The organism is Rothia sp. HMSC065D02 (assembly GCF_001815285.1).
Taxonomy (GTDB): domain Bacteria; phylum Actinomycetota; class Actinomycetes; order Actinomycetales; family Micrococcaceae; genus Rothia; species Rothia dentocariosa.
This window is the reverse complement of the sequence record NZ_KV820080.1, coordinates 1-57,671: the sequence shown is the minus strand read 5'-3', so window position 1 is coordinate 57,671 and position 57,671 is coordinate 1. Positions and strand designations below refer to the sequence as shown.

Below are 57,671 nucleotides of genomic sequence, written 5' to 3'. Positions count from 1 at the left end.
AGCGCACGCCGACCGTGGCCGCCGGTGCCCTTCGTTGCACCCTTTTTCTTCGTGGTAGCGCCGGGGCGCGAACCTGCCTTAGCCATATCTGTATCCTTTAGTTCAACGTCTGTCATGCCCGCTTTCGGGGCGAGTTTCGGGGGAATCTGTTATGCGTTAAGGCTCCACGTAGAGCCCTGCGCGCCATCCTTGACCGTAATGCCTGCGGCGGCGAGCACATCGCGCATCCTATCGGCGGTTGCCCAGTCCTTCTCGGCACGGGCACTCGCGCGCTGTTCCAGAATAGTATGAATAAGCGCATCTAATGCCTGATGTTCCGCACCGGAAGCTCCCGAACCGTCAAGATTCATAAGCGAAATCAGCCCCAGCACATTCGCCATAGCCCACACGGCGTTTGCGCATTCGGAGGCATCCGCGCCGGCGGCAAGCGCGGCGTTACCGGCGCGGGTCTGTTCATGAAGCACCGCGAGCGCGCGCGGAATATTCATATCGTCGTCGAGCGCATCCGCAAACTCCTGTGGTACGCGACGATCCTGCGGATTCGGGGCCATAAGCTCCAAGGTGGCGGCAAGGAATGCCTCCACACGCTCGATAGCAACCCGTGCTTCTTCTAATGAAGTGGGACGGTAATCCAGCACCGAACGATAATGTGCCGAACCCAAATAATAGCGCACGACCAGCGGACGAGCCTGCTGCAGCATTTGCACGGGAGAAATGGTGTTGCCGATTGACTTCGACATTTTCTCGCCCTCGTAGGTGACCATACCGTTGTGCATCCAGAAGTTAGCGAAATCATCGCCCGCAGCCGTGGACTGCGCCAGTTCATTCTCGTGATGCGGAAAACGCAGATCCAGCCCGCCGCCGTGAATATCGAACCGCTTCCCCAGATATTTACCCGCCATCGCAGAGCATTCCAGATGCCAGCCGGGACGACCGCGACCCCACGGCGAATCCCACGCAGCGGTCAGTGGTTCGCCTTCCTTATACCCCTTCCACAAGGCAAAATCGCGGGGATCACGCTTGCCGCGCGGGTCTGCGTCGGCGGAATCCTGCATGTCGTCCACGCTCTGGCGGGTGAGCGCGCCATACTGTTCCCAAGAACGCACATCGAAGTAGACATCCCCAGAATCGTCAAGCGCCGGGTATGCGTGCCCGCGGTCGATAAGACGCTGAATAAGTTCAAACATCTCAGGAATGTGACCGGTCGCGCGCGGCTCATAGGTTGGCGGGTCGATACCCAACGTCGCATATGCGCGCGCAAAAACTTTCTCGTATCGATACGCGAGTGCCCACCACTGCTCGTTGGGGTGTTCCCCAGTATAGGTGGGCTGTGCAGATTCAACGGACTTCGCCAAAATTTTATCGTCAATATCCGTAACATTGCGCACGGTGGTGACTTTGAACCCGCGGTAGCGCATCCACCGCGCAAGCTGGTCGAAGACCAGGGCGGAACGGATATGCCCCACATGCGGTTCGCCCTGCACGGTGGCGCCGCAGTAGTAGATGCGTGCCTCGCCGGGGACTACCGGTTCAAAATCGCGGATGCTTGATGTTGCTGAATCATAAAAACGCATAGTCACAGTACTAGTTTACGGGGTATAGCACCCGAGCGGTGGGTACCGCCGGGTTCTCTTTAATAATCTTCCGTCAGGGGAACTACTCCACCGAGTAAAGGAGTGCGGTGGCAACGGCTGCAACGCCTTCGCCGCGTCCGGTCAGACCCAAACCGTCGGTCGTGGTCGCGGTAACGGTCACCGAAGCCCCAGCTGCTTCACTCAGAACACGATTGGCTTCTGCGCGGCGTGGCGAAAATTTGGGGCGGTTACCGATCAGCTGCACGCTGATGTTGCCGATCTCAAAACCTGCCGCTCGCACGATTGCCGCCGCCTCCGAGAGAATACGCACCCCGGATGCGCCAGCCATATCTGGACGATCCACCCCGAAGTTACTGCCCAAATCTCCGGTACCGGAGGCGGCAAAGAGCGCATCGGCGGCCGCGTGCGCAACGACATCGCCGTCGGAATGCCCGCTGAGCCCGCGTTCGTCCGGCCAGTACAGCCCCGCGATCCACAGCTCGGTGTTTTCCTCGCCAAAGGCATGTACGTCTACGCCGGTTCCTACGCGGGGTATGACCGGCTCTTGGGAACCGGGGCGGTTCTGCGTGCTGGGAATATCTGTCATGAAGGTGCCTTTCATCGCGGTTTTGTGTTTAGCCTTTAGGAGCCGGCGGATTCCGGGGCGGTTGGGTAAAGTGCGCGCGCTATGCGAAGGTCGAGCGGGGTCGTGATTTTGAAAGCGTCGGTATGCCCAGTCACGGTATGTACCTGTTCTCCGTATGCCTCGACCGCCATCGCATCATCGGTAATCTGCTCGGCGACTGAAGCCTCAAGCGTGCGGCTGTGCTCATGCGCGGCACGCAGAGTGTCGATCCTGAAGCCTTGCGGGGTTTGTACGGCACGCATAAGCGCACGGGAGGGCGTGCCGGTGACGGTGCCGTGCGCATCCACGGTTTTAATGGTGTCGATCACGGGAACGACGGGGATAACGGCCCGATGCCCGGCAGTCAGCGCTTGGGCGACCGTGCGGAAAACCTGGGGAGGCGTAAACGCGCGGGCGCAATCGTGAATAAGCACCCGATCGATGGACGGGTTTTCGGCGGCGAGCGCATCGAGGGCGGCGATGACCGATGCGGTGCGGGTGTTGCCGCCTTCCGTAACGAGAGCATCAAATTCGGCGGCATCGGCCAGTAATTGCGGGCACCGGTGCGCGCAGTCAGTCGGAACCGTTACAACGATACGTTCCGCAATACCCGAGGATCGCGCGCGCTCAAGTGCCCAGTACAGCAGGGTTTTTCCGTGTACATCGACGGCAGCTTTAGGCATCTTTTCTTTGAGGCGGGTGCCGGAACCCGCGCCGAGCACGACGATGGCGGTGCGAGCTGCTGGGAAAGCATTCGTGGCTAGAGCCTCTGGATAGTTTTCAGTCACATCTAAGAGGGTACCCGATAGTGTGCTTCTGAGGTTTTGAGATGTTTGCGCAGGTTTATGACGCTGAGCGAGACTCGCAAAATTCCACGGTGTTTTCCCGAGGACGGCATAAAACCGGCGTCATGTACAGGTCTCATACTGACGATTTGTCATCACATTGCTAAACTAGAGTGCGAGAGTCAAATCTTGTGTCGCTTCTGTGCGCTCGAAGGACTGTGCGTGCAAGGCGGCTTTATATGCACGCACACAGAGTCGCAGGGCTCATCAGAATCTAGGAGGACGCGCCGTGAAGTTCGCCGTTTCCCACTCTCTTAAGCGCGCCGGTGCGGGTGTGGCTATTGCAGCCGCGCTCATATCAGTAACTGGCTGCGGTTATATCTATACCCAGCCGACAACCCTGCAGTATGCTGCATCCGATGGGGTTAAGGCCGATCTTAACGGCGTTGAGCTTCGCAATATCATGATGGTTTCATCCGGCAAAGGCGCGGATGGTCGTCTGCTCGGCACTATCCTGAATAAGAGCGACCACGATATTACCGTTACCTTCGCGTTCCCCAGCGGCGAGAAATCCGTCAAGGTTGCCAAGGGCCAGCAGGTACGTTTAGAAAGTAATGATTCTCAGGTGATCGTGCCGAAGATTTCGCAGACTCCCGGTGGGACCCTGGCGAATACTCAGGTTTCTTCGAACGATCAATCCACGACCCTAAATATTCCGGTCTTAGACGGAACTCTCAAGGAGTACGCTTCCTATATGCCGAATGCGGCGAGCTCGCGTGCATCCTCGCAGTCCTCTCATGCGGCAACTCCCAGTGCCAGCACGCCTGCGAAAACCCCAACGCCGAGCGCATCGGCAACTGCCGTTCCCACGAATACGGCGACCGCTGTGCCTACGGCTCCTGAACCGGCAGAGACTCCTTCATACGACGAATCTGAGGAAGTCCCCGCCCCGGCCCCTACGGCGAGCGTGCCCGTCTACGAGAACGTGCAGTAGCGCTGGCGAGGGGTTCCCTCGAGACACTGTAAAAGGCTCTTTATGTTGGATAAAGAGCCTTTTTCAGTGTGGATATGGTGAGTCTCTACGCCTCAAATTTATAGCCCAGCCCACGCACCGTAATCACATAGCGCGGTGAGGATGCCTTCGGCTCGATCTTAGAGCGCAGGCGTTTAATGTGCACATCTAATGTCTTCGTATCGCCCACATAATCCGCGCCCCAGACCCGCTCAATCAGCTGGGCTCGCGTCATCACGCGACCGGTGTTGCGAAGCAATATCTCTAAAAGTTCAAACTCTTTCAGGGGCATGGAAACTTCCTCACCGTCCACAGTGACGACGTGACGCTCCACATCCATACGCACCGGACCAGCCGCCAAGGCTTTCTGATCCTGCTCATCGCCGTGGTCTGGGCTCTGCCTCCGCAGCACCGCCCGGATGCGCGCCATCAGCTCCCGCGAAGAGTACGGCTTGGTCACATAGTCATCAGCCCCAAGTTCGAGCCCGAGCACTTTGTCAATCTCAGAATCCTTAGCGGTCAGCATGATGATCGGAACCGAAGAAGATGCGCGAATTTTCTTGCACACCTCCATGCCGGACATTCCGGGAAGCATCACGTCAAGGAGCACTAGGTCTGGGTCTTCTCTCTCAAAGGCAGGCACCGCATCCAGACCATTGTCGACTACAACGGGCGTAAAACCTTCGCGCCCGAGCAGGAAAGACAGCGGGTCATAGAGCGCCTCTTCATCCTCAACAAGCAGAATTTTCGTCATCGTTACCTCTGTTTTATGTCCTGTAGCTAGTGTAGCTCAGCTCACGAGTTATCGGCGGATTCCAGGATTTCAGGGGTCGAATGGTCTGCCTCGGCAAGCGGCAGACTCAGCGTAAATGTGGAGCCCTCCCCCAGAGTCGAGTCCACGGTGACCATGCCACCGTGCTGCGCCATCACGTGCTTGACGATGCTCAGACCCAGACCGGTACCGCCGGTTTGCCGTGAACGGGCCGGGTCTACACGATAAAAACGCTCAAAAATACGTTTCTGGTCTTCCTCAGAGATTCCGGAGCCCTGATCTGTCACCGAAATCAGCAGGTTCTCGTGCGAGGTTTCGACCGTGACATCAACGCGGGTATCTTCGGGAGAATACCGCACCGCGTTCTCAATGAGGTTGTGCACCGCGATCCCAAGCAGTTCGGGGTCTGCATAAACCTCACGGTCGGCGTGGGCATCCGTGTGGATGGTGATGTTCTTGGCTTCGGCGGCAAGTTTGGAACGATCAACCGCCTCCCCCACCAGGCTGTTGATTGATACTAATTTTCCGCTGCCGATCACATCGGCGGACTGCAGGCGGGAAAGTTCGATAATATCGCGGACCAGCGCGGTCAGACGCTTTGTTTCTTTGTGCAGACGACTCGTGAAATAGTCGATAGATTCCGGGTCATCACGGGCTTCCTCAATGGCTTCTGCGAGCAGGCTAATTGCCCCCACCGGAGTTTTCAGCTCATGCGAAACGTTCGCCACGAAGTCGTTGCGTACCCGCTGCACACGCGATATTTCGGTGCGGTCATCGGCGAGCACCAGAATATATTCGTTTCCCACAGGAGCCACGCGCAAGTCGATAACCAGGAATTCGTCCTCGCCCCGGGCTATCTCAAGTTCTTTTTCCACGAAAATACCGCGGTGCCGCACGGTGCGGATCATCTCGGCAAGCTCAATCGAAAGCACGGTGTGCCCGCGCACCAGCCCCATGGCGTAGGCGCCCGGCGAAGCCTGCACGACGCCTCCGACCTCGTCTACCACCACATAGGCACGCCCAATAACCGCGAGCACCTGCGCCGCGCCATCGCTCAAGGCGGGTTCGGCAACGGTCGTGCGATGTCGTTCACGCTCGAACCGCCTCAGAATACCCATGCTCAAAAGACCTAGAGCCAGTCCGAGAACGCCGGAGGAAAAAGCGATAAGACCTGCGTTCAACGGGCGATTCCTTCCTGAAAGTGCCTATCTGATGTGCGGTGTGCATTGTGTCTGAAGCGAAAACCTGACCGCCGCGGCGCCGAGGTGCTCTGAAAACGGTGAGAACCCACCGCCCCGGTCAGTTCAACACTACCGGAACGATGGGTTCTCCTACCATGCGCGTTAAATAATTACTTACCCTGGTTTGCAACAGCCGCGATAGCATCCTTCGCAGCTTCAGGGTCAAGGTACTCGCCCGGCTTGAGAGGTTTAAAGTTCTCGTCCAGCTCATAGTACAGCGGAATGCCGGTCGGAATGTTCAAACCAGCGATATCCTCATCGGAGATGTTCTCCAGATGCTTCACGAGCGAGCGCAGGGAGTTACCGTGCGCCGCGACCAGCACAGTCTTACCGTCGGCAAGGTCGGGCTTAATATCGGATTCCCAGTACGGAAGCATACGACCGAGAACATCCTTGAGGCACTCGGTGCGGGGTGCGTTCTCAACGTCCGCATAGCGGGGATCGTTTGCCTGCGAGTAGGGGTCGCTATCGTCCAGCGGCGGAGGCGGCACATCGTAGGAACGACGCCAAGTCATGAACTTCTCGTCACCGTATTCTTCACGGATCTCAGACTTGTTCTTACCCTGCAGAGCGCCGTAGTGACGTTCGTTCAGACGCCAGGTACGCTTGACCGGAATCCAGAGGCGGTCGGCCGCATCCAGGGCAATATTTGCGGTGTTGATAGCGCGGCGCTGCAGTGAGGTGTGCACAATATCGGGAAGGATGCCGCGTTCTTTCAGTAGTTCGCCGCCGCGCTGAGCCTCAGCGCGGCCTTTATCAGTCAGATTCACATCGACCCAGCCGGTGAACAGGTTCTTTTCGTTCCACTCCGACTGGCCGTGACGCAGGAGTACTAATTTGTATGTCATGGCTTCTATTTTTTCATGTGGGCGGCGGTTTGTCATGCTTGTGCCAGCAACACCACACCGCCATCTTGCCCTACATCTCGCGGCAGAAGACGAATCGGCACGCGGCAGCCCCCTGCACGGATGCGCCACGCGCCGAAAAGGTCAAAGTCACCCTATACTCGGGCGAAAGATACGGGCTGCACGCCTTGACGAGTCTTAGTAGCGGCGGTTACCGCCCACGGCAGGCCAGACTCCCGCTAGGAAAACACTCGAAATAGTAGCGGCTACCAGCTGGAAAAGCACCACGCTGCTTGTAGCGCTGGGATTGTACGTGAAGCTCAAGGCGCTCCAAACCCCCAGCAGACCAACCGCAGCGGAACCGCCGGTCATAGCCATCCAGAAATTCTTGGAGCGTTTGCCGTTGAACGTGTACATATTCGCGGGTGCCATGACGGACCGCACAAAGGCGAGAATACAAATCCACGCCACCACGAGGGCAAGTAACCCGTCAATAATCAGGGTGGCATAAAACAAAAGCTGAGGAGCAGTCATATTTTCCTTACTGGATGACCTGCTCGATGGCGGTCACCAAATCCTGGTAGAGATCATCGACATTCTCAATGCCGACCGATAGACGCAGCAGCGACGGCGGAATGGAGTCGGGTTCGCTCCCATGCCGACGACGGCGTTCAATCAGGGATTCTACACCACCCAGGCTTGTTGCAGGAGTCCACACGCGCAAAGCCTCTACCACACGCTGCGTTTGTTCATCGCTGGCACGCAAGACCACGCACAGCACCGCGCCGAACCCGCCGTGCATCTGCTTCTTAGCCAGCTCATGCCCATTACTGCCGGGCAAACCGGGGTACCGTACCTCTTCCACTGCCGGATGCTCGCTCAAGCGCTCCGCCAGCCTCTGCGCGTTATGCACCGAGCGCTCCACGCGAAGCGCTAGGGTTCGCAGACCGCGTAAGCCGAGCCACGCCTCCACGGGTCCGGGAATAGCCCCGTTGGTGATGCGATGGTGCAGCATTGCCTGATAGAGGTCCTCGTTCGAGGTGACCGTAATGCCCAGGAGCACATCCGAATGCCCTGCCAGGAACTTGGTCGCAGAGTGAACCACCACGTCAGCACCGAAGGAGAGAGGCTTCTGCAAAATCGGGGTGGCGAAGGTGTTATCGACAGCGGTCACCACACCCAGACGTTTCGCCGCAGCGCAAATAGTAGGCAGGTCGGCTACCTCAAGCATGGGGTTCGTGGGGCTCTCCAGCCAGGCGAGTACCTTCGGAGCTGCATAATCCACGGTTTCGGGGGTTACACCGGTGCGGGCGGCAGCATCTTCGAAGGCTGCGATCACAGAATCGGTATCTTCCAGATCAATGCGCACGACCTCAGCAATACCGCGTTTCTGCAAATCCTTGCTCATAGTGATAGAGGCCATGTAGGCATGTTTAGGAATGAGAATAACCGACCCGACCGGTACCAAATCCAGAATCGAAGCAATCGCTGCCATACCTGATGGGAATAAGAGACCGTGTGTGCCGCCTTCCAACCCGGCGACGACCTCTTCCATAGCCTCCCAGGTGGGGTTGGCAAACCGCGCATACACTTTATCGGAGACGGTATCAACGGTACCGGCTCCACGGTAGGTTGAGGACAAAATAATCGGTGGGTTTACCGGCGCATCATGCTCATGCGCGGGACGACCACCGCTCACCACATAGGTCTCTGCTGACATCTTCTCTTCACTCATGCTTTTAAGAGTGGCACAGCGAAGGCTCACATGCACGCCGAACACCGCAGAAAGTCATGTTCTGGCTCGGCAACGCCGTGAAAACGTTCACCTTCCTTTATCGCATTCGGCAGGCACGGTACCCTTAGTAGGGTGAACGATTCCCTGCACTACACGCCACAGAGTACGCCCGCGCAGCCGGGTTCAGCGCCCGATCGCCGCGGGCTTTTTATCGTCTTCGAGGGCGGTGACGGTGCGGGCAAAACTACCCAGCTTGCCCGGCTTCAAACCGTTCTAGAGGCTCAAGGCTACACCGTGATTGCTACCCGAGAACCGGGCGGAACACCCCTTGGCGAGGCTCTGCGGGAACTCGTTCTTAAACACGGTTCCAACAAAGTCGATGCCCGTGCCGAAGCGCTGATTTTTGCTGCATCCCGCGCGGCGCATGCGGCGCAGAAGATTCGTCCCGCGCTCGCTGCCGGGACGGTAGTGCTCAGTGACCGTTATCTCGATTCTTCCGCAGCCTACCAGGGCATTGGGCGTAATCTGGGCAAAGATACCGTCACGGAGTTAAGCCGCTGGGCAACCGAAGATCTGATACCGCACGCCACAATTCTGCTGGATGTTCCCCTCACCGATGAGTCCCAGCGCATGAGCGACCGCGGCACCGTAGACCGGATTGAGGCGGAAGGCGCTGATTTCAAAGCCCGCGTGCACACCGCTTTCGCTGATATTGCACGGCAGAATGCCGACGGTGCGCATTATGTAGTGGATGGTTGTGGAAGTGTGGATGCGGTGCACGAACGGGTGCTTGAAGTTGTTCGCCCGCTCTTGGAATCCCGAGAGCTAGCCCGCGATAACGGCGATACGGCTGAGAATCTTACCCCCGGTGGTTTCGGGGAGGACGCCCTATGAGCCTGTGGGATGAGCTGATTCTGCCCGCGGGCACGCTTGACCAGCTGCGCCGCGACGCATCCGCCGAACGTCCCACGCATGCCTGGCTCTTTACCGGGGCGGCGGGGGCACCGCATCGGCGAGCTGCCCTTATTTTTGCGGCGGCGCTGCTGTGTGAACAGCCCAATCCCGCTGATCGCGGGTGCGGCACCTGTAAGGGCTGTGTGACCGTGCTGAACGGTTCGCACTCGGACTTTACGCATTTTCGCACCGAGGCGGTCAGCATCAGCATTGACGATGCCCGCGACCTTGTGATGAAAGCGCAGGATAGGCCGTCGGTTGGGCGGTGGCGCGTGATCCTTATGGAAGACACCGAACGCATGCCCGAGCGCACCTCTAACGTGCTCTTGAAAGCTATCGAGGAACCGCCGCCGCACACGATTTGGCTGCTGACGGCTCCCTCCCCCACCGATGTACTCGTGACGATTCGGTCACGCTGCCGCCCCGTACAGCTGCCGGTTCCTGCTATCGCCGATGTTGCCGCCAAGCTCGCTGCCGACGGGGTTGAGGATGCGCTGGCACGCCACGCGGCAACACTCGCGCAGGGTGATGCCGAGGTTGCCGCCCGCCTAGCCTACGACCCCGCAGCCCTGCAGCGGCGCGAAACTCTGCCGCTTCTCATCATGAACATTCGTTCTATTTCTTCGGCGTATGCGGCAGCGGATAGGCTTATCACGCTCGCGGAACAGGACGCCGCAGAAGCCGCCGCGGCGCGCGACGAGAAGGAACGCACCGAACTATTGGCGATCCTGGGCATCACCGAAGGGGCGCGCATCTCCCCCAGCCTGCGCTCGCAGGTGCGGCGGCTGGAGGACGAGCAGAAACGGCGTGCGAAGCGCATCCAATCGGATACGCTGCTGCGGTCGATGACGGAGATTCAGACGGTGCTGCGCGATGTGCTCACCCTGCAGCTAAACTCCGGGTCTGCCCTGATGAATGAGCACGCCCGGGATGCGCTCGCCGAGTTCGCCGCACGCACGAGTGCCGCGCAGACCCTGGAACATGTGCAGGCGCTTGAGGTTGTGCTCGGCAGGCTGCGTACTAATGCGAACGCACGCCTGCTCATTGAGGGGTTTATGGGCAGGTTTGTGTTAAGGTAGAGAATGTATTAGGAGATGAAGAAATGAACATTAACCTGTACCGTTTTGAGATAGAATTCAATGGCAAGAAGTTTAACCCAAAAAATCTTATCAATATAGAAAATATTGAAGTTTGTAGCCCAAAAACCAATTCAACACATGATAATATTAAATCTGACGACGGAGATATTTTGTGTCACAAACGTACAGAAGAAATTAATCTTGATGGTAAAGAATATATTTCTACTATAATCAGCGGAAACTATAAACATAATTCTCCAGAATGGGAATATTTAGCTGACAAATCAATTTTTAGCAAAAAACATCTATCGCCGTTTTGTATAATATTTTTATACCCAAAAGATACCCCAAATTTAATTTGGGCATGTTGCTACGGAGCGGGACACTGGATACTAAAGAAAGATATGTCTACTGAAGATTATGGACAAAGAATAGCATTCGACTCTATTGACAATAAACATATAACTCACATAGGAAGAAGGAAAATTATTGGAAAAAATAGTATTACGACTTCAAAAATACCACAGGGAGGCACCATAAGAGACCACAAATACGATATGCACAGCGAGTCAATACATTCCGTTGGTGGCAAAGCAAAATACAATAAGGAGATAATTAACCGATCATTTCGTGGATCTAGAAACTTCGTAACAACTATAGAGGTTACTGATAAAAAATTTGAAGATAATATAAAAGAGTTAATAAAACATTGCACTGAATATGAATTAATATATAAAAGGGAATCTATACGTAATGACCTTAATTATTTTTATCCTGCAAACAAAGAAGAAAAAGGGAAATTGAACGATATCTTGGCAAAGAATATACAGAGCGATTTATCTAATGGATTAACTTTTGACATTACATATCCACAAGATCTTTACAACTTATTAAGTGATGGTGATTCAATATCTAAAGCAATTATAAAAGCCCCATGCAAAAATACGAACCATAAAATACATGAATTAGATATTCAAAACATAGAAGATTTACCTTTAGAATCTATATGTAAATTTTTAAATGATAGTCGTAAAGACCGCGGGGAGAATCCTTATACCACTGACAATATACCTAAACCTTGTTTAGATAGTAATGATGTAAATATAGAAGAAATTGAAATTGAAATTCATACGGAGAATGAGGGTAAAAAAGGTGACGGTATCCCTCTGTTTAACTGGTTTATGGGATCATATGATAGCAGAAAAGGGAACGAAAATCTTAAAGAGGGTATGTATTATCTGGATAATGGAACCTGGAAAAAACCCAGTAAGGAGTATGAGAAAGTTGTAATGGAATACTTCGATAAATATAATAACATTAATAAGTATATGCATACTATACTCAAACAAACCGCTGTGGATTCAGTACGTTCATATACAAAAAATGGTGAAAAAATTAACAAGATAGATGAAGATGTTTTCAATGCTTCGCTCGTTAAAATATTAAAGAACGATCCTAAATTTTGTTCAAAAGAAATATCTATTTTAGATATAGGAGCCATTGGATCAGCAGGCCTCGATATCGGAGAGAATAGTAAAATGGAAATTTCTGATGTCTATATCAATAAAGGCACATACATATATGTGAAGAATCACGCAGATAGTAATACAGTAAGCCATCTTATAAATCAATCATACATGTCGGCTAAATATATGCAACATAGTCCTAACTATAAGAATATTCTTGATAAACTTAAGGAAATGAGTGAGAAAGAGGATTCTAATAAAATAACTGTTAATTCGGATTTTAAACATGTGAAAGAAAGTGACCTGCACATCAAGGAGTTTATACTAGTACTTATAGTTGATAAGGATACTCGCTCTAAAAAGAACGAAAAAAAATTTCCATTAACTCTGCGTGCTCAAATACCTCTTTATCAGCATATAGTGGATTTAGAAAATATGGGTATTAAAGTTTCCCTACTGACCATTATCGCTTATGATGCAATAAAAAAATATGAGAAAAATCCCCTGCCTCAATAAATATAAACAGACGTGAAAATTAAAGAAAATTTTATATCTTAAATATAAATATAGAAATATTATTATGGGAATGTAAAAAGAGTCTTGATAGTGAATAAAGCGGAAAAATACTCTTTATTCACTATCAAGACTCTTTTTAGCATCAGGAAGAGTGGAAGCCGCAGATGCTCCTAGTTCCTAAACCCGTGCACCGGCGAGGGTATCCTGCCGCAGCGGGCGATGAACGCCTCCGAAGATGGGGTATGCACCGGCATAATCGGGGCACGCCCCAGCAACCCGCCGAACTCGACGGTATCGCCCACGCCCAGACCGACGGCTGGAATCACGCGCACTGCGGTAGTCTTATGGTTCATCACACCGATCGCAGCCTCATCGGCAATCATAGCGGCAAGCGTCGCGGCGGAGGTATCGCCCGGCACCGCAACCATGTCCAGCCCGACCGAGCAGATCGCGGTCATCGCCTCCAGCTTATCGAGCGTAATATGCCCGGCGGCAGCAGAATCGATCATGCCAACATCCTCGGAGATCGGAATGAACGACCCAGAGAGCCCGCCCACATGCGAGCAAGCCATGAGCCCGCCCTTCTTGACCGCATCGTTAAGCAGAGCAAGCGCCGCCACGGTACCGTGAGTTCCCACAGTTTCCAGACCCATTTCTTCAAGGATATGCGCAACTGAATCGCCGATCTCAGCGGTAGGCGCCAGTGAAAGATCCACAATATTGAAGTACACGCCCAAGCGTTCGGCGGCTAAATGACCGACCAGCTGACCCACACGGGTAATCTTGAAAGCGGCGCGTTTGATAGCCTCGGCGCACGCATCAAAACGCTCACCACGCACTTGCTGTAGGGCACGCTGCACCACACCGGGGCCGGAAACGCCCACCGAAATAGTGGTGTCTGCCTCCTGTACTCCGTGGAAAGCGCCCGCCATGAAGGGGTTGTCGCTCACGGCGTTGGCGAAGACCACAAGTTTGGCGCATCCGAAGCCGTTGGTATCTGCGGTGAGGTCAGCGGTTTCACGAATAATTTCGCCCATGCGTTTAACGCCGCTCATGTTAATACCGGCGCGGGACGAACCAATATTCACCGACGAACACACGACATCGGTCTCAGCGAGCGCAGCGGGAATAGAATCCATGAGCACGTTATCGGAGGGGGTAGCACCTTTGTCGATCAGCGCGCTGAATCCGCCGATAAAGTTCACGCCCACGGCTTTTGCTGCGGCGTCGAGTGTGCGAGCATACTCAAGATATTCGCTTTCTCCGCTGGCTGCCGCTACCACGGAAATTGGGGTTACGGCAATGCGCTTATTTACGATCGGTATGCCCAGTTCAACTTCGATACCTTCACATACGCTCACCAGGTTTTTAGCGCGGGAGGTTATCTTGTCGTAGATTTTGCTGCGTGCCACATCGCCATCAGAGTCGGCACAGTCTAGGAGCGAGATACCCATGGTGACGGTGCGGATATCGAGTTTTTCTTCCTCGATCATGCGGATGGTTTCGAGTATTTGGTCGTTCATCATAAAGGTTATCCCACGCCTTAGATGCTGTGCATCGCTTTGAAGATGGTTTCCGCTTGAATACGGATTTGCACCTTTTGGGCGTGTTCGACGGCTGTCATAGACTCCTGTAGGTCGATGAGGTTCTGTTCAGTGTCGTCAAAGGAGCAGTGCATAATCATGGTGAAGTACTCGCCCATGATGGTTTGAGAAACGTCAAGCACATTCACGTGGCGTTCCGTGAGCTTGGTGGTGACGGCGGCGATAATGCCTTCGTGGTCGATTCCGGTTACGGTCAGAATAATTTTCACGGTGATTCCTTTACTCGTGTAAGCCCGGTATTCGCACGTTTGCTGGCACGAATGCTTGTTTAGGAATTGTAACGCACGTATAGCTATGCAGACCCGTGCAACATGCTTGAGGCGGCGCTCACGTTCTCGCGGGCGCCGCCTCAGCTTGTGGGCTAGTCCAGCCGTCCGTGCGTGTTAACGCCGTGCAGCAGGTCTTTCAGATGCGGTGCCAACCGCGGTAAATCCCATGCGCGATGCCTGCTAATGGTGGAGACAATATAGTCGCTGAGGTTCAGCCCCAGGCGTTCGGCGTTGCGTTCCAGCTTCTCACGGTCGGCCTGGGTGCCCCTGCGCTGTTCGGATGGCTCGCGCAGGTAGTCCACTAGTGCGGGAATCGCGCGGGCGCGTTTCGTGGCGGAGTACCCGGGCGCCTTGATTTTAACCATATAGCCCGTAGAATCGCGGATAACCCAGCCCTCAGCGTCGCTTGTACGCGCATCCTGGAGCAGGCGGGTGAAATCGGCGTCGTCCTTGAGGGGAATTTCTTCGACGGTAGAGATGCGCACGGGGCCGTAGTCTTCGGTGGGGCGCGGCTGCGCGAAGGCTTTCGGGGAGAGCCACAGGTCTTCAAAGCGGGCCGGTTTCACCCTGAACTGCGCGGTGTTCGCAATTAGATCGAGCAGATAGAGCGTGACGTGTTCGTAGGGCACGATGTGCGGGTCGCGGAACGGATCGACCACCTCAACTGTTAGTGATGAATCCATGCGGGTGAGCGCTTCAGTAAGCCGGGCGCGTTCTTCCTGGGTGAGGGCGGCGCGCAGGATGCTTTCGGCGTGGCGGCTGTAGGCGGTTACCCCACTCTTGCTGTAGACGGTGAGCATACCTTCGAAGACCGTGATAATCGCTAGGTATCCGTTTTCTTTGGCGCGTGCAATGGCCGGGTAGGCGAGGCGTTTGCAAACGTGTGCCTCGCTTTCATGCCCGGGCTCGTCCATATTGAAGAATTTTTCGTACCCGCGCCCCACAATTTTGCCGGTTTCGGCGTGGATAAAGAGCCCGCGCGCTTTGGCGGTGGTCTTATCCCAGGCGCCTTTGTAGAAGGCTTTACGCGTGAAATTGCATGCGAGCACGCCGGCAGGTTCGGTTGCGCGCACGTTCACGTTGGGGTTGGCGCGCATCTCCTCTAGCAGGCGATGCCCGTCGTTGAGAGGTTCTGTGGCACCGTCTGCGGTATTTTTCGAGGCGCCCACCGCTCTACTCCCAGAGGCGTAAGGGTCGGGGACGAGGGAGCTCGATGGAATTTTCACGATTTCGCGCTTCCACACGGCTTTTTCGGGTGCACCGGATGCGCTATCCTCGCGGCTGAACACCACGGCACTCAGCTCGCCGCCGGTAAATTCGACGCTGCTTTCTAACGGAATGAGATTACTGTATCCTTCCGAACCGAGTGCCGCCGGGCGGTGACCGTAAATTTGGGTGATACCGGCGGCCCGACTGAGGTCGTCGAGCGTCTCTTCGTAGCCTGCGTACTGGGTTTTACCCGCCCGCGCCTGCGGGTACGGGTTGGAACCCAAATAGAACGTTTCATCTGCATACAGCCCCGTGAGGTACCCCTCCCCTACGCTTTCCAGCGTGCGATGGGAATCCGCGAAGAGCTGCGGTGCAACCCCGGCATGGGTCACGAAATAACGCTCCTGCCCAAGAGTAAAGGGCATCATATTCACGGCGGTGTTGAGCATGGCGATCACTCGGCTGTTGTACACGCCGTGGGCGGCGAGCGCATCCAGGGTTTCGCGGGCGTCACGGTAGCGGCGCACGCCCCTAATAGTGTGCATGATGGAGCGTTCGTGGTTGCCCATCACCAGGTGCACGTTGGGCAAGGTACCAAGGGCGGGTTCAAGGATGTCAAAGACTTTTTCGGGGTTTTGCCCGCGATCGAAGAGGTCACCGGCGAATATCCAGCAGATGTTTTCATCGCTCAGCCCGGTTTCGGGTGAGAGGGCGCTGATAAGCTTTTCGAGTTCGTTACCCATGCCCTGAATATCGCCGACCACGACTACTTTATGGTAGTTATCGAGCACGCGAACCGGGGTGAAGAGCTCGGTAAAAACCTGGTCGGGGGCGATGTACCCGGCGACCACATCCCGGTAGTTTTTGAGGATGCTGCGCCAGTTCTCGCGCAGCTCGCGGTGGTTATTGTAGGCGGTCTCGATAACCTCTTCAGGTACGCGCTTAGTGTATTCGCGGGTTCTGTTGCGCGTATACAGCTCGTCGAGGGTGAGTTCGCCCTGAAAATCGACAAGGTATGCGGTATAGCAGTATTTGCGCGCAAATTCGAGGAAGGTTTTCATGTTGCGCAGCAGCACGTTCATATTGTCGATAAATACGGTGTTGCCGTGCCGCATGTTCTCTTCCACGCAGTTGTTTACCCGGCGGATAGCCTTCGATTCGGCGCTGGTGTTTTGTGATAGGGCTAGTGCAGGCTGATTATCAAGTGTGTAGGTGATATATCCGCATTTGCGGCGCTCGGCATCCCAAGAATGCGTGAGGTCTGCAAGTTCGGGATGCGCGGCGATCCAAGTGCTCTTACCGGCACCCGCCGCACCGGCTAAGAGGAAGATTTTACGTGCCATCGGTGCTGTCTTTCGTCGTCGGAGGTTGTGGTTGGGTAATTTATGTTAGGGTTTTGCCGGATATTCCTTTCCGGCATCTCTGAAATATTTATATATTACATCTAAAGGTGCACCGAGGCATAAAAGAACGTATCTAAAAAATTATATTCTTAATATTTTATTTCCACGAAGCTAAAACTCTTGTTCCAGCAGAGAAGGTAACCAATTTTTTACAGTATCCCACACGATATCGAGGTTTATATCAAAGTACCCATGAGCCAACCGATTCCTCATATTTCGCATGCTGCGCCACGGGACCTCAGGAGTCGTACGAGTATAGTCTTTGTAGTTATCCATGATTTTTGTTGCGGCTTCGCCAATAATAATAAGATTTAGGATAACTGCCTGTTGAGTCTTTTTATCTTTTAAAAACTCTTGATGAGTCATATTTTCGGTAAAAGAATATGCATCACCAGCTGCCTGTTGTATGTGCTCTATGTAATCAGAAAGACGATTTTTACTCATCATTACACCGGCTGAGCCTCAGCAAGTACGCGTTCACGGAATTTATGGGGCAAATCTTGGGGAGTGAGAACTTCTACTCGGGTTCCAAGTGCCTGCACCAAATCTGCTTCCAGATCTCCGAGATCTAGAAGAGTTGCCCCAGGCAGAGCATCCACGAGGACATCAAGATCGCTCTCCTCATGGTCGGTACCATGTAGAACAGAGCCAAAAACACGGGGATTTACCGTAGGATATTTTTTCACAATCTCGCGTATAGCACGCCGATGTGTTTCAAAAGCTAACGAGGGCCGCATAGTGCTACTCCTTTTTAAGATATAAGTCTTATAGTAAATACTCACAAATTTGCTCTCAAGATTCCCCACACAATAAACACGCTACACATACCGGGCGATGTACAGTTCGCCCTCACCCGTGATGGTGGCGGAGGTGGCATCCCCAGCGTGCAGTACCGACTCGGTGCCGCGCAGCGTTATGTTCTGCTCACCACCCGCAGAAATCGTGACTGAACCATCCACCACCAGCGCGGCAGAGGTGCCTTCAAAGGTGTATTCAACCGGTTTTTCAGCGAGCACCCGTATATGCTGCACGCTCATGCGTTCATCCCACATGGCGTAGTGTTCCACGCCCGAGTCGTTCTCTACCGGACGCTGCAGTAACGGCGCATCCTGATGCTCGCCAAGCACCTTAATAAGTTCTTCCGCATCAATATGCTTTGGGGTAAGACCTGCGCGCAGCACATTATCCGAGGGATTCATGAGCTCAATCGCCGTACCAGAAACATATGCATGCACCTGACCATCCGGAGTAAAAGCAGAGTCCCCCGGCGCAAGATTCATCAGGTTCATCACAAACGCGACGAGTAGCCCCTTATCACCCGGATACTTCTGCGCCACCAGGTTCACCAGGTCGGCTGCATCCGATACCGTTGCAGAGACACCATCCTGTGTCATTAGCTTTTGCGCCGCAGTTACCAAACCCGCTATGGCGCGGTCAGCGGCATCCTGCGGAAGACGAATAATCTCGGTCAGCAATTGTTTTGGGCTCAGCTGTACACGAGAACTCAGCCAATCGGCGCCAAAAGCTTCAGCCAGCTCCCGCAGCTCGCCCTGCGGGCGCACACCCGTCAGTACCTTCATGGGGGTTAAGGCAATTACGTTCTCAGGTTTAGAGTACCGGTCTTTATAGTTACGATGCGGCGCATCAGCCGGAATCCCGCGCGCCTGCTCATCCTCGAACCCGGCGACGGCCTGCTGCGGCGTAGGGTGAACCTGAATCGACAGAGGAGCATCAATAGCCAAAATCTTAAACAGGAACGGAAACCAGTCGCTCGCGCGGTCAGGGCGCAAAAAACGGTCCGGATGCGCCGCCACCAGCTTGTTCAACGGCGACACAGACCCATCGACCGTGGCTTCAGACGGAGCCGCAGGATGCGCCCCCACCCAAACCTCAGCCTCCGGCTTTTCCGTGGGTACGGGCACACCGCGCATGCGACCCAGAACTTCGTGCGAACCCCACGCATAATTCTGAATCTTATTCTTCAACGGAAAAATTTCGCCCATGTCGCCTTGGCCTTTCTAGGAACTTTTACACGCAACATCACCAAAACTACGGCATACGTGATATAAAACCCATAAAATTCAGGGAATTCTCTGGATACTCCCACCAATTATAGAGGTACATTTCGAAGATATACCCGCTAAAATAAACGAGTGACTACTATTAACCTCAAAGACTCATTTAAGGCGTACGACGTTCGCGGTATCGTCGGCGAAACTATTACCCACGAAACTGTGCGTGCAACCGGCGCCGCTTTTGTTGATGTGCTCGGTCTGGCTGGTCAGACCGTTTTGGTGGGCGGTGACATGCGCCCCTCCTCCCCCGAATTCATGGATGCATTCGCTGAAGGTGCCACCGCACGCGGCGCAAACGTCCAAAAAATCGGTCTCATTTCAACCGACGTGCTCTACTTTGCATGCGGTATTGAGAATGCGGCAGGCGTTACTTTCACCGCAAGCCACAACCCCGCCGAATACAATGGCATGAAAATGGCTAAGGCCGGGGCGGTTCCTGTATCTTCCGAAACCGGTCTTTTCGATATTCGTGATCTTGCTCAGAAGTACCTTGACGAAGGCTCTATTCCTACCGTTGAGAATCCCGGCGTCGTCACCGAAAAGGACGTTCTCAAAGCCTACGCCGAGTACTTGCGTAAGCTCGTAGACCTCTCCAATATTCGCCCCCTCAAGGTTGTTGTGGATGCGGGTAACGGCATGGGCGGTAAGACCACACCCGCCGTCTTGGGAGACGCTCTTCTGCCCGCGCTTCCACTTGAGATCGTGCCCCTCTACTTTGAGCTCGACGGAACTTTCCCGAACCACCCGGCTAACCCGCTTGAACCCGCTAACCTTGTTGATCTGCAGAAAGCGGTTGTTGAGCACGGCGCAGACATTGGTCTTGCCTTTGACGGCGATGCCGACCGCTGTTTCGTGATTGATGAGAAGGGTAACGCGGTCACCCCCTCCGCCATTACCGCGCTCGTGGCAGAACGTGAAATCGCGCGTGCTAAGGCGGAAGGCAATGAGCAGCCGGTTATTATTTATAACCTCATCACGTCCAAGGCCGTACCCGAGCTCGTCGAAAAGCTCGGTGGGCGCGCTGTGAAAACCCGTGTGGGTCACTCCTTCATCAAGGCAGTCATGGCTGAAGAATCCGGTATTTTCGGCGGTGAGCACTCCGCGCACTACTATTTCAAGGACTTCTTCAACGCAGACACCGGCATGCTCGCCGCGATGCACGTGCTCGCGGCTCTCGGCGGCGGTAACCAGGCGCTCTCCGAGATCAGCGCCAGCTACTCCCCCTATGTCGCGTCCGGTGAGATCAACTCCGAGATTGAGGACAAGGCAGCCGCTGTGGACCGTGTGCGCGCGCACTACGCTGGCGCGCCTGTAGAAGTCGAAGACTCAGACGGTACCACCTTCACCAACACCGAAGAAGGCTGGTGGGCGAACCTGCGGCCTTCCAATACTGAGCCGTTCCTGCGTCTGAACCTTGAAGCACCGGATACTCCCACAATGGAGCGCGTGCGCGACGAGATTCTGGCTCTGGTGCGCCAGTAGTTCTTTGAGCTCACATTATTTTGGGCGGATGCCGATTATTATCGGTATCCGCCCTTATTCTAAGCATTATTGGTGCTGGGTTTACGATCGCCTTATAGCCCTGGCACGAGCGCATTTGAGCCGCTTCGCCCCGGTAGGCGCGCCGGGCGTGAACGCCAGCGCGAGGGCTTTGTAGTTTTAACAGGGATATACCCACTGATATTTAGGTATAATGTTAGATAGCGGGCACCCCTAAACCGCGAAGCTAGGGGAACCCGCTGAAACGTCACATCGGCTTAACCGATGACGTCGATTAGGTCAGCAATCGCTTTGACGAGTTGCGCGAGGGCTTTGATAATTCGCGCAGCCGCCAAAGCGATTTTGCTTTTACCTTTTTTCGGCATTCCGTCTCACCCCCTTTCGGAACTACGACCCTCCACGGCTGATTAGGTCAGAAGTGTTCCGTGGGGTGTAGCCGCGACGGGGGCTTCTTTAGTTTACCTTTGGACATTTAGAAATACTTAAATAAAAATATTGGGGGCTCAACGCCCCCAATATTATTTATCTCTCCTCCTGAATATGGGATATTCGGTGCAGCGTCAGACGGGTCTCCCAAACGGCTTCAGGGTGTTCTCCAAGAGCCTTCTTCAGGATGCAGATGCGCGATAAAAGAGGAACGAGGCGCCCCTGGCACCGAGAGACGGAGTTGCGCAGAGGCATCCTGAAGAAGGCGACTATCAGCTCACCCAGCCGCCTCTAAATACCCCAGCACGGGCTACGCCAAAGTAGCCTTTATGAGCGCAGCATCCACTGATCCGGTCCAAAGATCTCGTAATTGATATTCTGCGCCGGTACACCTGCATCCACGAGAGCGGAACGCACGCCCTTCATGAACGGCAGCGGACCGCACAGGTATACGTTTGCCTCCGCAGGTATGCCCAGCTTTGCGATGTCCACACGGCCACGGTAATCGCCAGTTTCTTCGTCTTCTATGAACGAGATGAGCTTGCCGTGAGGAAGTTTTTCGATCAGCTCGGTCATTTCCTCGCGCAGCGGCCATGTATCAAGGCGACGGTCAGCGTGAACCACGGTTACCTGACGTTGAGAACCGGACTCAATCAGCTCATTGAGGAAGCTAATCATAGGGGTTACGCCGATACCCGCTGAGAAAAGGTAGAGGGGCGCATCCGCAGAGCCGAAGCCTTCCAGGGTGAGGTCACCATAAGGGTTGGAAATCTCGACGACATCGCCAATCTTGAGCCCGTGAATGATCGAAGTCATTTCGCCGTTCGGATCGAGCTTCACTCCGATACGACGCTGGTTTTTATCGGACGGAAGCAGGGTGTATTGGCGGGGCTGGCGCAGACCATCACGTGCCTTCGTAATAATGGAAATGTACTGGCCTGCTTTCGCCTCAGTCATAGGGGTGTTATCGGCAGGTTCAAAGGTCAGCACGACCACGTTATCGCCGGTTTCTTGGCGATCAACAACTTTGAAGGGCGCGTGGGTAACATTATTTGCCTGGGATGCATAGAGTCCCTTTTCGATCTTGATCAGGGCGTTCGCCATGAGCCAGTACACTTCGCTCCAGGCGTCCACAACCTCTTCAGTTGCGGCTTCGCCCAGATCTGCGGCAATCGCCTCAAAAAGATACTTGTAGACAGTTGGGTATTCATTCTCTTGAAGCCCTAAGGATGCGTGCTTATGCGCCACACGGGAAAGCACCTCGTCAGGGTAGGAATCGGGATGCTCCACAATGTAGGAGGCGAAAACAGCAATGGAGCCGGCAAGCGCTTTCGGCTGGGTGCCTTCGAGCTGAGACGACCGAGAAAAGAGACCATCCATCAGGTCGGGACGGGCGGCGAACATACGCTCGTAGAAGTCTGGTGTAATGTGCCCGATACGCTCTGCGACAATCGGCAGGGTCGCCTCGATAACCGGGCGTGATTTTTCGGAAAGCATGAGGGATATGCGCCTTTCTTCCTTGGACTTTAGCAATACTTTGCCTGTAAACCTTTTTACACTATCACCATTTACTGTTCGCTAAGACGATGTTTTCTTGCGGCGTGAAATATTGAGAATAGCCTTGTGACAGGCGGTAACTTTTGTATAGTAGCGTTTACGTGAATATTTTCGACGTGATATACCGTGATGTGAATAAAAATAATTTTGCACCCTGGCACTAGGTTTCACGCAGGGTGAACAGAAGTATCGTTCTATAACGCATAAACCGGTGCACCAGTCACCTATCCCTCTTACGGAGGCGGACTCAGATCACATACCTGCCTTCTTAAGCGGACACCGGGCACATACGGTCAATGTATATTCTTACAGTGCTGACCTTGACAGAGGCAAGCTATCAAAAGAGAAAACTCCACGCTTTCACGGCTTATCCGCGTACTTTCTCTCGCACAGTGCATCTACTCTCTGAGCAACAAACAATTTGCCGCCCAGAGACTTTGTCTTTACCGCGACGCTACGACAGTTCGGGGAGGTACGGGCGGCAGCTCTCGTTCCGTAGGCTCGTGCACGAGCGGCCCCAACCCCAGTTCCACAAAAACGGGCCCAGCAGGCCGCGCTCCGGCGGGAAGTTCAGAGATAACAACGTCATCAACAGAAGCATAGAAAGCTTCACGAGCGCGGGCTAAAACCGTTCGCAGACGACAAAAACTATCTAGGGGACAGTTGCCGTTTTCATCTTCGCATTCAATCATAGGAATATCACCCTCGGTACTACGAAGTACCTGCCCCACGGTCGCTTTGCGCCCCGTCTCCGACAGCAGGACACCACCGGATCGCCCACGGGTAGATTCAAGCAACCCTTGATTGACGAGGAACGCCACAGATTTTGCGACGTGATTATAAGGGGTTCCGACTCCCTCCGAGATCCTCTGAGTCGAGAGTTTTTCCCCTTCCTGCAAGGAAGAAAGAAGCATCATAATACGTAGTGATACGTCTGAAAAAGCCGTCAGGCGCATGCTTCGTATCTCCTTTCAACAGTTTATTGAGGGCTAATAATATAGGGTTTGTCCGTTCTACCGGAAAATTCTAGTCTTCGTACCACCCGCACGAAAATTAGGTATGGCTTTACTGCACACAAAATGCGGAGTCTGTATAGCAATATTTTAAGGCATTGGTGGATATTTACACCTTTTCTGCATAAACTGTGCACCATCCCACACACCCGAGTATGCCATATCACGCTGTACGCGCTGCACACCCGATCGGTGGGATGTGCTTTACAACAATGTAAGAGCAGGCTTTCACAAACGGTGGGGTGGGATACGCATTGTCAGCGCATCCCACCCCACCATGGTGTCATATTGCCGAATGTTCCTTAGTCTTCAAGAGACTTTGCCAAGGCGTCACGCTCAGCTTTGACCTCTGCGGGGAGCTTATCGCCGAACTTCGCTAACCATTCGTCAATGCCGGGCAACTCGGCCACCCACTCGTCCTTTGAAACGGCGAGTGCTGCGTTAAGTTCTTCATCGCTGATGCTCAGACCGGTTAGGTCGAGATCTTCCTTCGTGGGTACGGTGCCCAGGAAAGTCTGCGTGCCGCCGCCCTTGCCGTCGAGGCGGTCGAAGATCCACTTGACCACGCGGGAGTTTTCACCAAAGCCGGGCCATGCGAAGCCACCGTCGGGGGTGCGGCGGAACCAGTTCACGTAGTAGACCTTCGGCATGTTCTCGGCACCGTGCTTCTTACCCAGGTCGATCCAGTGCTGGAAGTAGTCGCCCGCGTTGTACCCGATGAAGGGAAGCATTGCCATGGGATCGCGGCGAACCACGCCGACGGCGCCCTTTGCAGCTGCTGTGGTCTCAGAGGAGAGGGTGACCGCGCGGAAGACACCTTGTTCCCAGCTATCGGATTCGGAGACCAACGGCACGGTAGTCTTGCGGCGACCGCCCAGCACGATGGCGCTCAGCGGCACACCCTCGGGGTCGTAGTACTCGGGGGCGAGCATATCCACCTGGGATGCGGGGGTGCAGAAACGCGAGTTGGGGTGCGCTGCGGGACGCCCCGATTCAGGAGTCCAGTCCTTGCCGGTCCAGTCGGTCAGGTGCGCGGGTGCCTCGTCGGTCTTACCTTCCCACCATACGGAGCCGTCATCAGTGAGCGCCACGTTGGTAAAGATAGTATTGCCCTTAGAGATTGCCTTCATGGCGTTGGGATTAGTGGAGTAACCGGTGCCGGGCGCCACGCCGAAAAGACCCGCCTCGGGGTTAACGACGCGAGCCTGGTGATTCTCGTCAAATTCGATCCACGCGATATCGTCGCCGACCATTTCGGCTTTCCAGCCGTCGATGGTGGGGTCCATCATCGCGAAGTTGGTTTTACCGCAGGCAGAGGGGAACGCAGCGGAGATGTAGCGGGTAACGCCCTCAGGGTTGGTGACCTTGAGGATGAGCATGTGCTCAGCCATCCAGCCCTCATCATGACCGATAACCGAGGCGATACGCAGTGCATAACATTTCTTGCCCAGCAGTGCATTGCCGCCATAACCCGACCCGAAGGACCAGATTTCGCGGGTCTCGGGGAACTGCACAATGTACTTCTCGGGGTTGCAGGGCCAGGACACGTCTGCCTGCCCGGGCTCAAGCGGAGCGCCTACGGAGTGAAGCGCCTTCACGAAGAAGCCCTGAGTTTCGTCCAGTTTCGCGAGCACATCCTTGCCGATAGTTGCCATAATGCGCATTGAGCACACCACATAGGCGGAGTCGGTAATTTCGACCGCCATCTTGGGGTTCTTTGCTTTCAAAGAGCCCATGACGAAAGGAATGATGTACATGGTGCGCCCGCGCATCGAACCTTTGAAAAGACCGGTGAGCGTCTGCTTCATCTCCACGGGGTCACGCCAGTTGTTGGTAGGACCAGCGCCTTCTTCGGTCTGTGAGCAGATAAAGGTGCGCTCTTCCACACGTGCCACGTCGTCGGGGTCAGAGAACGCTGCATACGAGTTGGGGAACTCATGATCGCTTAGCCGTACGAAGGTACCTGCATCGACCAGTTCTTGGGCGAGTCGGTTGTACTCCTCTTCGGAACCATCAACCCAGTAGATACGGTCGGGCTCGGTGAGTGCTGCAACATCGCGCACCCAGGCTAAGAGCTCGGGGTGGGTTGTGGGAGCGTTCTGCAGGCTCTTTTCAAGTTCTGCAGAAAGAGTACCGGTTGAGATGTCAGTCATTGACCTATTTCCCCTTTGAGTCTTGAGAATTGCCGGGCACCTCACTGGCACGGCAGGCAGTGTGTTGTGAGGATGTTTTAAACTAACGAGGGCGTGTAGCTTCCTTAAAATACACGCCCGTGGAATTTTCCACATCCTCGTGTTCATCTAGAATAGCGCATTTAGCTGATGAGTCGAGTATTTTATATTTGACCCACTGCAGCGCTCTTGTCCTTAAGTTGGTTTGCCTGTGGATGCGGCGCAGCTTCACCGAATAATCCCGAGCGTTCCCACGAATTCCAAAATTTTTTGAAAAATTTTCCCACCCCGCAAAAACATTGAAATTACGCGGTTTTTATGCCATTTTTAGGAACTTTGCGAGTAATAGTTGAGGGTTTTTGTTAGAACTAACACTCTTTTTCGACTTGCGCGCTATCAAGGGTGCCCGTATAGTATTGTTTGTTGCTGCGACGGGTAGTTATAAGCCCGGTCGCGAGGAGCATGCGCCTGTAGCTCAACGGATAGAGCGTCTGACTACGGATCAGAAGGTTGGGGGTTCGAATCCCTTCAGGCGTACGAACGAAGCCTTTCCTGTCAAGGAAGGGCTTTTTTGCTGTCTATCAAAGCCTGCAGACGTGGCAGTTTGAAAGTCCTCGGCGAGTAATCGCCGGGGATTTCGCCGTTTCTATACCCTAAAACAACTATTGAATAGCGTATAATTGACGAGTATAGAGAACCACGATCCGATCCTTCTGAGTCACAACATGCAGGCATTCACATCTACAAACAGCTTCACCTCAGGCACTATACCCATGCCTTCAGAAGCGGTGACTATCGGGGGTCTCAACGCAAAACCAGCCTATGAAATTTCGGCTATCCATACGATCAGTGCAACCAGACGCATCGCGTAAATACTTGGCCTGCCCCTCAGTTTCCGGTGTGCCACCAGCTCTAACACCGCTTTTATCTGCTAGGGGATTAAAAACACCGTCATCCCAAGACAGGCTTCAAAAATACCGGTAATCTGGATACACCCCAATTTTCCAGGGAAAGTATTTCAACAGCGAAGGAGCGTCAACATCATGGTTCAGCTCACGATACCGCAATCCCTAGTGGGTTCCCTCATAGATATTGCTCAGCTAAAAGATATTACATACTATCCGGCAAATCACCGATGCGCCCACTGGGCAGTCTATAGCGAAGATCAGACCGAGCTTCTGTGTCCTTGTGCACCCGCCGAATCTGCATCCGTCGAGAAGCTGTTCAGCGCCGCATCCGAGATACTGTATAAGAATTTTCGACACCGTATTGAAAACGCCGACGATATTGTTTCTTTCTCAACTCAAGAGCACGAAGATGTTAGTGCAGCTCAGGCCGACGAGGTCGTCACCGGTTCTCTGCCGCTGGTTCCCGAAACCACGATTAGCGCCGCGGTGGATGCTCCCGCCGACATGATGGAGGAACCTGCGAGTGATGATAGCGCAGATACGACCCAGACTGGCCCTATACCCGTTCCTAAGGTGCCCACTCCCCTAGAGCAGGCCCAGCCGGTACCTTCCCATGAACAGCCGCAAGTTCCCACGCCCGGCATCGCCCGCATGCCTTCTCCCGCGATGTTCAAGAAGAAGAGCACGCTCACCTATACTCCTCCGCGCATTGAAGAATACCTGCAACAGCTGCGCACGAACCAAGCAGCACAGTCCTCAGCGGAAAATACAACCCCACAACCCGAGACGGCTTCTTCACAAACACCAAAGCCAGCGGGTTCACAGACTTCAGCATCCGGTGCGCAGCCTCCCGCACAGGTATACGGACACACACGGAAGACCGCGCTGCCTTCTTTGAATGATCCCATCACCAAGGCCGAACGCACCGCCAACTATCGTGTAGATCCGGGACGGTTGGACACCTTCAAAAAAGACAATATCGATCTGGTGACTATCCGCGAAGTTATCACACTGGGCCGCGCCGAACGTATTAACGGTTGGATTATTCGGTTCCGCCACAACGATTACCGAGTCGATGTCAATACCGCGTCTATGACCGTTATCACCGCCCTTGACGAGTTTGATGATTTTGATGGACGAAGCGGCACAGAATACAGCCCCGAAGCCGCTCGCGAGCTTCTTGGCGTCCCCGATATCACCGCCTGCGATTTCACCTCCGGCGCGCAGAATTATCTTAAAACCCACGGCGGCGAAGCCTTCGATGCGATGGTCTCCGCCATCAGCTCCCCCGAAAAGGTAAGGGTAAACCTCGATTGGACACGCGAATATCACGGGAGTGGCATACAGGTTACGATATCGCCCGATAACCGCATCGTCATGAGTATTCGACAATCCGCCACAGATACCGACGCTAACGGTGCTGAAGATACCCCTGAAAATTCTCTAGAATCAAACGCCACGGTCTCATAGGGGTTAGGAGGAAAGCACCTTATGAACAAGAAAATAGACATTCCCGTCGAGCTTTATGCCCGTCTGCAGGAGCTCTCCCACCTAGCGCGATACGAATACACCGAACAGGAGGGCACCTGGACTATACAGAATCCCGAGGGTGAAAGCCTGCTGGATGCACGGCGCAAAATCTCCCCGGAGGCTGCGGAGCTTTACTTCACCATCATGCCGCTTCTTGCCTCAGAATTTATTGCCCAAAACGAGGCGCTGGTAACCGCCTATCGCAACGCACCCAAGCCTGCGGCGGTCAAGCCCACAATTAAACCCTCAGGTCAGCAACTTATTCCCCTGCTTGAGGTTCCGCACGAGAACCAACGCATCGCCGAACAGATTGAGAATGATTTCTATGGCGATGTTCCGCCGGGCGACCGCATCTACCCGGTACTGCCGGGTGTCATCGATCATATGATGCGCAACAACCTGGGGTACGCGCTCGTCCTTGAGCTCATTACGGCCCCAGACAGCGAACGCCGCGACGAATCCGCCCAGGAAAACCGTTTCGGACGTGAGGTTCAGCATTATTCAAACCGGCGCCTCGGGTACACCGCCGTTCTGAACGCGAATACCTCCGAGGTTATCTCGGTACATCCTTTTGATGGCTCTACGCTCAGCGCCCCCAGCGGACACTATGAGCTCACCCCTGATGCCGAGAAACAGCTGAGCGCCCTGGGACTCACAGCAGAACTTGTGGAGCGCATCCTCGAAGAGGCGAATGATCGCCGACCGATTCCGGGCACGAGCCGTACCGTATACTCCCTGCACGGCTATTCGGTAGAGTTCTCAAACACCAACCATAAGATTGTCAGTGTGCGCAAGGGTGTGGTGAAAACACGTAACCCCTTCGAATCGCAGCCCAGGATGCGCGGCACCAAGTCGCAACGCGGCGTTAAGATTCCGCACGATATTCACGCTTTTAAGAATCTTCTGGAAAGTCACGGTTTTACGATTACGATGGGTGGCAAGCACTACGATATTCGTCACGAAAAATTGGCGCCGGGTATGAAAGCTACCACATCTGTTACCCCCTCCGACAGCCAACGTTGGCATCTAAATTCGGCCCGTCAGATCCGCGAGATTTTTGGTGTGGACCTGCGATACGCCAATCCCAAAGATACCTGCCGCGGTATCGTGCATGCCCTGGAAACAGAGGAAGATTTCGAGGAATAACCTCCAGAACAAAGGCACTCTCATTCACCATTTTCGACTCGTTCACTAGGGTGCACGGGTCACGGATGCGCTGTGCACGGCACCACTGCATCATAGGGTTAACCTTGGTAGTCTTCTCGCGGGCGCACCTCTGTCATACCCCCGTCGCAAAGTTTTACGGGGTAAGCTCTGAGTTTACAATAGAGGTGCATCTACACAATGTGAGGAGGACACGCGCGTGAGCGTGAAGATCAATGTAACCGGAGAAGACGGTGACAGCCGAGAGATCGAATGGGAGGATCACCAGACTCTATTAGAAGCTGTACAGGCGAACGGGTTCCCCGTGCTCGCAACATGCGGTGGCAACGCATCTTGTGCCACGTGCCATACCTTTATTGATCCAGAACACTACGCGGCTTCAGGCGATCGTACCGACGCTGAGGAGGACCTCCTCGACATGGTAGACGACGTAGCTAACGAATACTCGCGCCTCTGCTGCCAGGTGGAATACGCACCCGGCATGGATGGCGCCTCTATACAATTGCAGGCGGCGATGTAATATGACGAGTTCGGCTAAGATACTCTACTCCGCAACCGCACTTCTTTGCGCCCTTACGCTGGCAGGTTGCGGCGTTTCCGATGCCGATCATTCTGCGCAGACTGACGCTTCACCGAGCGCATCCGCCAGCGTTGCTCAGGGTAAAATTACCCGTGCTTCCGACCCGGCGCATTCTGTGTCCCCCGGTTCTATCAGTACCGCGGGCGGGGATAGTTCTCAAAGCCCTGAGGATAACCCCACAGATAATAACGACTCTCACTCAAACGATGAACATTCCGAGGATGGAGCTAAGAAAAAAGACTCCAATTCTAAGGATTCTCACGATAAAAAGAGTTCATCCGGCGAGGAAAGCAAAGATGCGGATGACTCTTCATCGAATAACGATGGAGATAACGGCACTGAAGAATCGTCCAGCCCAGAAGCTAAACAGCCAGGGCGTTCAGCAACCGGTTCTTCAGGTTCACTCCTAGCGTCAGCCTGCCAGATCACCGATCTCTCGGTTTCTGCTTCCGAAGATAAGGGCACACCCGGAGCCCGGAAATTCATTCTGACGTTCACGAACGTTTCTGAGGAGCCCTGCGTGCTCAAGGGTAACCCGACGGTTGTCTACGCAGATTCTAATTTCAGTCAGATTGGCTCACCGGCACGCCCGGCGGCAGGTTCAACGAACCCTACCGGCACGCTTCTGCACACAGGTGAATCTACAAACGCCCCAGTGACCTCGGTCAACGCTGGTCCGCTGGGTAAGAACTGTTCACCGACAATGGCGCACGGATTCTTAGTTCAGGTTCCCGGTGACGGCAACTGGACGACGGTCTCTGCTTCCTCTGAGGCGTGCACCGGCAAGGTTCAGCAGCTGTCCGTGGGACAGTTCGGTTCGTAACCAATCAGCACACGAATGATGCGCTTCGAGAAGAAGCGATAACAGCAAGAGGCGGTTCCTTATACAGGAACCGCCTCTTCAGCATCTACACAATGCTTTATTTATACACGAGGTTTACCTAAGTTTTCCACCTCATCACCCTGATACGGAAATATTTCTTACCTACCTATGAAATAGAACACCAGATGATAGGAAAACGCTAGGAACTCGCTCGCACGTGGTATACGCCGCCACGTTTTACGGGCGCATTGGCGGCAGCATCGCAATTACCTTCGTAATAGCCGTTAGAGGCTGCGGGTTACATCATCGAATCCGAACCGGGTATCGCGCGGGTACTGGGTTGGAACGCCGTACCCTAAATTCACCACAAGAGTGGGATGCTCGTCGGTCCCTGCAAAAAATTCTTCGTACAGCCCCTCAAAATCGGCCCATAAGGGACCGGCGTCTAGACCAAGAGCACGCACAACGGTAATAAAGTAACCGGCCTGCAGGTTGGCGCTCTGCTGAGCGGCAAAGGTAACAACTTCCTCGGTCGTGCAGTAGTTCCTGATAGTCTCTGCCGCACGGGGATTAAACACATCTGCACGGTCTATCCACGCCTTATCGTATGAGAGTATGGCATTGACAGGTGCCTGACGGGCCTTTTCTTGATTAGCTTCGATCAGGTGCTTCACCAGGCGCTCACGGGCCTCGGGACTCTTGATCCAGGTGATGCGCAGGGGCTGACTATTGAAGGCCGTGGGTCCCAGATAGGTGAGCTCCTGAATCTCCCGAAGCTGATCATCAGTGACGGGCCGATCGGTAAATTTACGCATAGTTCGGGGCTCACGGAAAAGAGCGGTGATTTGGTCCTCAGATAAACGGGTCATCTCTCATATCCTTTCCTATAACCTCAGGTTCTCTCGACACGGTGAATCTATTCGTCCCCCGCAAGGCTACCGCGCCGTTCTTTCCATCATGCACCGGTTCGCACCATAAGGCTACCCCCAGAATTCACGCCGCGACAGTTCCCCATTCCCTCAGAGCCCAGCAAAAACCGGTGGCTGCGGCATCATCAGATACGGCAGCCACCGGTACATCACATATACGCAGGTCTCCGGACACATGTACACAGCTACCGGATTCCTGCGGTTTACTCTCGCTGGGGACCGAAGGCGCACCTCGGCGGCTCAGCGAGCGCGAAACACAGCTTTTAGATGCTGCGGGTTACGTCATCAAACTCAAAACGGGTACCGCGCGGATACTCGGGAGCCACACCATAACCCAGGTTTACGACGAGGAAGGGCCGCTGGTCGGTACCTTCAAAGAATTCAGCGGCGATGCCATCGAAATCCGCGCCAGTCATAGGGCCCGCATCCAGACCAAGAGCGCGCACGGCGGTCAGGAAGTAGCCAGCCTGAAGTGCAGAGCTCAGCGCGCCCGCGGGAATACGTGCCTCTTCAGCCTCGTAGTAGGATTCAAAGGCAGAGGCCTGGGGTGCGAATTCCCCAAAGCGTTTCTGCCAGTTTTTATCGAAGGCCAGCACAGCGGTTACAGGAGCTTTGAGGGTCTTCTCCTTATTTCCGTCCATCATGTGCTTGACAAGGCGCTCGCGAGCTTCGGGAGTCTTCACCCACATAATGCGCAGGGGCTGGCTGTTGAAGGCAGTAGGTCCCAGGTAGGCGATCTCCTGGATCTTCTGCAGCTGTTCGTCGGTGACGGGCTGATCGGTGAATGCGCTCACAGTGCGAGGTTCGCGAAAGAGAGCGGTGATCTGGTCTTCGGTCAAGCGGGTCATACCTGTGTCCTTTCAGTGAAATAAATTACTTTACGTGTAAAATTTTATGATGTACGTAATGTACATATTCAATTATTATGGCCCCATTACACGGAAAAGTCTTGTATTCGCGCACAATTGCCCCTGTAATATGTGCCACGCTCAAAAAACTTTCAAGGAGAATCCGGGGCATATACGAGATAATGGGACCATGCCCGACACTCTAGAACCTTTCTCACCCGCCACTCAGCAATGGTTCCGCAACGCTTTTGGCACCCCGACCGCCGCGCAGGAAGGCGCCTGGGAGAGTATCAGCAAGGGCGAAAACGCGCTTATTATCGCCCCCACGGGCTCCGGCAAAACCCTTGCCGCTTTCCTATGGGCACTCGATGCGCTCTACCGCGACAAAAGCGCAGAACCGGACCAGCGCGAGCTCACGACATCGACTCAGGCACGGAAAAACGGGGACGCTCGGGAAACACAAAAGACCAAGAAACAGCGTGCGGGCGGTACGCGCATCCTGTATGTTTCGCCCCTGAAAGCTCTCGGGGCAGATGTGGAACGCAACCTGCGCGCGCCGCTTGCGGGGATTGCGCATACAGCGAAGGAATCCGGGCGAACCCCGCCCGATATTACCGTGGGTATTCGGAGCGGTGACACCCCGGCGCGCGAGAGGCGGCAGCTGATCAGCAACCCGCCCGATATTCTGCTGACCACCCCCGAGTCGCTCTACCTTATGCTGACCTCTGCGGCACGTTCGACACTCACCGGCGTGACAACTGTAATTGTGGACGAGGTGCACGCCCTGGCGGGGACTAAGCGCGGGGCGCATCTGGCGGTGTCCCTTGAGAGGCTCGATCAGCTGGTGGAGCGGCCGGTGCAGCGCATCGGCCTGTCGGCAACCGTGAACCCGCCCGAAGCCGTCGCCACATTTTTAGGCGGGGTGCACCCGGTAACGATCGTGGCGCGGCAGGTGCCCAAGCGCTGGGATCTGCGGCTCTCGGTACCCGTGCCGGATATGGCGGCACTCGGCGGGGCAAACGATTACGGGCAGGGCAGCTATGCCCCCGGGGAGCATCGGGCACCGCGCGGACAGGATTCGCCCAGTCCAGCCCCGAACGCCCCGGACTTGCAGGTTCAGGCAGCCGACGATGCACCCCCCTATACTCTTGCGGATGCTGTCGGCACCTTCCCCGGCGAAGAAGGATTATCCCTTGAGCTGCCGAACAGCTCTGCCGTACAAGATGGTACTGCGAGCGCAACGGCGAGTGCAGGGGCACGGAAGCCGGGCGGTGAGGGCAAGCGCGCCTCCGGGTATCGTGCCTCGATTTGGCCTTATGTTCAGGAACGCATCGTGGACGATATCGAGAATAATCGTTCTACAATCGTGTTCGTGAACTCGCGTGGGCTTGCCGAAAAACTTACCGCGGCTCTCAACGATATTCATGTGCGCCGCGAGCTCTCACGGCGCGAGCTTGCGGGTGAGCCTCTGCCTGACATTGGTGAGGAGCCAGATATTGCCCCACTGGCGCGGGCGCATCACGGTTCGGTGGCGAAGGATCAGCGTACGCTTATCGAAGAGTCCCTCAAGAATGGTTCGCTACGGTGTGTGGTCGCCACAAGTTCCCTGGAGCTCGGCATCGATATGGGACATGTGGATGCGGTTATTCAGGTGGCATCCCCGCCGTCGGTGGCTTCCGGTCTGCAGCGGGTGGGTCGTGCCGGGCACCGCGTGGGCGAGGTTTCGCGCGGGCTTTTTTACCCGAAGCATCGCGGGGATTTGCTGGGCTCTGCCGTGGCTCTGTCCGGTATGCTCGCCGGGTCTTTAGAACCGCTTACCGTTCCCGCTAACCCGCTGGATGTGCTTGCCCAGCAGACCGTCGCCGCTTGCGCTCTGGGACCTATCGGGGTGGATGCCTGGTACGAGGCGCTGCGCCGCACCGCCCCTTTCGCGAACCTTTCGCGCGCGCTCTTTGATAGTACTTTAGAGATGCTGGCGGGCAGGTATCCTTCCGATGAGTTTGCGGAGCTTCGCCCGCGCATTATTTGGGATCGCACCGCCACCGCCGATGCGCCAAGCGGCACGATTGAGGGGCGGCCCGGTGCGCAGCGGCTTGCAGTAACTTCGGGCGGGACGATTCCTGATCGTGGGCTTTTTCCTGTCTACCTGGCCGGTTCTGAGGATTCCAAGGCGCCTAAACGGGTGGGCGAACTGGACGAGGAGATGGTCTACGAATCGCGGGCGGGCGATGTTATCGCCTTGGGTGCGAGCAGTTGGCGCATCGAGGACATTTCGCACGATGCGGTGCGCGTGAGCCCCGCACCCGGCGAGCCTTCGCGTCTGCCGTTTTGGCATGGTGAGCGGGTGGGCCGCCCTGTGGCGTTGGGCCGTCGTCTGGGACAGTTTACCCGCGAGTTAACGAAGTCTGCGGGTGCTGACTCCGGAAGCGAAGACGCCTCAGCGACGGCTGCGATACGCGCCGAGCTGACCCGGTTAGGGCTGGACTCTTGGGCGAGCGATAATCTGCTCGCTTATATTCGGGAGCAGCGCGAGGCTACCGGCGTGGTCCCCACCGATACGCGGTTTGTGGTGGAGCGTTGCCGCGATGAACTGGGAGATTGGCGTGTTATTTTGCATTCGCCGTACGGATATCCGGTGCATGCACCTTGGGCTGTGGCGGTGGGCGCCCGCGTGCAGGAACGGTACGGTATCGACGCCAGCGCGCTTGCGGCGGATGATGGTATTGTGCTGCGTATTCCCGCGGTGGAAGATACCCCGCCGGGTGCTGAGCTTTTTCTCTTCGAGCCCGATGAGCTAGAGGAGATTGTCAAGGATCGTGTGGGCGAATCGGCGCTTTTCGCGTCTCGTTTTCGAGAGAGCGCCGCGCGTGCCCTGCTTCTGCCGCGCCGCGATCCGGGCAGGCGCACTCCCCTATGGCAGCAGCGCCAGCGTTCGGCCCAGCTGCTGGATGTTGCGCGCAAATACCCCGAGTTCCCAATTCTGCTGGAAACCGCCCGCGAATGCTTGCAGGATGTATATGATGTTCCTGCGCTTCTTCAGCTGCATCGGGATATTGCCGCGCGGCGCATCAGCCTGTCGCAGGTGCAGACCGAGGGGCCTTCGCCTTTTGCCCGCACCATGCTTTTTGAGTACGTGGCGGAGCATATTTACGATACGGATGCGCCCGCCGCCGAACGCCGCGCTGCCGCCTTGGCACTGGATCCGGCGCTTTTGGCAGAGCTGCTGGGTACCGCTCAGCTGCGCGATCTGCTGGATCCCCAGGTGATTCTTGAGGTTCAGGAGCGTCTTCAGCGCACCGGGGCGAAGTATCGGGCACGCGGGGTTGAGGGCGTGGCGGATCTTCTGCGCCAGCTCGGACCGCTCACGGCGAGGGAATTGGCGCTACGGCTGCGCGGGAATGAGGGGTCCGGGGTTGAGGCCGTGCCCGAGGTCTCTTGGAGCACCCCAAAAGGCAGCGAAAGTCGATCTAAAAAGGCTGATATTTCACATGAAACCGGGGATTCAGCCGAAAATACCGACGAGGGCCTGCCGGAAGAAGACCTTGAAACTACCCCACACGCCACCGACGAAGAGGCGCGCACGCTTGCCGAAGAGCTGGTCGCATCCCGCAGGGCATTCGTTATCAATCCGCACTCAAATATGGCGGGCAGCACGGAACCGATCTACGCCGCCGTGGAAGACGCCGCCCGGCTGCGCGACGGGTTAGGGCTGCCGCTTCCAGTCGGGATTGCTCAGGCATACCTCACGCCAGTCGCCGCGCCGCTCGAAGACCTAATCTCGCGGTATGCGCGCACGCACATCCCCTTTACCGCAGCCGAGGCGAGCACCCATTTCAGCCGTATTACGCCGACGGGTTCGGGTGCTATTCTGCCGGTTTTACGCGCTTTAGAGACACAGAATCGACTGTTCTCGGGCGAGTACCTGCCTGAGGAACTGCGTGTATCTCGCGCGGAGGCAGCCGATACGATACCGCTCTCCCCCGCACCCACGGCAAGCCTGGAATGGGTGGATGCCGAGGTGCTTCGACTGCTTCGTGCCCGGTCGTTGGCGGCGCTGCGCCGCGAGATTGAGCCGGTACCGCAGCGTGCTTATGGCGCGTTCCTGCCCGCCTGGCAGGGAGTGCGTGCGCAGACGGTCAAGGTTTCGCGCAGGCTCGCGGAAACCACCGAGTACGGTGCGTATTACGAGCCCGAACGCACGGTTCAGGTTCTTGTCGAGAGCAAAAGTTCATCCGCCGAGGCATTAGAGGGTCGCGAGGGCTTGCTGACGGTCATCGATCAGCTTGCCGGGGTGCGTGTGCCCGCCTCTGCCCTGGAGACCCTCGTCTTGCCAGCTCGGGTGCGTGATTATTCGCCGCAGCTCTTAGATAGTCTGTTGGCCAGCGGAGAGGTGCTTTGGCGCGGCGAAGGCGAAATCTCCGGCAATGACGGCTGGGTGAGCCTGCATCTTACCGAATCCGCCGAGCTGACCCTGCCCGATTCTTCCCGCACGCAGGCCTTAGATGAGCTGGGTCCGGTGGAGCACGCCGTTTTTGAGGCGCTTTCCGGCGGCGGGTTGTTCTTTATGCCGCTTCGTGAGCGCGTGAACGACATCTTGGTCTCTCGCGCCGCCTCGGGCGAGGTTGTGCATTTTCCGGAGGCTTCGGAGGTATCTGCCGCACTGTGGCGCCTGGTGTGGGCAGGGCTGGTCACGAACGATACTTTCGCCCCGGTACGTGCCATGCTGGCAGGCGGGTCGAGTGCGCATCCGGTGCGGCCCGCCGCTCCCCTGGCGCGCCCGGTACGCAGGCGCGGTGCCGCACGACTGTCTGCGGCGCGTACTTCTGCGGGTGCTTATCCGCGCAGGTATAGCGGCTTGGGCGGCACCCGTGCCAGCTCTTCTGATCCGCAGGTTTCGGCCCGGGATTCCGGGCGCTTCAGTCATATTAGTTTTCCCCAGCCAACGGGCACCGAGTCTTCGCAAGAGGCGGATGCTACCGTTACCGCCTATGCGCGCGCGGAACTTCTCTTAGACAGGTACGGTGTGCTCACGCGCGGCGCGCTCGCCTCTGAGGATGTTCCCGGCGGCTTTGCGGCCTTGTACCGCATCTATGCGGCTGCCGAGGAACGTGCCCTGGTGCGGCGCGGATACTTCATTGAGGGGCTGGGTGCGGCTCAGTTCGCCTCCCCAGCAACAGTGGATGCGGTGCGTTCCTACGCTAATATTGGCGCTGATAATCCGCAAAATACCGGGGTAAAACGAATAAAAAACGAGGAAGTATTCGGTTTATTTGAGGGTGTTCTGCTGGCGGCTACAGATCCGGCGAATCCTTATGGTGCGGCGCTCACGTGGCCTTCCGTCCCCAGCTTGCTCTCGGTCTCTTCTACATTCGGCGGTGCGGAAGAGGCTGCGCGCGAAGGCACAGAGACCGCCCAGTCCGTGCGGCATCGTCCGGGGCGTAAGGCGGGTGCCTGCCTCATCCTGCTCGATGGTGAAGCGGTCCTCTATCTGGAACGCGGCGGCAAAACCCTGCTGTCTTTCACGGCTGATCCGCTCAAACTTGAGGCTGCGGCCCCGCTGCTGGCGCGCATCGTGCAGGCGGGTATTGCTGAGAAAATCGTGGTGGAAAAACTCAACGATTGTGATATTCTGGCAACCCCGGAACCGCCGACTCACCGGGGAGCGTCGAAGACCGATTCTGGCCGGCTGCCCGAGCATCCGGTGGTGGCGTTACGGCGCGCGCTGCTTGCGCAGGGCTTTTACACTACCCCGCGCGGTCTGCGGATGCGCCGCTCCCCCTAAATGTATCCTCAAATTACACGACTCCAGCCGGGAGTCCTCCCGCTTTGGTCTGCCGCGCATCGCCGGATAAAATTCCCCTGAATTCGTACCGTCATATAATACCCCCAACGAGGGAGGGCTTAGCCAGCGTTTAGGGGCGGATTCATTGCAGCGGATATATGCAAGCTGTAGGGTGGCTTTATGCTTCCACCAGAATCACAACAGGTAACCGCAGACCCGAACACCAACACCGTTTTTATGGTGTGGAAATTCAAGAACGATATTTCTCAGCAAGCATTGATTGAGGGTTTTCAGAGCCTTTGCGCGCTGGTCATTAACGTGAACCACACCGCCGCCAACCGGTACTCCCCCGAAAAGGCGAACTTGGTGATGGGTATCAGCCACAGCGCCTGGTTGACGCTAGATCTGCCGAAGCCACTGCCGAAAGAGCTCGTGGAGTTTCAGCCGATTCAGGGAGCTAAGCATACCGCAGTTTCAACTCCGGGAGATCTGCACTTTCATGTGCGGGCAACCCACCGCAGCGTCGCCTACGATATTGCCGCAATCATCACCGATGCTCTGCGTGATATTGCCGAAAGTATTGTAGAAGTGCACGGTTTCCGCTATTGGGATGGGCGTGCCATTATCGGTTTTGTGGACGGTACAGAAAATCCGCAGACTCCCGCATCCCGTGAATACTTCGGCGTGGTCGGTGACGAAGACCCGGAGTATCGAGGCGGCAGTTACCAGTTTGTGCAGAAGTATATTCACGATATGACGGCGTGGAATAATCTGCCCGTGTCCGAGCAGGAAAAAGTCATCGGGCGCTCCAAACAGGACGATATTGAGATGCCCGACGACGTTAAACCCAGCAACTCGCATTCCGCGCTGTCTAATGTTGGCGATGATTTCAAGGTTATTCGCGATAATATGCCCTTCGGTACCGTGGGTAACAACGAAATGGGCACCTACTTCAACTGTTATGCCAGCACGTTCTCAACCGTGGAGAAGATGCTCAAAAATATGTTTATCGGCGTTCCAGAAGGCAACTACGATAGGCTTTTAGATTTCAGCACCGCCACAACCGGCACGCTCTTCTTCGTGCCGACTATGGATATGCTGGGGGATTTTTCGGGTTAAGACCTGCCTCAAACACGGCGGATACCCCGCGCGGTCTGCGGATGCGCCGCTCCCTCTAAAATGCCGAGGTCTTTAAGTGCAGAAAGCCCCTGCATCAAGGAGAACCGAAATATTTTCGGTAACTCCCGATGTGGGGTCTCGTTGAGAAGCTCTAGCTTAGTAACCGCCGGTCATGGTATCTGCCACGCCAACGCAGATGTCGATAGCTTCATCGACGCGCATGGCGCGTGCACCCGCCGGAGTGTTACCGCGCGGGCTGCCCTGCACCACATGCCGGGCGAAGTAATCGACTAGATGCAGCCATCCGCCTAAAATCATGCGGGTGCGGTCGTTAACGGGCATTTCGGTACGTTCGAGCATCCATTCCAAGTACTCGTCAGGAGTACTGGGAGCATCGCTTTCACTGCCACCCTCAGCAACATGGGCGAAATTGGAGCGCAGCTCAACACGAAGAGCCTCCACCGGGTTAGGGTGATGCTCGCTGAGCGCTTCAAGAACAGCCCGTGCTTCGCGCCGGGTTACCGCCGCCGCCAAAGACTCTTTGCCGGGGAAGTAATGGTACAGCAGTGCCCGAGTAATGCCGGCCTCACGAGCGATGCTGCTCATGCAGGCTGCCACAACACCGTGCTGCGCAAAATGAGCCGCCGCGACCTGCAGGATTTGTTCTTCCCGTTGCGCCGGAGTCAGACGCTGACCGCTCTGCCGCGTCTTCTTAGCTGCTTTTTCAGAGGCTTTTTGTGCGGGTTCGGTGTGCTTAGCTTCGTTGCGTGCGTTGTGTTCCATATATCCCTCTAATCGTTCGATTTCATCGAACCTCTTTTTTTAATAGTAACGCGCTAACCCTAAGCCGCTACCTATAAAACTTAATATGAAGTTTAATGCTTATACACTGATTTTGCCGCTCTATTAAGCCGTTCCATGCTTCATGGTAGTGAAATAAATTTTATGATTTTATTTATTTATTAGACACTTTCGCGAGGAATATTTCGCATTAACTTCACACTGTTCACATACCACCCAAAACATGAGAGGGTCGTGCCATGATGGCCTAAGTATGTGCTGTCATCAAGACGCGGTCCTTATACTTTCACGCAGGAGGCTAGAGGTTTCCTCCGAAGAGGCCAACTCACAAAGCACGCTACAATCAACCTATGCCGCGACGAGTCAATCGCCACCTCTTCACACCACCCCTGCCCCAGCGCGCGGGCATAGACCCCGTATCGCTGACTCTGCCCGCGCATCCAGTACTGCATGAGACGACCCAGGGGCCGGATGCACACCCCAGCACGGTGGCTCAGTACCTCATCAGTCGATTCTCGCCCGAAGACCCCGCAACAATCCTCGACTGTTTCGCCCGGCACGAGGTGCGCACCGATGACGGCGCGATCCTCACCGATCAAACCCCATATCTGCCCGGTCTGAGAATCTGGTACTACCGCCCACTTCCCGAAGAACCGCCGCTACCGGATGACCTTCCGATCCTCTATGAAGACGAGCACCTGCTCGCCGTAGATAAGCCGCACTATCTGCCCGTCACCCCGCGCGGCGCCTATGTCGTGCAGACCGCACTCACCAAACTGCGGGTACGCGAGAATAATCCTCTGCTCACGCCCGTTCACCGGCTGGACCGCCCCACCGCGGGGATTTTACTCTTCGCCAAAACTCGAGACGCACGCGGCCCCTTCCAGATGATGTTTCAGAACCGGCAGGTCACCAAAACCTACCTTGCTATCGCCCCGGCACCAGGTGAAGACCTGCGTGAGAGCATGCTGGGCGAAGGCGTGCAGGTGCGCAGCCGCATCGACAAGGATCGCAATATTCTACAGGTGCGGCAGTACTCGGCACGCGAATGCGAGCGCGCAGGCCTTAGCGTGAACGCGGAAACTCTGGTGCGCATCCGAGAAATCTATCAAGCGCCACAAAGTGTTCCTCTCAAATCTGGCGAACAAAACCCGTATCTGTCCTATCCGGTGCCCGGCGAAGAACTCGCCCTCTACGAACTCACTCCGCACACCGGCAAAATGCACCAGCTGCGGGCACACTTGAACCTGCTCGAAACCCCAATCTTCGGCGATGTTCTCTACCCGCAGGTTCTGCCAACAGCACCAAACGATGCGTCTGTGCCGCTGCAGCTTCTAGCGCATCGTCTTGACTGTGTACACCCCTTCACGAGCAAACCGCTCACCCTGTACAGCGCACGCACGCTTTCTCTCGCACCGCGAAATGTGGCACAACCCAAGCACCAATAATGCGATAATGTGGTAGCACCTCGCCTCTCGTGGCAGTATCGTAGGTAGCTTTCATAAGCAAGGAAGAAAGAACGTGACCTCCAACCACCCTTCTGAAACAGTCCCCAGCACCGAGCATGCGCAACGCGCCTCGCGTGCCGCCGACTCTATCCTCAGTCGATACACCCGCCGCGTTTTTGGCGTACCCGGAACCCTGCTCGGGGCAGTACAGATGCCCGAATCGCGTGGTCTAGGAGCACGGTTTGCCGAATGGCATTACTGGTGGCAGGCGCACCTGCTCGACTGCATTATAGATGCGGGCGAACGTGCCGTCCGTGAAGGCGACACCGTACAAGCCCAGAACATGCTCGCCACCGCCAGGAGCGTGGTACGCGGCATCCATACCCGCAACCTGGGATTTGCAAACGACTTCTATGACGATATGGCATGGTTGGCGCTCGCCGTGGGGCGGCTCAATAGGCTCAGTAAAACAATAACCGGCGCCTCGGACGTTACGGCGCAGGATGCCGGATCGGTACTCTTTGAAAGGCTTAACACCGGCCTTCATTCCTGCGGCGGCATGAGCTGGTCCAAAGGCAAACGAGACTTCTGCAATACCCCGGCAACCGCTCCCGCAGCCCTTGCTTTTGCGCGCATCGGGCAGATAAAAACCGCGCAGAATCTTATGTCCTGGCTCAACGACGTTCTTTGGGACGGCGACCGTATGCTCTACTTCGATGGCGCTAACCTGCGCCCGCAGGATGTGATGGTTGATGACATTACCGGCCGCCGCGATGTTCCCCTCGACGTAGAACGCAATATCTACACCTACAATCAGGGCACAACCCTAGCGGTGCTTCTGACGCTTGCGGAATCCTCGGAAATTTCAGACGACCGCCGTGAAGAATACCTGCTGCGCGCCGAACGCCTGATCGTCGGAATCGTCAAAAACCTCAGCGAAGATTTCGAGTTCTCGGACGGTTCACACCACCTCGTACTTCACTCCGGTAGCGACGGTGACGGTGCGCTCTTCACCGGTATTCTGGTGCGCTACCTGGCGCAAGCGGCAATGTCCACTATGCTCAGCCCGGAGGCACGATCCCTGGCGAGCGCCCTCGTGTACGGCAGTGCCCGCGCGGTGTGGGAGGGACGCCGCGAATTCGACCCCACCCTGCCGCTGAATGAACCTGGTATTGACCCAAACGAAATTCGTGACCGGGCGGTCGCCATTTTCTCACCGAAGTTCACCGTATCCGCGCGCGATGCGCTCGCCGCAGGTAAGCCCGTGGAACTATCCGGTCAGCTTCAGGCGTGGATGACTCTGGAGGCCGCCGCCCGCCTGAGCGTGGAAGACTAATGTCTTTTCCGGCTCTGGTGGGGTGCGCCGCTTATCAGGCTCGTCTCGTCATGCCCCTAGACATGGGGTGAGACGGCGCGGGTCTGCAGATGCTCTGACGTGCCGCGCCTGTATAATAGCCGTGCGCACCCCTCCCCGGAGTAAGCACATTTCCCCTAGTCGTACCCGTATATTTCAAAGGCACAGATGAACAACGAGTTCCCCCACCCCGACTTCGGTTTTACCGTCACGAGCCGCCTTGCCGAGACCGCATCCCCGTCTGCCGAGCGTGTTGAGGCTAACGGCGGGCAGTTTTTGGGGCGCACGGGTGTGATTCGCACCCCGCACGGCGATATTGAGACTCCCGCCTTCACGCCCGTGGGTACGAAGGCGACCGTCAAAGCGGTGCTTCCCGAAGCGATGAAGGAACTCGGGGCGCAGGCGCTTTTGGCGAACGCCTACCACCTGTATCTGCAGCCCGGACCCGAGATTCTGGATGCCGCTGGCGGGCTGGGGCGGTTTATGAACTGGGACGGGCCAACCTTCACCGACTCCGGCGGGTTCCAGGTGATGAGCCTGGGTTCGGGGTTCAAAAAGGTGATTGACATGGGAACCGTTGCCGATGCGAAGGGGGCCGATGGGCGCCCGATTGGTGACGACGATGTGGCTCACGGCAAGGAGCGCCTGGCGCATATTGATGATGACGGCGTTAATTTTAAGTCCCATATCAACGGGTCTATTCACCGTTTCACCCCCGAAGTTTCAATGCAGGTGCAGCATCAGATCGGGGCAGATATCATGTTTGCTTTCGACGAGCTGACCACTCTGTACAATTCCCGCGGGTACCAGGAAGAGGCGCTGGAACGCACCCGCCTGTGGGCGCTGCGCTGCATTGCGGAGCATGAACGGCTCACGGATGAGCGCACGGGCAAACCCTACCAAGCACTTTTTGGGGTGATTCAGGGCGCACAGTATGAGGATTTACGCCGCAAAGCCTGCCGCGATTTAGGTGATATGCCGTTCGACGGGTTCGGTATCGGTGGCGCCCTCGAAAAGGAGAATCTGGGCACCATTGTGCGCTGGTGCGCTGAAGAACTCCCGGAGGCTAAGCCCCGCCATCTGCTGGGTATTTCGGAACCGGACGATATTTTTGTGGGACTGGAAAACGGCGTGGACACCTTCGACTGTGTCTCGCCCACCCGCGTGGCGCGTAACGCGGCACTCTACTCCCCCACCGGGCGTTTTAACGTGACGAATGCCCGGTTCAAGGCAGATTTCTCGCCTATCTATGAGGGGTGCGATTGCTATACGTGCGCACACTATACGCGCGCCTATCTGCGACACCTGTTCAAGGCGGATGAGCGGCTAGCGGCAACCCTCGCCTCCATTCACAATGAGCGGTTTATTGTGCGCATGGTCGATGATGCGCGCGCCGCGATCGCCGACGGCACCTACTTTGAGTACCGTGACGAATTCCTCGGTAACTATTACTCTGGTAAGAAGCCCTAAATCAACAACCGTCACGGAGTGTACGATGAGCATCACTAAGGTTCCCGACGAAGAACTTCTCATCTTCGACCATGAGATTGCCGCCCCCGTCGAGCAGGTTTTCGGGGCGTTTCTGAACCCGAATCTGCTGCATCGTTGGTATGGTCCGACGGGGTGGCGTACCCGTGCCGAAGATATTGTGCTGGAACCTTATGTCGGCGGCATGCAGCGGCTATCGATGATTAACGAGCTTGATGCCTCGGTATCATGCGTTCTGCAGAGTCGGTTTCTCGCTATTGATCCGCTCAAGGAGCTCGAATACGCCGAACAGCTTCCGGACCATTTAGGGAACCCCGGAGGCGTGGTTGTCTATCAGCGGTTCCGCTTTTTTCCCGAGACGGTTATTACACCCGAGGGCGTGGGCGAAGGTACGCGCATCACCGTGGAAATCGGCCCCATGCCGGTCTCGGTACACGAGGAGGTACGCGCCAGCTGGCGGTCTACCTTCGCGCGGCTGGATGCTCTACTCAAAGAGGATGCGGCATAGGCTCAAGCGGTCTTGAGACTTTTGCCGCAGGAAAAAACACCGTAACCGGCCGTCAAATGACCTCGCACAATACGGGTGGGGAGCGGACATTTCTGTTATAAGAAACTGTCCGCTCCCCACCCGTGTTTTATGAACATTGGCGAAGCATTAATCTTCGGACTGATATTCCGGGTTCTCCGGGTCGAGTTCGTTATAGGCACGCATGGCAGCCTCTGGGTCGTCCAGACGCGCCGTGATCTTGATATTATGCCCTTCCACAACGCATTCGGGTGCACCGCGATCGGGGGTATAGTCCAAGAACGGACGCCAGTAGCAGGTAGCATCCTGAATGCGCATAACCCAGTGCTGGGTTTGGTTATCGGGCGTGGGGGTGCTGTTGATGTACTGGGTCATGATCGACATAGCGTAATCGCAATCTACCACGCCATCAACCACACGTAACTGTGCGTTGCTGCCCCTCAGGTGACCCTGCTGGCTAATGGATCCGCAAGTCTCCCCTGCACGGCGCACGTTCGTGGGATTACCCGCGTTCGGGTCAGCCGATGCGGTAGTGACCGTACCCGTCTTGACCGCTCCCGGGGAGGTCCACACCTGGGCGGAATTCGAGGGATTCGGTGCGCTGCTTGAGCTTGCGGAAGGCTGCATGGTGGAGTCATCATTGACCACCGGAGTGCGCTCAGGCATAACAGGTTTCGCGCTTGTACTCGGGGTTGCCGATGCGCTGCGGCTCGCAGAGCTGCTTTGATGCGGGGAGGAGGCGCTGGCAGTGTTCTGCGCGTTTGTATCGCCGCCGCCCGAGCAGGCGGTCAGCGCCAGCAGGCAGGCGGCACCAAGAGTCACGAAAGAACGAGTTTTCATAGAGATCTCCTCAACAGTGGGGACATAGTTTTATTGTACAACCGTGCAGGAATTCTCAAGATCTTCATGAAGGTTGCGCCACTTCCCTGCGGCGACCCTGCTATGCCTCGCTTGCCGTTCCATCCTTCGGCTTCATGCCTTCTGCATCAGCATCATGATTTATTCCACGTTAAAAGGCTCTTGATGCGAATAAAGCGTTGAAAATCCCGCTCCATTCGTATCAAGAGCCTTTTAATGGCGTACCCCGAGCAATTATCCAGAGAGGTTCGGAGAGTTATCCCTCTGACTATGACAACAGCTGATCGAGGATGCCCGGAAGGTCATAATCTGTATGAGCGTTATTAAAGGTCGTCTCTTTCTTGTCGATTTTCATCGGCTGGGTGTTAAATCCTTCTCGTGTATACCAGTCGTGACCGGCTGTAGCCGTGTTGAGAGCGTCCCACCATTCCGGTGTAGTAGCGCCTAGAGTATCTTTTTCGTTCACCCACCAGAACATAGGCTGCGATTTAATGTTCTGCGGCGCCTGGGTCTCCATGCGCCCATTCTTTCCACCACCACCGCCAACCATGATGGAACCGCCACCGGAACGCCAGGTTCCCTGCTGATCGGCATCAAGCTCATAGGTGATGAATTCGGCGCCGCCGGAGTATCCCATAAGCCACACTTGCGACTCATCTATATCTGAATCGGCGATAAACTCCTGGGCAAAGCTGCGGAAGTAGTCGCCGTTCCCATCAGCGTTTTCCCACCAAGTGGCGTAATCATTTGCTTTATTTGGGTCGAATTCATCGGGCGTATCCACAGAGACAAAAACCTTGTTGTGTTTCTGAGCTGCATTCGCCATACCTTGCATGGTGTCACCTTCAGGGTTGTAGAAGAAAGAACTGTCTACGTCGTCCTGGTTATAGTCGCCATCGAAGTAAAACACCACGCCCACGGGCTGTGACCAGTCGATATTATCGGCGTAAACGTGGTACTGCGAACTCACATTTTGGGGTGAGGTATAGGTCAGGTTAGTTCCCGATTGCACCTCTGCCTGGGCAGGAACCACCATGGCCGAGCCAATCAGGGCTGGAACTGCGAGCGCAGTTAGGGCTGCAGTACACATCTTTTTCGTAGACATAAGTACTCCTCAATTTTTATAACGATAGTTTTTCATAGTGTGTGATGAATATAATGCTTTCCGTCTTTTGATACAGAGTGCATATGAGGAACACTATCATTAAAGTTTTTATAGTGATATGAAATATAATTAGTATTATTTTCTTTCACGACCCGCGCACATGGTTCTCTAAGTGCTTTCTGGATATTCTAGCGTTCGCACTAAGCCATATACTATTCTCAAAATTTGCATACCCTGCTATCCTTTTAAACTTTGAGAAAACTATAAAATATTATTCATATATACTAAAAAGGTTCTTAGTGTGAACAATGCGGAATATCTAGTGTTGTGTTCACACCAAGAACCTTTTTCTGCGGTCTCAAGCCAGAGAAAAGCTACTACGCGAAACAGCATCTTTCTCAAATAAATAACCGACTATTTATCAAAGGGTTTTCCAACAACATTGGTAGCGATACCTTCAAAGAACCCTTCCATCTGCCAGGCACCATCAAGATACCTCGCTTTAAGAGCCCCAGTGGAGTAAACGATCTTTCCCCAACCATCGGTATTCTCAGGAATTTCATGCACTTCTCCGTTACGCACGTAGAAGTCTCCATGAAACATTTGTAATTGATAAGGCCAAGAATATTCTTCACCCTTTTTCTCGGGGTGATCGGATTCTAGCCTATACACGAAGTTACCTGACTCCTCCCAATACTTACCCTCACGCGTTTCTTCCAAAAGAGCAATACTTTTAAAAAGCTTCTGATCACCCTCAGTCATTCCAGACTGCTTAATATACGTATCGTCACCCGTTTTCATGGCATAACTTATTCCAGCCGATGCATATGCCCAGCTATAGTACAGCCCAAGTTCAGAGTTCTCACTCATTTCTTGAGGCCTTTTAGGATGCGGCCACCCATATCCCTGCTTTTCGCGCGTGGAATACATATAACCCTCGCCCGTATACTCCATATCCGCATTATTAAGCTCCACGTTAAATCCTCGCTGGAAACTATTCCGCCTGCTTGGGCTAGCGCTGGGCGAAGCGCTTGATGGAGTTTCTGATGACGACGTGGAGCTCGCAGATGAAGAGCTTGCGAGAGGCGAAGCAGAGCTTTCGGTATTTGACGCATTCCCACCACATGCACTCATCAAGATAGCCCCAGTACCAGAACCAAGGAACAGGAGTGCGGTCCGACGATTAACAACTAAAGATGACATTGCTTAGCCCCTCTCTATGGTGTATTCGGCGAAAACTAGACATGTGCAGAGTAGCACCGGTCACATACTATATGGTCGGATTACCTCAGGCTCTGCACTATGACTTTAATAACTTCTTATGCTCACCCTCACACTAAACGCTCTCTGCCTACCGACTCCTCTTCTAACCGTATCTAAGCGTGATGGATGCGCCCCGTGCGGTTACGCGCCAGCGCATACAGCAGCAGGTTCACCACCGCCGCACCGGTTGCCGTCGCGCCGCCGATCATGACAATAGTGCGCGCATCCCCCAGTATTCCCGGCGTACCGAGTAGGTCACCCACAAGCACCATCGAACTAAACAGCGAGCCGATAAGAGCCCAGCACTGCCCCTGACGATGCTCGGGCACCTGCATATACACCATGTCACGAATACCCATATTGTGGATCGAGTTGAAGAACCCGCCTACCAGAAACCCAGCTCCCACAATCCAAGGATTCGCCACCAGCCCTTCCAGCAGAATCGCGACACCGATAAAGAATCCGCCCCACAAAATCGCATTCACCAGCTGCGGCTTGTACCATCCGCGCCCATAGAAAACGCTAGCGATGAGCGCCCCGACAGCCCACATCGCCAACACGAGCGAATACTCGAATGCAGTGTTCGTGATGGATTGCAGGTAGAACACCCCGGCGATGCCTTCCATCGTGGTGGAAGCAACCACGACCGCCATCACGGGTAAGAAAATCACCAGGGCGCGAGCGCTGGAAATAGCCGAGAATCCTAGGAAAATATCTTTAAAACTATCGCGCTTAACCGCATCGAAAATTTCGTGATCGCGCCGTGCTGGCACGTTAAACCAGGCGATGACTGCTGCAATCAGCAAGAGCGCCGAAGAGCCTACTATAGTGGCGGTCATGTTCCAGGTGGCGAAGAAGGCGCCCACAGGCGGGGCTACGATCGAGCAGAATGAACCGATTCCCACAATAGAGGCGGATGCGCTCGACGGGGTCATACCCGGCGCCTTCGGCAGTAGTTTGAATTCGGCGGCGTTAGTGAGATTTCCGGCGGCTCCATTGAGCACGCTCATGGCAACGATGGTGACCGGATGCGGGAAAAACGCGATGACTGCTACGCAGAGCGAGGATACGGCCAGGGAGCCAGACCAGCAGGCTCGACCCGAAAAACGATCGGTAACCCAGCCTGTGAAAGGACCGAAGAGTATGCCGGTGAAGAACCCGCCGACAGCCATGACGGTGAGCCACCAGGGCTCGGCAATGCGCGAGATATAAACAATGAGGATCAACCCGAAGGATGCGTCCGCGAATCCATCGATCAGGGTGATGAGCAGAAGGGGAGTTTTGAAGTATTGAGTTAGTTTTTTCATGCTTTCGTTTCGGTTCAGAGGGATAGTTGCCTATGCCTCTGCGCCGCCGAACACTATCTGCTGCACGATACGCACCTCCTCACGTGGTATTTTGCCTTGCGTCCTCGCGGGTAAACCATCGGACATGTTTTCTAAATCACATTGTATACGATAGGGTGACCAGACTACCGGACTTCGTCCCATACCCCCCCCTCCACGCATACCCTATATACCGCGAGCAGATAGGATTTCGACGAAAAGATAACGGATTGCTATCTGCTCGTCGAAATCCTATCTGCTCGCGGTTAAAGTGCTACAGCATATACTGTGTCAAAAGCTCCCGCTGTTCGGGAGTGAGGCGAGAGAGGCGGGCGGCAGGTGCATCCCAAAAAGCCAGCACGGTAAAGGCGCGCACGCATTCAGCATGATCCACCGGGGAATAGATACTATAGCCCACTCGCACCGAGGCGGCACTCACCTTTTCGACGCGCACATTTACCTCCAGCGGATCACCCGTATAGGGAAGCTGCCCCAGATAACGCACCCCGTGTTCGGCGATAAGGGCCTGCACTCCATCGGGCATGGTTTCAAAAAGCGGGATGGGCGGTGCGGGCAAATTCTGCGGTTTCTGCCCTGAAGACGGTGGCGGTCCGAAGATGGCAATGCGTGCCTCTTCGAGAAGGCTCAGTATTGCAACGTTATTGACGTGCCCGTAGGCATCCATATCGCCCCAGCGCGGCGGCACCTGCACGGCCAGACCGGATTCGCCGGTTATCGAAGTTGCTGGGTTCGCAATGGATTGATGTGCGTTCATATCTTTAACTCTACCTTGTGCATTTTTATGCATAAATACGTATATGGGTAAAGTTTTATGGTCATATCTTCACCAACATACAGTCATCCTGACTTCATACAGTATGGGGCAAGAAAATCTCGCTAGAACGCTATCTAATACCACCAAGACATCTTAAACGGCCTTAAAAATGATGTTCCCCGGAAGCATCACCGCCTCCGGGGAACACCCAACACACAGACATTTGAACGCATACAAGATCATACGGTTCACCAATAACTATAGACCCTCTTGTAAGCCTATGATGCATTATTGCGGGTTTGTTACAGAAAAACTTTTTGTGAATTTCGCGGTCTTTTGAGAATACCCACAAAACCTTCAAGTGCTACATGATAGATAAAATCATCATTACTTGAAGTTCCCCCTGCAAATTATTATGGTGATGGCTACGGCAGAGCACTCATCACCTCACACTTCAGCGACGAAACCCAGCATGCGCCGCATCAGCAAAGCGCTCTAGCGACCGAATTCGGAGGCGGTTTTCAACGCATCCTCTTCCTCCTCTAAGGCCGTGGCATGCTCAGCGGAAGCCTGCTGTGCCTCGGCAAACGCATCCTCATCAACCGTGAGCGTATGTTTCACACGCGCAAAGTACACAATCGTCAGAACCAGGAAGTACCCCACGCCCACAATCGCGGGAATGAGCGAACCGCGCACCATAAACAGGGCAACCCACACGGCGAAAAGCACCATAATGCCCACGCCTGCCGTCATGCGCCCGCCCCACAGGCGGAATGCCGAGCTTTTGCCCTCAACCCGCCGGTACACAATATACGCAAGCAGAATCAGCACCCACACGGTGAGCGCACACACCATAATCAGGAAGATCATGGAGAGGAATGCTTCTTGCGGGCTGAACAGCGCCAGTAGAATAGCGATAACAACGCCGCTGGTGGAAACCCATACGGCACGCGAAGGCACTCCGGAGGCGTTCACCGCAGCCAACGCACGGGGCGCCATACGGTCGGTCGCCAGCGAGTGCATCAGGCGGGCACCGGCATACAGGTTAGCGTTGGCCGAGGACAACGCCGCAATAAGCACCACGAAGTTCACGAAATGAGCCGCGCCCGTAATGCCTAGTTGATCGAAAACCAGAACGAACGGGGAGGTTTCAACCTTCTCGCCCAGCTCGCCCGCCGAACGCCACGGAATAATCGACACCACAATAAACAGCGCCAGCACATAGAACGTTGCCAAACGAATCATCATAGCCTTCGCACTGGAACGCACCGATCGGGCGGGATCCTTGGCTTCTGCGGCGGAGATAGAGATCATCTCAATACCGCCGAAGGAGAACATCACGACCGCCAGTGAAAGCCAGACCGCGCCGAACCCGTGAGGCATGAACCCGCCGTCGTTGACAAGATTAGCGGTGCCGACCGCCGCATGTGAGGGCAGTCCGAAGAATACCAAACACAGACCCACCAGAATAAAGGCGATCACCGAAATAACTTTGATGGACGAGAGGAAAAATTCGAGCGCGCCGAAAGATTTCACGCTCGTGATGTTCAGAATAATAATTGCGACACCGAATACCGCGATGCCCGCCCACAGAGGCAGCTGCGGCCACCAGTAATTCAGGTAGGTGGCCACGGAAACCAGTTCCACGCCGGTAATGACCACGGTTGCGGTCCAATAGGCTAAGCGTGTGAGAAACCCGGCATAGGGACCAAGGTACCTGGTGGCGATAGCGCCGAAACCGCCTCGCACCGGATAACGCACCGCCATCTCACCAGTGGCCGCGCCTATGACGGAGGCGAGCGCCGAGCCGATAGCATACGCAAGAATAACGGCTGGTCCGGCCATAGCGATCGCCCGCCCGGACCCCAGGAATAGGCCGGTGCCAAGCGCCGAGCCCATAACGATCATGGTCATCTGTCCGTGCGAGAGGGAACGTTTGAGTTCGGCGCGGGCGGATTTATTGTGTGGTGCTGCCTCATGCGGATGCGCAGCGCCGCTTCTATGCCTCTTAGCAGGTTGAGGGGTGTGGCCGTCGGTCATGTTTAAGCCTTCTTCGGGTTCTGAGTGCCTGGACTGTGATGTTGTGAAAATGTCAAAGAATGAGTGTGTTTCTAGGGTAGTACATCGTCCGTATTAACCGCGAGCAGATAGTATTTTGACGAGAAGATAGCGCTATCTTCTCGTCAAAATACTATCTGCTTGCGGTATAGCAACAGACTATGCGTCTTCCTTCTGTTGTTCGGCAAGCGCGTCAAGATCGGCACGCGGGAAACCGCCACGTTTTTTCGCCAACACCACGTAGAAAACGGAGATAATGGCGAAGAACACCACGCCCACCTGCACGGATACTACGGCGCTCGAATCGGGAAGCATGAAAAGGGCAACCAAGGTTGCAAGCACCCCGGCAAGCCCCACACCCGCCGTAATGCGCCCACCCCAGACGGTGAACCCTGAGGAGTTCCCCTGATGCTTCTTGTACGCCTGGTAGGTCAGCAGAATCATGATCCATACCACCAGAATGCACAGGGTGACCAGGGCCATTAGCAGCTCGAAAATATTACTGATTTCTGCCACCGCCATGACAGATGCGATCACCACACCCAGGAAAGAGAGCAGAAGCGCGGTGACGGGCACACCGTTATGGTTCGTGGTGCCCGCAAACGTGGGTGCCATTTTATCGCCCGCAAGCGCGTGGAGCAGGCGGGTTGCCGCATACAGCGAGGCGTTCGCACCCGAAAGCGCGGCGATCAAAATCACGAAGTTGGTAATATCTGCCGCATAAGGAATGCCCAGTTCAGAGAACACCATCACGAAGGGCGATTGGCTGAGGTCTTTGCCGGTCTGCGCCGCCTGCTGCCAGGGCATCAGGCACAGAATAATCAACATCGAGAGCACGTAGAAGCTGGAGAGCCGCCAGATCATGGCCTTGACGCTAGTGCGTACCGAACGGGCCGGGTTCTGCGCCTCTGCGGCGGAGATGGAAAGCATCTCAACACCACCGAAAGAGAACATCACAATTGCCATCGAAACCCAGACGGCGCCGAGTCCGTTGGGAAGAAGCCCACCGTCGTTCACGAGGTTTGCGGTACCCACCGCAGCGTGTCCGGGCAGGCCAACGAACACAAGAAGCAGCCCCAGCACGATAAAGACGATAACCGCAATTACTTTAATGGAAGAGAGGAAAAATTCTAGGGCTCCGAAGGATTTAACGCTCACCAGGTTCAGGATGAGAATCAGGATGCCGGAGGCTGCCACCGTCACCCACAGCGGAATTGCGGGGAACCAGTACGAGAAATATTTGCCGACCGCCACGAGTTCGGCGCCGGTCAGCGGCACAGTGGTTGCCCAATATGCCCAACGGCCGATATACCCGGCGTAGGGGCTGAGGTATCTGGTTGCGATGGTGCCGAACCCGCCGGGAACGGGGTGGCGAACCGCCATTTCGCCCGCGCATGCCGCGATAATAGCGGCGATCATGGAGCCAACAGCGTAGGCGATGATAGCACCGGGTCCCGCAATTTTAATGGCGGAACCAGAGCCCAGAAAGAGGCCGGTCCCCAGGGCGAGACCCATCGCAATCATAGTCATTTGACCGTGCGAGAGGGAACGTTTCAGTTCGCCGTTTTCTGCCGGTGCCGTCTTAGGTGCTGAGGCGTCCTGTGCTTTACTCATCAGGTGGTGCTTTCCATTTTTTCGTTCATCGGTTGGGCGCCTGCCCTCGTATGTCGCGTCGAAACCGAGCGCGGCTCGGTACCCGGTCTGTAGCAAATGTGGCAAAGGCGTATCGAATAACTATCCCGCGCCGAGCATCATCTATGCAACTTTTTGCATGGGTTTGTGCGTGGCGAAACAGATTTTCCCTATGATTCTCAGAGTTTGGTTATTTTTGGGTGTTCCACGACGTAATGCAAATTTGTGCATAGGATGCGCCACCCACCGCACAAGGATACAGCGCCACAAATATTAATGGCGAGAAGCGGACAACCCATCTGCTTCTCGCCACATCATCAATTTTTCACGGCGGTGTGCAGCATCAGCCTAACCGTCGTACTCGATCTCGTGCCGTTTGAACCAGCCAATCACCGGGTAACTGATAGGCATGAGCACAATCTCAACCAGGCACTTATACACATACCCGACCAGGGTGTAGCTGATGAATTGATCCAAGCTGGTAATCCCCAGAATAGGCGAAGCAATCGCACAGAAAATAATGGTGTCCGCCAGCTCACCCACGAGGGTTGAAGCGATCATACGCGCCCACATAAACCGCCCGGAGGTGGCCTTCTTCATGGCGACCATCACCCAAGCGTTCAGAAGCTGACCCGTCAAATACCCCAGCAGCGACCCGGCAAAAATCTGCCATACGGGACCGAGAATAATGGCGAACGCCTCTTGATTCTCATAGTAGCTGGCGGGCGGCAGGGCAACAGTCAGCAGGAAGCATCCGGCAGCAAACGCCGCTGCCACAAACGAGGCGATAATAGCCCGGCGAGCACGCTTAAACCCGTACACCTCAGAGAGCACGTCGCCGAGTACATAGGCCAGCGGGTACAGGAAGAAACCGCCGTCACTGGGGATAAAGTTGCCGTTCGTGAACGGCGGAAGCTCAAATGGGAGCGGCCCGAATTCGATACCTTTCGTAGCCGCAATATTCGAAATAATCAGAATCACGCAGGATGCGCCCAGCAGCAGGTCAAAATAGCTGCGACGCTTTGCCCACGGCGGGGTCGTAATATCCTGCGGTGCCTTAGCGGGTGTAGACATAGTTCTCCCTGAAAGATTTGATGTGAATGTTGTTTTGAGATTATGCTCGTCTGCCACCCGAGCACTCACTATCTTACCCAGTAACTCCGTTTGAGTGAGAACCTAAAAAGGCTCTTGAGGTGATAAAGCGTAGTTTCGCCAATTTATTCGCATCACGAGCCTTTTTACGGTGCAGGCTGCCTCCTCTTAAACTATAAATATGGGTCACCAAGAACCTGCTCGCTCATCCGTGCGCCGCACAACCGCGCACATCCCGCGTTTGCCCCGAAGCATTTCGGCGGCGATGCGCGGTGCCCGCCGCGCCGGTTCAGTTCTGGAACCCCTGCTCGTTTCCTCCAGCGAACTCATCGGGTACCTCCCCTATCGTGCCTACGGACGAACCCTGCACTATCGGGTTGATAACGCACACTATCTTGAGGCTGCCCAGACCGAGCCGCCCGGAATTCTTTTCTTCTTTGACGGCGATTACCTGCTTCGTTCCAACAGCAGGCTGCTCAGCCGCACCTCCAGTTTGCGCCGCGACCTCGCCGATATTGCCCGCGAACATCGTATGCTGTGCGTGCCCGTGCTGGCACCAGGAACCCTTGAAGCACCCGTTTTCAATGACCCCACAACCACCTGGTGGGTGCGTGCCCGCAGGAACGGTCGTGTTTTTCGTGCCCTTGCCGCCGACCTCGCCGAACGCTACGGATACGATCGCACGCGCATCTGGCTTGCCGGGTATTCGGGCGGAGCGGAATTTATTACCTACGAACTGTTGTCGCATTCCAACGACTGGCTGCTGGGCGGGGGCGCATCTATGATCGGCGGAGGCGGTTCCGACGGTATTCCGCAGCGTTTCCGTGGGCCCAGCCGCTCCCTAAACGGGATGCTGCTCAGCTGGCATGTGGGAGACCGCGACGGCAAAGCACCGGCTTCTGCGGGCCAGATCTGGTCAGCACAGCGTGCAGCTCATGAGGGTGAAGAGTTTTACCGGGGACGGCAGGCACGCACTATGCTGCGTATTCTGCCAAAGCAGGGGCATCGTGGGTATCCGCTGACCTCTTTGATTCGGGACGATTTGCGTGCCGCCACACGGCTGGGCTACCTCTAAGCCGGGGCTTCTAAATTTTCCGAGCACAGTATTTTCATTCCTAGTCAGGGCGTGATGCGCTCGTTGAGAAATATCTCAAGTTTTTCGGTAATTTTTTGTGCCACAGTCGCAATTTATTGACGTTCTGCGGTAAAGTGTCACTATGCCTCGTATTTCTGCCGCAACAAACGCCGCTCAGCGCGAAAACACCAAACGTGCCATCCTCGAATCTTTCGGGAAGCTCCTCTACTCCCGAGGACTCCCCGGACTCACCATGACCGACGTCGCCAAAAACGCCGGTATTGGGCGCACAGCAGTCTACAATTACTTCGCTGACATGGGCGAACTCCTGGTTGCCTACGCCCTTGACGAAACCGAACGGTTCCTGCACGAACTTGATGAAGGGATCACCGGAGTCACCAACCCCATCGATCAGCTCGCCGTCTATATTCGCTTGCAGATCGAAGACCTCGCCCGCAGACACCTTCCCCCCGGACCCGCCATGCGCTCCATGCTCTCACCCGAGTCTTACGCGCGCCTCGGCAAACACGTAAGCGAACTGCAAATGGTTTTGGCAAACATCCTCTCCGACGCCATCACCGAAAAATACATACCCGAAAACGACATTCGCGAACTTGCGATGCTCGTACACGGTTCACTCTCCTCAAGCGCCGGACGCGCCGAAGACGCCCCCGACGCACAAACCCGCGAACGCCAGATTCAAAGCACCATCAGGTTCATCCAGATGGGGCTGGGCGCCCGGTTTGATGCGGACGGAAACCCCCTCAAAATCGAAGAAACTCAAGCAAACAAAAGCGAGAAAACGACCAACCTGACCGTCGCATCCTAAAGGCGCGCCCCGTTCGGCAGAAAACGAACCAGCGTTAAACGCGAAAGCCCCCGACCGCTACGTCAGGGGCTTTCTTCATCTCCACAAGTTGGCTACGGGGAGCGAGTGCGCATCCGGCTAAAAACCCGGAACCTGATCCAAATCAAGCACCCGCGCATACATCACCGCACGCCGATGCAAAGCATTACGCAACGCCCGATGCACCCCATCCTCCAGATACAAATCATCACGCCACTTCACCACATGCGGAAACAAATCCCCATAAAACGTGGAATCCTCCGCAAGCAGCGTCTCAAGGTCAAGCGTCTTCTGCGTCGTAATCAGCGCATCAAGACGCACCTGCTGCGGAGGCACATTACCCCAATCAGCATGCGACAAATGATGCTCAGGATACGGGCGCGAAGAACCAACCTTCTTGAAAATCATATCTACATTCTAAAATGCCGCTCCCCCAGGCCGAAAAGCCACGCCCACAACACACGGCACAACGCCACATTGACTTCCTCTACCCCGTGAACGGGGTAAATT

The 57,671-nt window shown here is 55.3% G+C and carries 47 protein-coding genes and 1 tRNA gene (1 of these 48 running past the window's edge); 18 read left to right on the top strand and 30 right to left on the bottom strand.

Annotated elements, in window-relative coordinates; translation table 11 throughout:
- The 4 genes from rlmB to ispD form a co-directional block, all read right to left on the bottom strand.
- Positions 1 to 86, bottom strand: the 5' end (the start) of a protein-coding gene (gene rlmB / locus HMPREF3016_RS03490) for a 23S rRNA (guanosine(2251)-2'-O)-methyltransferase RlmB (protein WP_004006592.1). 901 nt of this gene lie to the left of the window's left edge; the window shows 86 of its 987 coding nt (coding positions 1-86); it begins with the start codon at positions 84 to 86; its stop codon lies beyond the left edge, outside the window.
- 63 nt (positions 87 to 149) lie between these two features.
- The gene (gene cysS, locus HMPREF3016_RS03485) at positions 150 to 1,580 is read right to left on the bottom strand and encodes a cysteine--tRNA ligase (RefSeq protein WP_070740270.1); all 1,431 of its coding nucleotides are present in this window, start codon (positions 1,578 to 1,580) and stop codon (positions 150 to 152) included.
- 76 nt (positions 1,581 to 1,656) lie between these two features.
- On the bottom strand, positions 1,657 to 2,181 hold the full coding sequence (ispF, locus tag HMPREF3016_RS03480; RefSeq protein ID WP_070740267.1) for a 2-C-methyl-D-erythritol 2,4-cyclodiphosphate synthase: 525 nt from the start codon (positions 2,179 to 2,181) through the stop codon (positions 1,657 to 1,659).
- A 35-nt stretch (positions 2,182 to 2,216) separates the two neighbouring features.
- Positions 2,217 to 2,987 carry a 2-C-methyl-D-erythritol 4-phosphate cytidylyltransferase gene (gene ispD, locus HMPREF3016_RS03475; protein WP_083315872.1) on the bottom strand — a complete coding sequence of 257 codons (771 nt, stop codon included), beginning with the start codon at positions 2,985 to 2,987 and terminating at the stop codon, positions 2,217 to 2,219.
- 286 nt (positions 2,988 to 3,273) lie between these two features.
- Between ispD and HMPREF3016_RS03470 the strand changes: the two genes are divergently transcribed.
- Positions 3,274 to 3,978 (top strand): hypothetical protein, encoded by a 705-nt coding sequence (locus tag HMPREF3016_RS03470; protein ID WP_070740264.1) that lies wholly within the window; start codon positions 3,274 to 3,276, stop codon positions 3,976 to 3,978.
- Positions 3,979 to 4,063: 85 nt separating this feature from the next.
- Here the strand turns inward: HMPREF3016_RS03470 and HMPREF3016_RS03465 are convergent, their stop codons facing one another.
- From HMPREF3016_RS03465 to HMPREF3016_RS03445, 5 genes are all read right to left on the bottom strand, one after another.
- On the bottom strand, positions 4,064 to 4,750 hold the full coding sequence (locus HMPREF3016_RS03465; RefSeq protein WP_004006589.1) for a response regulator transcription factor: 687 nt from the start codon (positions 4,748 to 4,750) through the stop codon (positions 4,064 to 4,066).
- 41 nt (positions 4,751 to 4,791) lie between these two features.
- Positions 4,792 to 5,949 carry a sensor histidine kinase gene (locus HMPREF3016_RS03460; protein ID WP_070740260.1) on the bottom strand — a complete coding sequence of 386 codons (1,158 nt, stop codon included), beginning with the start codon at positions 5,947 to 5,949 and terminating at the stop codon, positions 4,792 to 4,794.
- Between the two features lie 170 nt (positions 5,950 to 6,119).
- Positions 6,120 to 6,857: a phosphoglyceromutase gene (locus tag HMPREF3016_RS03455; protein WP_004006587.1), complete on the bottom strand. Its 738-nt coding sequence runs from the start codon at positions 6,855 to 6,857 to the stop codon at positions 6,120 to 6,122.
- A 195-nt stretch (positions 6,858 to 7,052) separates the two neighbouring features.
- Positions 7,053 to 7,388, bottom strand: coding sequence for a DUF2516 family protein (locus tag HMPREF3016_RS03450; RefSeq protein ID WP_004006586.1), 336 nt, complete (start codon positions 7,386 to 7,388; stop codon positions 7,053 to 7,055).
- A 7-nt stretch (positions 7,389 to 7,395) separates the two neighbouring features.
- On the bottom strand, positions 7,396 to 8,589 hold the full coding sequence (locus HMPREF3016_RS03445) for a trans-sulfuration enzyme family protein (RefSeq protein WP_070740276.1): 1,194 nt from the start codon (positions 8,587 to 8,589) through the stop codon (positions 7,396 to 7,398).
- Between the two features lie 132 nt (positions 8,590 to 8,721).
- Here HMPREF3016_RS03445 and tmk point away from each other — a divergent pair, with 132 nt between their 5' ends.
- The 3 genes from tmk to HMPREF3016_RS03430 are packed head-to-tail and all read left to right on the top strand — an operon-like array spanning position 8,722 to position 12,604.
- Positions 8,722 to 9,483, top strand: a complete 762-nt coding sequence (gene tmk / locus HMPREF3016_RS03440; RefSeq protein WP_371441533.1) for a dTMP kinase — start codon at positions 8,722 to 8,724, stop codon at positions 9,481 to 9,483.
- A complete protein-coding gene (locus HMPREF3016_RS03435) occupies positions 9,480 to 10,622 on the top strand; it encodes a DNA polymerase III subunit delta' (RefSeq protein ID WP_070740257.1) in 1,143 nt (380 codons plus the stop codon). Before tmk ends, HMPREF3016_RS03435 begins: the two co-directional genes overlap by 4 nt.
- 23 nt (positions 10,623 to 10,645) lie before the next feature.
- On the top strand, positions 10,646 to 12,604 hold the full coding sequence (locus HMPREF3016_RS03430; RefSeq protein WP_070740255.1) for a DUF6119 family protein: 1,959 nt from the start codon (positions 10,646 to 10,648) through the stop codon (positions 12,602 to 12,604).
- A 170-nt stretch (positions 12,605 to 12,774) separates the two neighbouring features.
- Here the strand turns inward: HMPREF3016_RS03430 and HMPREF3016_RS03425 are convergent, their stop codons facing one another.
- The 6 genes from HMPREF3016_RS03425 to manA form a co-directional block, all read right to left on the bottom strand.
- The gene (locus HMPREF3016_RS03425; RefSeq protein ID WP_070740253.1) at positions 12,775 to 14,130 is read right to left on the bottom strand and encodes a PFL family protein; all 1,356 of its coding nucleotides are present in this window, start codon (positions 14,128 to 14,130) and stop codon (positions 12,775 to 12,777) included.
- A gap of 17 nt (positions 14,131 to 14,147) precedes the next feature.
- A complete protein-coding gene (locus HMPREF3016_RS03420; protein WP_004006581.1) occupies positions 14,148 to 14,417 on the bottom strand; it encodes an ACT domain-containing protein in 270 nt (89 codons plus the stop codon).
- 152 nt (positions 14,418 to 14,569) lie between these two features.
- Complete coding sequence (locus HMPREF3016_RS03415) at positions 14,570 to 17,029, bottom strand: RNA ligase (RefSeq protein ID WP_070740250.1); 2,460 nt, start codon at positions 17,027 to 17,029, stop codon at positions 14,570 to 14,572.
- A 171-nt stretch (positions 17,030 to 17,200) separates the two neighbouring features.
- A complete protein-coding gene (locus HMPREF3016_RS03410; protein ID WP_070740246.1) occupies positions 17,201 to 17,533 on the bottom strand; it encodes a HepT-like ribonuclease domain-containing protein in 333 nt (110 codons plus the stop codon).
- A gap of 2 nt (positions 17,534 to 17,535) precedes the next feature.
- A complete protein-coding gene (locus HMPREF3016_RS03405; protein ID WP_013398471.1) occupies positions 17,536 to 17,826 on the bottom strand; it encodes a nucleotidyltransferase family protein in 291 nt (96 codons plus the stop codon).
- Positions 17,827 to 17,907: 81 nt separating this feature from the next.
- Positions 17,908 to 19,092, bottom strand: a complete 1,185-nt coding sequence (gene manA / locus HMPREF3016_RS03400; protein ID WP_070740243.1) for a mannose-6-phosphate isomerase, class I — start codon at positions 19,090 to 19,092, stop codon at positions 17,908 to 17,910.
- Between the two features lie 150 nt (positions 19,093 to 19,242).
- On the opposite strand from manA, the gene HMPREF3016_RS03395 reads away from it, so the two are divergent.
- Positions 19,243 to 20,646 (top strand): phosphomannomutase/phosphoglucomutase, encoded by a 1,404-nt coding sequence (locus HMPREF3016_RS03395; protein WP_070626877.1) that lies wholly within the window; start codon positions 19,243 to 19,245, stop codon positions 20,644 to 20,646.
- Positions 20,647 to 21,417: 771 nt separating this feature from the next.
- Here the strand turns inward: HMPREF3016_RS03395 and HMPREF3016_RS03390 are convergent.
- The 3 genes from HMPREF3016_RS03390 to HMPREF3016_RS03380 all read right to left on the bottom strand — a co-directional run bounded on the left by HMPREF3016_RS03390 (position 21,418) and on the right by HMPREF3016_RS03380 (position 25,813).
- Positions 21,418 to 22,587: an FAD-binding oxidoreductase gene (locus tag HMPREF3016_RS03390; RefSeq protein WP_070740240.1), complete on the bottom strand. Its 1,170-nt coding sequence runs from the start codon at positions 22,585 to 22,587 to the stop codon at positions 21,418 to 21,420.
- A gap of 503 nt (positions 22,588 to 23,090) precedes the next feature.
- Entirely contained in the window at positions 23,091 to 23,603 is a 513-nt protein-coding gene (locus HMPREF3016_RS03385) for an RrF2 family transcriptional regulator (protein WP_070740237.1), read from the bottom strand.
- Positions 23,604 to 23,962: 359 nt separating this feature from the next.
- Positions 23,963 to 25,813, bottom strand: coding sequence for a phosphoenolpyruvate carboxykinase (GTP) (locus HMPREF3016_RS03380; protein WP_048754571.1), 1,851 nt, complete (start codon positions 25,811 to 25,813; stop codon positions 23,963 to 23,965).
- A 482-nt stretch (positions 25,814 to 26,295) separates the two neighbouring features.
- Between HMPREF3016_RS03380 and HMPREF3016_RS03375 the strand changes: the two genes are divergently transcribed.
- The 5 genes from HMPREF3016_RS03375 (at position 26,296) to HMPREF3016_RS03355 (ending at position 30,836) form a co-directional block, all read left to right on the top strand.
- Positions 26,296 to 26,368 (top strand) — tRNA-Arg (locus HMPREF3016_RS03375).
- Positions 26,369 to 26,874: 506 nt separating this feature from the next.
- The gene (locus HMPREF3016_RS03370; RefSeq protein WP_070536700.1) at positions 26,875 to 28,209 is read left to right on the top strand and encodes a hypothetical protein; all 1,335 of its coding nucleotides are present in this window, start codon (positions 26,875 to 26,877) and stop codon (positions 28,207 to 28,209) included.
- Between the two features lie 21 nt (positions 28,210 to 28,230).
- A complete protein-coding gene (locus HMPREF3016_RS03365) occupies positions 28,231 to 29,415 on the top strand; it encodes a cell wall biosynthesis glycosyltransferase (RefSeq protein WP_070536698.1) in 1,185 nt (394 codons plus the stop codon).
- A 217-nt stretch (positions 29,416 to 29,632) separates the two neighbouring features.
- Entirely contained in the window at positions 29,633 to 29,953 is a 321-nt protein-coding gene (locus HMPREF3016_RS03360; RefSeq protein ID WP_004006570.1) for a 2Fe-2S iron-sulfur cluster-binding protein, read from the top strand.
- Position 29,954: 1 nt separating this feature from the next.
- Positions 29,955 to 30,836: a DUF4232 domain-containing protein gene (locus HMPREF3016_RS03355; protein WP_048753352.1), complete on the top strand. Its 882-nt coding sequence runs from the start codon at positions 29,955 to 29,957 to the stop codon at positions 30,834 to 30,836.
- 284 nt (positions 30,837 to 31,120) lie between these two features.
- On the opposite strand, the gene HMPREF3016_RS03350 is transcribed toward HMPREF3016_RS03355, so the two are convergent.
- On the bottom strand, positions 31,121 to 31,705 hold the full coding sequence (locus HMPREF3016_RS03350; protein WP_070740234.1) for a malonic semialdehyde reductase: 585 nt from the start codon (positions 31,703 to 31,705) through the stop codon (positions 31,121 to 31,123).
- Positions 31,706 to 32,028: 323 nt separating this feature from the next.
- Positions 32,029 to 32,613: a malonic semialdehyde reductase gene (locus tag HMPREF3016_RS03345; protein WP_070740231.1), complete on the bottom strand. Its 585-nt coding sequence runs from the start codon at positions 32,611 to 32,613 to the stop codon at positions 32,029 to 32,031.
- 190 nt (positions 32,614 to 32,803) lie between these two features.
- Here HMPREF3016_RS03345 and HMPREF3016_RS03340 point away from each other — a divergent pair, with 190 nt between their 5' ends.
- Both HMPREF3016_RS03340 and HMPREF3016_RS03335 read left to right on the top strand, forming a co-directional pair.
- Positions 32,804 to 38,395 carry an Lhr family helicase gene (locus tag HMPREF3016_RS03340; RefSeq protein WP_070740227.1) on the top strand — a complete coding sequence of 1,864 codons (5,592 nt, stop codon included), beginning with the start codon at positions 32,804 to 32,806 and terminating at the stop codon, positions 38,393 to 38,395.
- A gap of 180 nt (positions 38,396 to 38,575) precedes the next feature.
- Positions 38,576 to 39,514 (top strand): Dyp-type peroxidase, encoded by a 939-nt coding sequence (locus HMPREF3016_RS03335; protein ID WP_070740224.1) that lies wholly within the window; start codon positions 38,576 to 38,578, stop codon positions 39,512 to 39,514.
- Positions 39,515 to 39,670: 156 nt separating this feature from the next.
- Here the strand turns inward: HMPREF3016_RS03335 and HMPREF3016_RS03330 are convergent, their stop codons facing one another.
- Positions 39,671 to 40,297: a TetR/AcrR family transcriptional regulator gene (locus HMPREF3016_RS03330; protein ID WP_070554675.1), complete on the bottom strand. Its 627-nt coding sequence runs from the start codon at positions 40,295 to 40,297 to the stop codon at positions 39,671 to 39,673.
- 368 nt (positions 40,298 to 40,665) lie between these two features.
- Between HMPREF3016_RS03330 and HMPREF3016_RS03325 the strand changes: the two genes are divergently transcribed.
- The 4 genes from HMPREF3016_RS03325 to HMPREF3016_RS03310 all read left to right on the top strand — a co-directional run bounded on the left by HMPREF3016_RS03325 (position 40,666) and on the right by HMPREF3016_RS03310 (position 45,113).
- Positions 40,666 to 41,763, top strand: coding sequence for a pseudouridine synthase (locus HMPREF3016_RS03325; protein WP_070740221.1), 1,098 nt, complete (start codon positions 40,666 to 40,668; stop codon positions 41,761 to 41,763).
- A 73-nt stretch (positions 41,764 to 41,836) separates the two neighbouring features.
- Positions 41,837 to 43,099 carry a glycoside hydrolase family 76 protein gene (locus HMPREF3016_RS03320; protein WP_070740218.1) on the top strand — a complete coding sequence of 421 codons (1,263 nt, stop codon included), beginning with the start codon at positions 41,837 to 41,839 and terminating at the stop codon, positions 43,097 to 43,099.
- Between the two features lie 186 nt (positions 43,100 to 43,285).
- On the top strand, positions 43,286 to 44,587 hold the full coding sequence (gene tgt / locus HMPREF3016_RS03315) for a tRNA guanosine(34) transglycosylase Tgt (RefSeq protein ID WP_048754561.1): 1,302 nt from the start codon (positions 43,286 to 43,288) through the stop codon (positions 44,585 to 44,587).
- A 25-nt stretch (positions 44,588 to 44,612) separates the two neighbouring features.
- Entirely contained in the window at positions 44,613 to 45,113 is a 501-nt protein-coding gene (locus tag HMPREF3016_RS03310) for an SRPBCC family protein (RefSeq protein ID WP_048753498.1), read from the top strand.
- Between the two features lie 147 nt (positions 45,114 to 45,260).
- Here the strand turns inward: HMPREF3016_RS03310 and HMPREF3016_RS03305 are convergent, their stop codons facing one another.
- From HMPREF3016_RS03305 to HMPREF3016_RS03270, 8 genes are all read right to left on the bottom strand, one after another.
- A complete protein-coding gene (locus tag HMPREF3016_RS03305; protein ID WP_070740216.1) occupies positions 45,261 to 45,971 on the bottom strand; it encodes a hypothetical protein in 711 nt (236 codons plus the stop codon).
- 286 nt (positions 45,972 to 46,257) lie between these two features.
- On the bottom strand, positions 46,258 to 47,094 hold the full coding sequence (locus HMPREF3016_RS03300; RefSeq protein WP_070740213.1) for a hypothetical protein: 837 nt from the start codon (positions 47,092 to 47,094) through the stop codon (positions 46,258 to 46,260).
- Between the two features lie 414 nt (positions 47,095 to 47,508).
- A complete protein-coding gene (locus HMPREF3016_RS03295; protein WP_070740210.1) occupies positions 47,509 to 48,069 on the bottom strand; it encodes a DUF6318 family protein in 561 nt (186 codons plus the stop codon).
- A gap of 401 nt (positions 48,070 to 48,470) precedes the next feature.
- Entirely contained in the window at positions 48,471 to 49,664 is a 1,194-nt protein-coding gene (locus tag HMPREF3016_RS03290; protein WP_070740208.1) for an MFS transporter, read from the bottom strand.
- A gap of 292 nt (positions 49,665 to 49,956) precedes the next feature.
- A complete protein-coding gene (locus HMPREF3016_RS03285; RefSeq protein ID WP_070740206.1) occupies positions 49,957 to 50,457 on the bottom strand; it encodes an acyl-CoA thioesterase in 501 nt (166 codons plus the stop codon).
- A gap of 495 nt (positions 50,458 to 50,952) precedes the next feature.
- Positions 50,953 to 52,497: an amino acid permease gene (locus tag HMPREF3016_RS03280; RefSeq protein ID WP_070740203.1), complete on the bottom strand. Its 1,545-nt coding sequence runs from the start codon at positions 52,495 to 52,497 to the stop codon at positions 50,953 to 50,955.
- A 177-nt stretch (positions 52,498 to 52,674) separates the two neighbouring features.
- On the bottom strand, positions 52,675 to 54,129 hold the full coding sequence (locus HMPREF3016_RS03275; RefSeq protein WP_070740200.1) for an amino acid permease: 1,455 nt from the start codon (positions 54,127 to 54,129) through the stop codon (positions 52,675 to 52,677).
- A 366-nt stretch (positions 54,130 to 54,495) separates the two neighbouring features.
- Complete coding sequence (locus tag HMPREF3016_RS03270; protein ID WP_013398444.1) at positions 54,496 to 55,221, bottom strand: queuosine precursor transporter; 726 nt, start codon at positions 55,219 to 55,221, stop codon at positions 54,496 to 54,498.
- A 199-nt stretch (positions 55,222 to 55,420) separates the two neighbouring features.
- Between HMPREF3016_RS03270 and HMPREF3016_RS03265 the strand changes: the two genes are divergently transcribed.
- Positions 55,421 to 56,314, top strand: a complete 894-nt coding sequence (locus HMPREF3016_RS03265) for an alpha/beta hydrolase (protein ID WP_070536675.1) — start codon at positions 55,421 to 55,423, stop codon at positions 56,312 to 56,314.
- Positions 56,315 to 56,456: 142 nt separating this feature from the next.
- A complete protein-coding gene (locus tag HMPREF3016_RS03260) occupies positions 56,457 to 57,143 on the top strand; it encodes a TetR/AcrR family transcriptional regulator (RefSeq protein WP_048754552.1) in 687 nt (228 codons plus the stop codon).
- A gap of 117 nt (positions 57,144 to 57,260) precedes the next feature.
- Here HMPREF3016_RS03260 and HMPREF3016_RS03255 read toward each other — a convergent pair whose 3' ends face one another.
- Positions 57,261 to 57,569: a type II toxin-antitoxin system VapB family antitoxin gene (locus HMPREF3016_RS03255; RefSeq protein WP_004006550.1), complete on the bottom strand. Its 309-nt coding sequence runs from the start codon at positions 57,567 to 57,569 to the stop codon at positions 57,261 to 57,263.
- Positions 57,570 to 57,671 lie beyond the last annotated feature (102 nt).

Coding starts and splice junctions, on each gene's coding strand:
- ispF (WP_070740267.1), bottom strand. CDS start 2,181: ATGACAGATATTCCCAGCACGCAGAACCGCCCCGGTTCCCAAGAGCCG.
- HMPREF3016_RS03465 (WP_004006589.1), bottom strand. CDS start 4,750: ATGACGAAAATTCTGCTTGTTGAGGATGAAGAGGCGCTCTATGACCCG.
- HMPREF3016_RS03455 (WP_004006587.1), bottom strand. CDS start 6,857: ATGACATACAAATTAGTACTCCTGCGTCACGGCCAGTCGGAGTGGAAC.
- HMPREF3016_RS03450 (WP_004006586.1), bottom strand. CDS start 7,388: ATGACTGCTCCTCAGCTTTTGTTTTATGCCACCCTGATTATTGACGGG.
- HMPREF3016_RS03445 (WP_070740276.1), bottom strand. CDS start 8,589: ATGAGTGAAGAGAAGATGTCAGCAGAGACCTATGTGGTGAGCGGTGGT.
- HMPREF3016_RS03435 (WP_070740257.1), top strand. CDS start 9,480: ATGAGCCTGTGGGATGAGCTGATTCTGCCCGCGGGCACGCTTGACCAG.
- HMPREF3016_RS03430 (WP_070740255.1), top strand. CDS start 10,646: ATGAACATTAACCTGTACCGTTTTGAGATAGAATTCAATGGCAAGAAG.
- HMPREF3016_RS03425 (WP_070740253.1), bottom strand. CDS start 14,130: ATGATGAACGACCAAATACTCGAAACCATCCGCATGATCGAGGAAGAA.
- HMPREF3016_RS03415 (WP_070740250.1), bottom strand. CDS start 17,029: ATGGCACGTAAAATCTTCCTCTTAGCCGGTGCGGCGGGTGCCGGTAAG.
- HMPREF3016_RS03410 (WP_070740246.1), bottom strand. CDS start 17,533: ATGAGTAAAAATCGTCTTTCTGATTACATAGAGCACATACAACAGGCA.
- HMPREF3016_RS03405 (WP_013398471.1), bottom strand. CDS start 17,826: ATGCGGCCCTCGTTAGCTTTTGAAACACATCGGCGTGCTATACGCGAG.
- manA (WP_070740243.1), bottom strand. CDS start 19,092: ATGGGCGAAATTTTTCCGTTGAAGAATAAGATTCAGAATTATGCGTGG.
- HMPREF3016_RS03390 (WP_070740240.1), bottom strand. CDS start 22,587: ATGCTTTCCGAAAAATCACGCCCGGTTATCGAGGCGACCCTGCCGATT.
- HMPREF3016_RS03385 (WP_070740237.1), bottom strand. CDS start 23,603: ATGCGCCTGACGGCTTTTTCAGACGTATCACTACGTATTATGATGCTT.
- HMPREF3016_RS03380 (WP_048754571.1), bottom strand. CDS start 25,813: ATGACTGACATCTCAACCGGTACTCTTTCTGCAGAACTTGAAAAGAGC.
- HMPREF3016_RS03370 (WP_070536700.1), top strand. CDS start 26,875: ATGGTTCAGCTCACGATACCGCAATCCCTAGTGGGTTCCCTCATAGAT.
- HMPREF3016_RS03365 (WP_070536698.1), top strand. CDS start 28,231: ATGAACAAGAAAATAGACATTCCCGTCGAGCTTTATGCCCGTCTGCAG.
- HMPREF3016_RS03355 (WP_048753352.1), top strand. CDS start 29,955: ATGACGAGTTCGGCTAAGATACTCTACTCCGCAACCGCACTTCTTTGC.
- HMPREF3016_RS03350 (WP_070740234.1), bottom strand. CDS start 31,705: ATGACCCGTTTATCTGAGGACCAAATCACCGCTCTTTTCCGTGAGCCC.
- HMPREF3016_RS03345 (WP_070740231.1), bottom strand. CDS start 32,613: ATGACCCGCTTGACCGAAGACCAGATCACCGCTCTCTTTCGCGAACCT.
- HMPREF3016_RS03340 (WP_070740227.1), top strand. CDS start 32,804: ATGCCCGACACTCTAGAACCTTTCTCACCCGCCACTCAGCAATGGTTC.
- HMPREF3016_RS03335 (WP_070740224.1), top strand. CDS start 38,576: ATGCTTCCACCAGAATCACAACAGGTAACCGCAGACCCGAACACCAAC.
- HMPREF3016_RS03330 (WP_070554675.1), bottom strand. CDS start 40,297: ATGGAACACAACGCACGCAACGAAGCTAAGCACACCGAACCCGCACAA.
- HMPREF3016_RS03325 (WP_070740221.1), top strand. CDS start 40,666: ATGCCGCGACGAGTCAATCGCCACCTCTTCACACCACCCCTGCCCCAG.
- tgt (WP_048754561.1), top strand. CDS start 43,286: ATGAACAACGAGTTCCCCCACCCCGACTTCGGTTTTACCGTCACGAGC.
- HMPREF3016_RS03310 (WP_048753498.1), top strand. CDS start 44,613: ATGAGCATCACTAAGGTTCCCGACGAAGAACTTCTCATCTTCGACCAT.
- HMPREF3016_RS03305 (WP_070740216.1), bottom strand. CDS start 45,971: ATGAAAACTCGTTCTTTCGTGACTCTTGGTGCCGCCTGCCTGCTGGCG.
- HMPREF3016_RS03300 (WP_070740213.1), bottom strand. CDS start 47,094: ATGTCTACGAAAAAGATGTGTACTGCAGCCCTAACTGCGCTCGCAGTT.
- HMPREF3016_RS03290 (WP_070740208.1), bottom strand. CDS start 49,664: ATGAAAAAACTAACTCAATACTTCAAAACTCCCCTTCTGCTCATCACC.
- HMPREF3016_RS03285 (WP_070740206.1), bottom strand. CDS start 50,457: ATGAACGCACATCAATCCATTGCGAACCCAGCAACTTCGATAACCGGC.
- HMPREF3016_RS03280 (WP_070740203.1), bottom strand. CDS start 52,497: ATGACCGACGGCCACACCCCTCAACCTGCTAAGAGGCATAGAAGCGGC.
- HMPREF3016_RS03275 (WP_070740200.1), bottom strand. CDS start 54,129: ATGAGTAAAGCACAGGACGCCTCAGCACCTAAGACGGCACCGGCAGAA.
- HMPREF3016_RS03270 (WP_013398444.1), bottom strand. CDS start 55,221: ATGTCTACACCCGCTAAGGCACCGCAGGATATTACGACCCCGCCGTGG.
- HMPREF3016_RS03265 (WP_070536675.1), top strand. CDS start 55,421: ATGGGTCACCAAGAACCTGCTCGCTCATCCGTGCGCCGCACAACCGCG.
- HMPREF3016_RS03260 (WP_048754552.1), top strand. CDS start 56,457: ATGCCTCGTATTTCTGCCGCAACAAACGCCGCTCAGCGCGAAAACACC.
- HMPREF3016_RS03255 (WP_004006550.1), bottom strand. CDS start 57,569: ATGATTTTCAAGAAGGTTGGTTCTTCGCGCCCGTATCCTGAGCATCAT.